45 protein-coding genes and 1 pseudogene are annotated in these 42676 nt (G+C 66.2%); 20 read left to right on the top strand and 26 right to left on the bottom strand.

The window, feature by feature from the left end; all coding sequences use genetic code 11:
* The 6 genes and pseudogenes from NK214_RS18460 to NK214_RS18435 form a co-directional block, all read right to left on the bottom strand.
* Positions 1-187, bottom strand: a pseudogene (locus NK214_RS18460) (hypothetical protein); the annotation flags it as partial.
* A complete protein-coding gene (locus tag NK214_RS18455) occupies positions 168-1484 on the bottom strand; it encodes a lysine N(6)-hydroxylase/L-ornithine N(5)-oxygenase family protein (protein WP_253315178.1) in 1317 nt (438 codons plus the stop codon). The gene NK214_RS18455 and the pseudogene NK214_RS18460, both read right to left, overlap by 20 nt.
* 16 nt (positions 1485-1500) lie before the next feature.
* Positions 1501-2874 carry a diaminobutyrate--2-oxoglutarate transaminase family protein gene (locus tag NK214_RS18450; RefSeq protein WP_253315177.1) on the bottom strand — a complete coding sequence of 458 codons (1374 nt, stop codon included), beginning with the start codon at positions 2872-2874 and terminating at the stop codon, positions 1501-1503.
* A gap of 13 nt (positions 2875-2887) precedes the next feature.
* Positions 2888-3934, bottom strand: a complete 1047-nt coding sequence (locus tag NK214_RS18445) for an aromatic ring-hydroxylating dioxygenase subunit alpha (protein ID WP_253315176.1) — start codon at positions 3932-3934, stop codon at positions 2888-2890.
* Positions 3935-3957: 23 nt separating this feature from the next.
* On the bottom strand, positions 3958-5484 hold the full coding sequence (locus NK214_RS18440; protein ID WP_199225936.1) for a 4-hydroxyphenylacetate 3-hydroxylase family protein: 1527 nt from the start codon (positions 5482-5484) through the stop codon (positions 3958-3960).
* Positions 5485-5644: 160 nt separating this feature from the next.
* The gene (locus tag NK214_RS18435) at positions 5645-6394 is read right to left on the bottom strand and encodes a sulfite exporter TauE/SafE family protein (RefSeq protein WP_048413068.1); all 750 of its coding nucleotides are present in this window, start codon (positions 6392-6394) and stop codon (positions 5645-5647) included.
* A gap of 309 nt (positions 6395-6703) precedes the next feature.
* Here NK214_RS18435 and NK214_RS18430 point away from each other — a divergent pair, with 309 nt between their 5' ends.
* Positions 6704-7045 (top strand): FKBP-type peptidyl-prolyl cis-trans isomerase, encoded by a 342-nt coding sequence (locus tag NK214_RS18430; protein WP_107800876.1) that lies wholly within the window; start codon positions 6704-6706, stop codon positions 7043-7045.
* Positions 7046-7159: 114 nt separating this feature from the next.
* Here the strand turns inward: NK214_RS18430 and pyrC are convergent, their stop codons facing one another.
* Positions 7160-8197 (bottom strand): dihydroorotase, encoded by a 1038-nt coding sequence (gene pyrC / locus NK214_RS18425; RefSeq protein ID WP_227105456.1) that lies wholly within the window; start codon positions 8195-8197, stop codon positions 7160-7162.
* A 196-nt stretch (positions 8198-8393) separates the two neighbouring features.
* Positions 8394-8624 (bottom strand): sulfurtransferase TusA family protein, encoded by a 231-nt coding sequence (locus NK214_RS18420; protein ID WP_043589636.1) that lies wholly within the window; start codon positions 8622-8624, stop codon positions 8394-8396.
* A 189-nt stretch (positions 8625-8813) separates the two neighbouring features.
* Here NK214_RS18420 and NK214_RS18415 point away from each other — a divergent pair, with 189 nt between their 5' ends.
* Both NK214_RS18415 and NK214_RS18410 read left to right on the top strand, forming a co-directional pair.
* Entirely contained in the window at positions 8814-9593 is a 780-nt protein-coding gene (locus tag NK214_RS18415) for an NRDE family protein (protein ID WP_107800874.1), read from the top strand.
* A gap of 16 nt (positions 9594-9609) precedes the next feature.
* On the top strand, positions 9610-10107 hold the full coding sequence (locus NK214_RS18410; protein ID WP_053074386.1) for a CNP1-like family protein: 498 nt from the start codon (positions 9610-9612) through the stop codon (positions 10105-10107).
* 53 nt (positions 10108-10160) lie between these two features.
* On the opposite strand, the gene NK214_RS18405 is transcribed toward NK214_RS18410, so the two are convergent.
* Both NK214_RS18405 and NK214_RS18400 read right to left on the bottom strand, forming a co-directional pair.
* Positions 10161-13247, bottom strand: coding sequence for an efflux RND transporter permease subunit (locus NK214_RS18405; protein ID WP_235085976.1), 3087 nt, complete (start codon positions 13245-13247; stop codon positions 10161-10163).
* Positions 13247-14380, bottom strand: coding sequence for an efflux RND transporter periplasmic adaptor subunit (locus NK214_RS18400; protein WP_253315175.1), 1134 nt, complete (start codon positions 14378-14380; stop codon positions 13247-13249). Before NK214_RS18400 ends, NK214_RS18405 begins: the two co-directional genes overlap by 1 nt.
* A 720-nt stretch (positions 14381-15100) precedes the next feature.
* Here NK214_RS18400 and NK214_RS18395 point away from each other — a divergent pair.
* The 9 genes from NK214_RS18395 to NK214_RS18355 all read left to right on the top strand — a co-directional run bounded on the left by NK214_RS18395 (position 15101) and on the right by NK214_RS18355 (position 23984).
* Positions 15101-16717 carry a peptide ABC transporter substrate-binding protein gene (locus NK214_RS18395; protein ID WP_253315174.1) on the top strand — a complete coding sequence of 539 codons (1617 nt, stop codon included), beginning with the start codon at positions 15101-15103 and terminating at the stop codon, positions 16715-16717.
* A 235-nt stretch (positions 16718-16952) separates the two neighbouring features.
* Positions 16953-17873 carry an oligopeptide ABC transporter permease OppB gene (gene oppB, locus NK214_RS18390; protein WP_227105445.1) on the top strand — a complete coding sequence of 307 codons (921 nt, stop codon included), beginning with the start codon at positions 16953-16955 and terminating at the stop codon, positions 17871-17873.
* A 25-nt stretch (positions 17874-17898) separates the two neighbouring features.
* Positions 17899-18813 carry an ABC transporter permease subunit gene (locus NK214_RS18385; RefSeq protein WP_081575942.1) on the top strand — a complete coding sequence of 305 codons (915 nt, stop codon included), beginning with the start codon at positions 17899-17901 and terminating at the stop codon, positions 18811-18813.
* An 18-nt stretch (positions 18814-18831) separates the two neighbouring features.
* Complete coding sequence (locus tag NK214_RS18380) at positions 18832-19833, top strand: ABC transporter ATP-binding protein (protein ID WP_107800868.1); 1002 nt, start codon at positions 18832-18834, stop codon at positions 19831-19833.
* Positions 19826-20818: a murein tripeptide/oligopeptide ABC transporter ATP binding protein OppF gene (gene oppF, locus NK214_RS18375; protein ID WP_107800867.1), complete on the top strand. Its 993-nt coding sequence runs from the start codon at positions 19826-19828 to the stop codon at positions 20816-20818. Before NK214_RS18380 ends, oppF begins: the two co-directional genes overlap by 8 nt.
* Before the next feature lie 102 nt (positions 20819-20920).
* On the top strand, positions 20921-21766 hold the full coding sequence (locus tag NK214_RS18370) for a CDP-diacylglycerol diphosphatase (RefSeq protein WP_253315173.1): 846 nt from the start codon (positions 20921-20923) through the stop codon (positions 21764-21766).
* Between the two features lie 176 nt (positions 21767-21942).
* Positions 21943-22686 (top strand): M48 family metallopeptidase, encoded by a 744-nt coding sequence (locus NK214_RS18365; protein ID WP_107800865.1) that lies wholly within the window; start codon positions 21943-21945, stop codon positions 22684-22686.
* Between the two features lie 300 nt (positions 22687-22986).
* On the top strand, positions 22987-23334 hold the full coding sequence (locus tag NK214_RS18360; protein ID WP_107800864.1) for a type II toxin-antitoxin system prevent-host-death family antitoxin: 348 nt from the start codon (positions 22987-22989) through the stop codon (positions 23332-23334).
* On the top strand, positions 23331-23984 hold the full coding sequence (locus tag NK214_RS18355; protein WP_253315172.1) for an AAA family ATPase: 654 nt from the start codon (positions 23331-23333) through the stop codon (positions 23982-23984). Before NK214_RS18360 ends, NK214_RS18355 begins: the two co-directional genes overlap by 4 nt.
* Before the next feature lie 25 nt (positions 23985-24009).
* Here NK214_RS18355 and tcdA read toward each other — a convergent pair whose 3' ends face one another.
* Entirely contained in the window at positions 24010-24810 is an 801-nt protein-coding gene (gene tcdA / locus NK214_RS18350; RefSeq protein ID WP_253315171.1) for a tRNA cyclic N6-threonylcarbamoyladenosine(37) synthase TcdA, read from the bottom strand.
* Between the two features lie 230 nt (positions 24811-25040).
* On the opposite strand from tcdA, the gene NK214_RS18345 reads away from it, so the two are divergent.
* Complete coding sequence (locus NK214_RS18345; protein WP_048413080.1) at positions 25041-25265, top strand: hypothetical protein; 225 nt, start codon at positions 25041-25043, stop codon at positions 25263-25265.
* Positions 25266-25398: 133 nt separating this feature from the next.
* On the opposite strand, the gene NK214_RS18340 is transcribed toward NK214_RS18345, so the two are convergent.
* Positions 25399-25743, bottom strand: a complete 345-nt coding sequence (locus tag NK214_RS18340; RefSeq protein ID WP_253315170.1) for a darcynin family protein — start codon at positions 25741-25743, stop codon at positions 25399-25401.
* A gap of 150 nt (positions 25744-25893) precedes the next feature.
* Here NK214_RS18340 and NK214_RS18335 point away from each other — a divergent pair, with 150 nt between their 5' ends.
* Genes NK214_RS18335 through NK214_RS18325 form a run of 3 tightly spaced genes read left to right on the top strand, consistent with a single transcriptional unit; the run spans position 25894 to position 28311 of the window.
* Positions 25894-26508, top strand: a complete 615-nt coding sequence (locus NK214_RS18335) for a TetR/AcrR family transcriptional regulator (protein WP_253315169.1) — start codon at positions 25894-25896, stop codon at positions 26506-26508.
* A 15-nt stretch (positions 26509-26523) separates the two neighbouring features.
* The gene (ltaE, locus tag NK214_RS18330) at positions 26524-27552 is read left to right on the top strand and encodes a low-specificity L-threonine aldolase (RefSeq protein WP_107800859.1); all 1029 of its coding nucleotides are present in this window, start codon (positions 26524-26526) and stop codon (positions 27550-27552) included.
* A gap of 54 nt (positions 27553-27606) precedes the next feature.
* The gene (locus tag NK214_RS18325; protein ID WP_227105436.1) at positions 27607-28311 is read left to right on the top strand and encodes an ABC transporter substrate-binding protein; all 705 of its coding nucleotides are present in this window, start codon (positions 27607-27609) and stop codon (positions 28309-28311) included.
* Here the strand turns inward: NK214_RS18325 and NK214_RS18320 are convergent.
* Complete coding sequence (locus NK214_RS18320; protein ID WP_253315168.1) at positions 28308-28889, bottom strand: TetR/AcrR family transcriptional regulator; 582 nt, start codon at positions 28887-28889, stop codon at positions 28308-28310. The two genes, NK214_RS18325 and NK214_RS18320, sit on opposite strands and share 4 nt — an antisense overlap.
* Positions 28890-28996: 107 nt before the next feature.
* Here NK214_RS18320 and NK214_RS18315 point away from each other — a divergent pair, with 107 nt between their 5' ends.
* Both NK214_RS18315 and NK214_RS18310 read left to right on the top strand, forming a co-directional pair.
* Positions 28997-30061: a saccharopine dehydrogenase NADP-binding domain-containing protein gene (locus NK214_RS18315; protein WP_253315167.1), complete on the top strand. Its 1065-nt coding sequence runs from the start codon at positions 28997-28999 to the stop codon at positions 30059-30061.
* Positions 30062-30150: 89 nt separating this feature from the next.
* Positions 30151-32190 carry a prolyl oligopeptidase family protein gene (locus NK214_RS18310; RefSeq protein WP_253315166.1) on the top strand — a complete coding sequence of 680 codons (2040 nt, stop codon included), beginning with the start codon at positions 30151-30153 and terminating at the stop codon, positions 32188-32190.
* Here the strand turns inward: NK214_RS18310 and blaOXA are convergent.
* The gene (blaOXA, locus tag NK214_RS18305) at positions 32172-33005 is read right to left on the bottom strand and encodes a class D beta-lactamase (RefSeq protein ID WP_253315165.1); all 834 of its coding nucleotides are present in this window, start codon (positions 33003-33005) and stop codon (positions 32172-32174) included. The two genes, NK214_RS18310 and blaOXA, sit on opposite strands and share 19 nt — an antisense overlap.
* 96 nt (positions 33006-33101) lie before the next feature.
* Positions 33102-33929, bottom strand: a complete 828-nt coding sequence (locus NK214_RS18300; RefSeq protein WP_235085996.1) for an AraC family transcriptional regulator — start codon at positions 33927-33929, stop codon at positions 33102-33104.
* A 107-nt stretch (positions 33930-34036) separates the two neighbouring features.
* On the opposite strand from NK214_RS18300, the gene NK214_RS18295 reads away from it, so the two are divergent.
* Positions 34037-34570 carry a carboxymuconolactone decarboxylase family protein gene (locus tag NK214_RS18295; protein WP_253315164.1) on the top strand — a complete coding sequence of 178 codons (534 nt, stop codon included), beginning with the start codon at positions 34037-34039 and terminating at the stop codon, positions 34568-34570.
* A 95-nt stretch (positions 34571-34665) separates the two neighbouring features.
* Here the strand turns inward: NK214_RS18295 and NK214_RS18290 are convergent, their stop codons facing one another.
* From NK214_RS18290 to soxR, 3 genes are all read right to left on the bottom strand, one after another.
* A complete protein-coding gene (locus NK214_RS18290; protein ID WP_227105424.1) occupies positions 34666-35100 on the bottom strand; it encodes a CesT family type III secretion system chaperone in 435 nt (144 codons plus the stop codon).
* 63 nt (positions 35101-35163) lie between these two features.
* On the bottom strand, positions 35164-36057 hold the full coding sequence (locus NK214_RS18285) for a hypothetical protein (protein ID WP_253315163.1): 894 nt from the start codon (positions 36055-36057) through the stop codon (positions 35164-35166).
* A gap of 227 nt (positions 36058-36284) precedes the next feature.
* Positions 36285-36779, bottom strand: a complete 495-nt coding sequence (gene soxR, locus NK214_RS18280) for a redox-sensitive transcriptional activator SoxR (RefSeq protein WP_233246742.1) — start codon at positions 36777-36779, stop codon at positions 36285-36287.
* Between the two features lie 72 nt (positions 36780-36851).
* On the opposite strand from soxR, the gene NK214_RS18275 reads away from it, so the two are divergent.
* A complete protein-coding gene (locus tag NK214_RS18275) occupies positions 36852-37862 on the top strand; it encodes a questin oxidase family protein (protein WP_253315162.1) in 1011 nt (336 codons plus the stop codon).
* A gap of 1 nt (position 37863) precedes the next feature.
* On the opposite strand, the gene NK214_RS18270 is transcribed toward NK214_RS18275, so the two are convergent.
* From NK214_RS18270 to NK214_RS18235, 8 genes are all read right to left on the bottom strand, one after another.
* A complete protein-coding gene (locus tag NK214_RS18270; RefSeq protein ID WP_235086007.1) occupies positions 37864-38388 on the bottom strand; it encodes a hypothetical protein in 525 nt (174 codons plus the stop codon).
* The gene (locus tag NK214_RS18265) at positions 38385-39080 is read right to left on the bottom strand and encodes an oxygen-regulated invasion protein OrgB (protein ID WP_146176733.1); all 696 of its coding nucleotides are present in this window, start codon (positions 39078-39080) and stop codon (positions 38385-38387) included. Before NK214_RS18265 ends, NK214_RS18270 begins: the two co-directional genes overlap by 4 nt.
* The gene (locus NK214_RS18260; protein WP_107800846.1) at positions 39037-39624 is read right to left on the bottom strand and encodes a type III secretion apparatus protein OrgA/MxiK; all 588 of its coding nucleotides are present in this window, start codon (positions 39622-39624) and stop codon (positions 39037-39039) included. Before NK214_RS18260 ends, NK214_RS18265 begins: the two co-directional genes overlap by 44 nt.
* Positions 39617-40372 (bottom strand): EscJ/YscJ/HrcJ family type III secretion inner membrane ring protein, encoded by a 756-nt coding sequence (locus NK214_RS18255; RefSeq protein WP_235086009.1) that lies wholly within the window; start codon positions 40370-40372, stop codon positions 39617-39619. Before NK214_RS18255 ends, NK214_RS18260 begins: the two co-directional genes overlap by 8 nt.
* Entirely contained in the window at positions 40369-40674 is a 306-nt protein-coding gene (sctI, locus tag NK214_RS18250; protein ID WP_166454395.1) for a type III secretion system inner rod subunit SctI, read from the bottom strand. Before sctI ends, NK214_RS18255 begins: the two co-directional genes overlap by 4 nt.
* A 42-nt stretch (positions 40675-40716) precedes the next feature.
* Positions 40717-40965, bottom strand: a complete 249-nt coding sequence (locus NK214_RS18245) for a type III secretion system needle complex protein (RefSeq protein WP_107732058.1) — start codon at positions 40963-40965, stop codon at positions 40717-40719.
* 17 nt (positions 40966-40982) lie between these two features.
* Complete coding sequence (locus tag NK214_RS18240) at positions 40983-42164, bottom strand: PrgH/EprH family type III secretion inner membrane ring protein (protein ID WP_107800843.1); 1182 nt, start codon at positions 42162-42164, stop codon at positions 40983-40985.
* A 192-nt stretch (positions 42165-42356) separates the two neighbouring features.
* Positions 42357-42676, bottom strand: a 320-nt coding sequence (locus tag NK214_RS18235) for a hypothetical protein (protein WP_253315161.1), incomplete at its 5' end; no start/stop codon positions are given.

Below are 42676 nucleotides of genomic sequence, written 5' to 3'. Positions count from 1 at the left end.
GCACCACCACCGAGCAGCCGGCCTCGGCGGCGGCCAGCGCCGCCGACAGCCCGGTGAGGCCGGCGCCTATCACCGCCAGTTCGCAACTGACCGGCAGCGCGTCGGCCTTGGCCGCCAGCAGTCGCGGCGCGCGCGCCTGCCAGCCGCTGGCGGCGCTCAGCAGTGCCTCAAGCGCGGGCGCCGTCATGCCGCGATCCTTGTTCCAGCCGCGCCGTCAGCGATTGCACGATGGCCTGCGAGCGCAGCGCCAGCAGGCTGAAGGAGCCGGCGTCGCCCATGCCGTGCGAGGATTCGCACAGGCCGTTCAGGTAGAGCGGCGCGCCGCGGTCGGCCTCGCCCTGCAGGCGCACGCGGTAGTCCAGCGCGATGTCCACGGTGTCGCGCTCGGCGCACAGCTGCGGCGCCAGCGTTTCCAATACGCGCGGCCAGGGTTCGCGCTTGGGGCCGCGCCCCAGATCCAGGAAGCCGGTGGCCAAGATCACCAGGTCCACGGTTTCGCTGACGACTTCTCCGCCCAGGAAGTGGCGCAGCTGCAGGGTGACGCCGTCGGCGCCGGGTTCGCAGGCCTCGGTGTCCATGCAGGTGAGCAGGGCCAGGCTGTCCTTGTCCTGCAGCCGGTTGGCGTATTGCTTGACGTAGAGCTGGTTGAGCACGTCGATGTCGGCGGCCGAATAATTGGTGAACACCAGTTCCTGGCGCAGCCGGGTCTTGTGTTCCGGGCTGGCGGCGAAGAAGGCGTCGACGAAGGCGGGGAAATACACCTCGTCGGAGAAGGGGCTGGTGTCTTTCTGACGGTAGCCGAAGTTGCGGGTGACGCCGACCACCCGCGTCAGCGCCGGCTCGGCGCTGGCGTGCAGCAGGATTTCCACCGCGCTCTGGCTGCCGCCTATCACCGCCACCCGGCCGCCGCCCTTGGCCTTGAGCCGTTCCAGCGCCGGCAGGTAGTGGTTGAGGTGGACCACGCGCGGGTCCGGCGCGCGCTGGAACGGTTCCGGGATGTTGGGGGTGCGGCCCGGCGCCAGCACCACGCTGAGGGCCAGGTATTCGCGGCCGTCGGCGCAGAGCACGCGGTAATGGCTGAGCGCGCCGTCGCTGTCGCTGACCGGCAGGATGTCGATGACTTCGCGCTGGTATTCCACCAGGTGCTGGAAGCAGCCGGCGGCCCAGCTGACGTATTGCGCGTACTCCAGCCGCAGCGGGTAGTGCAGCGGCAGGTTCAGGTGCTCGTAGAGCCGGTTGTGCTCGTGCAGGAAGTTGGTGAAGGTGTAGCGGCTGCGCGGGTTGCGCGGGGTGACCAGGTCGCGCAGCGGGTGGTTCTGGATGTCCGAGCCTTCCAGCAGCATGCCGGGCTGCCAGGCGGCGGAGGGCCGCCGCTCGAGGAAGCGCACGGACAGCTGCGGCGCCAGTTCTTCCAGCGCGATGGCCAGCGCGATGTTGGCGGGGCCGAAGCCGATGCCGATGATGTCGTGTACGGTGTGCGTCATGCTGTCGCTCCAGGGTTCAGAATGCCATTGCGGCCGGGGCGTGCGCGGCGGCCGGGGCGGCGGGCCACAGGCTGGCCAGCGCGGTTTCAAAACGGCGGACGATGTCCTCCGCGTCGTCGGCGCTGATGATCAGCGGCGGCAGCAGCCGCATCACCGCGCCGTGGCGGCCGCCGCTCTCCAGGATCAGGCCGTGTTCCAGACAGGCGCGTTTCAGCGCCTTGGCCAGCAGGCCGTTGGCCGGCGGGTGGCCCAGCGCGTCCGGCGCGCCGTTGGGGTCTATCAGTTCCACGCCCAGCATCAGGCCGCGGCCGCGCACCTCGCCGATGCAGGAGAAGCGCGTTTGCAGCGCCTGCAAGCGCCGGCGCAGCAGCTGGCCCACTTCCCGCACCTGCTCCAGCATGCCGGGCCGGCGCAGGTATTCCAGCGTGGCCGCGCCGCTGACCAGGGCGATCTGGTTGCCGCGGAAGGTGCCGGCGTGAGCGCCGGGCGCCCAGCGGTCGTATTTCCGGTGGTAGGCCACCAGGGCCAGCGGGTAGCCGCCGCCCACCGCCTTGGACAGGATGACGGCGTCCGGCACGATGCCGGCCCATTCATGGGCGAACATGTCGCCGCTGCGGCCGAAGCCGGTCTGCACTTCGTCCATCACCAGCGGCACATCGTGGCGCGCGGTGATCTCGCGCAGGCCGCGCAGCCATTCCGCGCTGGCCGGAATGCAGCCGCCTTCGCCCTGGATGGGCTCCACCAGCAGCATGGCCGGCTTGCCTACGCCGCTTTCCGGGTCGGACAGCAGGTTTTCCAGATAGGCCAGCGACAGGCGCTCGGTGTCGGCGGCGTCGGCGCCGAAGGGGCTGCGGTAGGCGTAGGGAAACGGCAGAAACTGGATTTCCGCCGGGTAGCCGCTGACCGCCTGTTTCGGCCCCAGATTGCCCATCATGCCCAGCGCGCCCATGGTCATGCCGTGGTAGGCGCCCTGGAAGGCCAGCACCGGGCGGCGGCCGGTGGCGGTCTTGAACAATTTGAGCGCGGCTTCCACCGCGTCGGAGCCGGACGGGCCGCAGAACTGCACTTTGGCGTGTTCGGCGAAGGCGGCCGGCAGGGCCTGGTACAGCTGTTCCACGAAGGCGAGCTTGGCCGGGGTGGCGATGTCCAGCGCCTGCTGCAGCTGGCCGGACTGCAGAAAATCGGCCACCCGCTGTTGGACGAAAGGGTGGTTGTGGCCCAGCGGCAGCGCGCCGGCGCAGGCCAGGCAGTCCAGGTATTCGCGGCCCTCGCTGTCGTAGACTCGGGCCAGTTCGCCGCGGCTGATCACGCGGTCTATGCCGCGCGCGTAGGTGCGGGCGTTGGATTCGCGCTCGGCCAGTTGCAGGCGGCGGGGTTCAAAGGCGTCCATCGTTTGCTCCCTGTCAGTTCAGCAAGGCCGCGGCGCGCGGCTCGGCGTGGTCCTGCGCGCCGGCGCGCTGACCCAGTTCCTTGATCCAGCGCCGGTATTCGATGCCCAAGCGGTCGCTGCGCACATGCATTTCCTGCTGGAGGTCCAGCGGCAGCCGCGCCGGGCGCTGCGACTCCACGATCAGCCGGTCCTGCTCGAACACCATGTCCTGGCGATAGAGGATTTTTTCCTCGCTCAAGTCGGCGCCGAAGTTGATGGCGACGATCAGCCAGATCACGCACTCGGCCTCGTCCACCGGGGTGGCGTTTAGGAAGGTGCAGAAGCGCTCGGTGTCGCCGGTCTTCTTGACGAAGTAGGCGGTGGTGGGGTTGAACACCGAGTAGGTGTAGCGCGCGGTGACCGGGATGCCGCGGTGGTCGCCATAGGGCTGGAACACCGAGATTTCCGAGGTGCGCAGCCCGTGTTCGCCCTTGAACACCTGGTAGTCCGGCAAGGGCTCCGGCGCATCCGGGTCGCCGTTGAGATTGGCGTGGACGAAGGGGAAGTGCGAGGCGTCGAGGAAGTTTTCCACCGAGCGCAAGGCGTTGCCCATATAGCGATAGGGGCCGGCGAAGACCTTGCGGAAGCTGTCGTCCTCCCATTCCGGGAACACCGGCAGCGGCCGCTGCGGCGCGTCCAGGCTGGCCCAGATCAGGCCGTAGCGTTCGGCCGCGTGGTGGCGGAAGATCAGCCGCGCCGACGAGGGCGTGGCTTGGTCCGGGTGGGCCGGCACCCGCGTGCACTGGCCGCCGGCGTCAAAGCGCCAGCCGTGGTACGGGCATTCGATCTCGCCCTTTTTGACGCAGCCCAGCGACAGCTTGGCGCCGCGGTGGCCGCAATAATCTTTCCAGGCGTGGATCTGGCCGGCGCCGTCGCGCCACAGCACCAGTTCCTCGCCCAGCAGCCGCACCGCCTTGGGGCGTTCTGCGCTGACTTCGTCGGCGCGCGCCACCACGTGCCATTGGTTCTTCAAGGCCTGGTAGTCCAGACCGGCGCGGTCCCATTTGCCTGCGTACAGCATGCTTGCCTCCTTTCCGGTCCGGTTCACGCGCGGTCGCGGCAAGCGCCGTCGAACTGCCAGCCCGGACGTGCCCAGCCGTCCGGCGTGTAGTCGGCCATGCAGTCGTCCACCAGCGCGCGGCATTGCTCCAGCACGCCGCTGCTCTCGCAGTGGCGCAGCATGTCCAGCCGCACCTGCTCGTTGTTGCCGGCGTAGTTGTGCTCGTACAGTTCGTGGCGGCCGCCGAACTCGCTGCCCAGCGCGTCCCACAGCAGCTTGATCAATTTGAGCCGGTCCACCGCCTCTTGATCGGTGCCCTGGAAGTAGCAGCCGATCAGGTCCTTGAGTTCCGGATTGGCCAGGTCCAGCCAGCTGGACACCTGCATGATGGGCGAGCCGCCGAGTATGGTGTTGAACACCGGTTTGAGCTGGGACATCATCTGGGTGCCGAAATAGCGCACCGTGGCGGCGGCTTCCAGCCGCGGCACCACCGAGCCGTCGCGGCGCGGTTCCGGGTTGTGGCACAGCGATTCGGTCAGCGACCACATCAGATTGCGCAGCGCCACGATGTCGGCCAGCCGGGCGCGTACGCCACGGAAGCCGTCGCTGCCGTTGGATTCCAGCACCTTGGCCAGCAGGCCGCAGATGAAATCCATCTTCACCGCCAGCCGGGTGCCGGATTGCAGCGGATAGCGGTTGAGGAAGCCGGAGGCGGAATAGAAGCTGCGCGCGCGCTCGATGTCGCGGTAGATCAGCACGTTTTCCCAGGGCACGAACACGCCGTCGAAGATCAGCACCGAGTCGTTTTCGTCGAAGCGGCTGGACAGCGGGTTGTCGAAGGGGCTGAGCGCCGCGGCCTCGTAAGAGCGGCGGCAGATGATCTTGAGATTGGGCGCGTTCATCGGCAGGATGAAGCACAGCGCGAAGTCCTCCTCGCCGCCGGCCTGGTATTGGGCGGCGCTGTTCTGGGCGACGAAGGTGGCGTTGGAGATGGCCGCGCTGGTGGCCACCATCTTGGCGCCGCGCACGATGATGCCGGCGTCGGTTTCCCTCTCCACGTGCAGGTAAAGATCGCGCATCTCCGAGGCGGCGCGGGCGCGGCCCGCCGGCGGGTTCACCAGCACGTGGTTGAGGAACAGCACTTTGCGCGCGCTCTGGCGATACCAGTTCAGCGCGTTGTCGTGGAAGGGCGCGTACAGATGGGGGTCGGATTTCAGCGTGGCGGTGAAGCCGGCCTTGTAGTCCGGGGTGCGGCCCATGAAGCCGTAAGTCAGCCGCGACCAGTGGGCGATGGCGTCGCGGGCCTTGAGCAAGTCCTCACAGGAGCGGCTGGGCATGAAATAGCGGTGGGTGCGATAGCCTTCCGGATCGATGTCGGTCATCAGCTCCTGGCTGTCCGGATGGTGCAGCGCCTCGTACAGCCGCGACATCGAGTAAGCGCTGTTGCGGAAAGCCGGGTGCCGGCTGACGTCCGCCACCTTCTGGCCGTAGATGTAGACTTCGCGGCCATCGTTGAGACTGGCCAGGTACTCCTCCGGCGTCATCATTTCGTTCAATGCAGCATGATTCACTTGGCACTCCTCATCGTCATTTAAGAGCAGCAAACACATTCCCGGACTGCGGGCGACACGACGCCCTCCCGTCAGGGATGAGAGAATCGACGCCATGGGCGCGGCCGCGCGTGGTCGCGGCCGGCGGATGGCTACGGCGGGTATTGAGTAGTGGGGCCGCTCAGTGGCTGAAGTAACGGCCCAGCAGGACGATGCCGGAAAACAGGACGACGGTATTGATCACCCGGATGAATTGTTCGCGGGTCAGCCGCAGGGTGATGTGTCGGCCGGCGAACACCCCGCACAACATGGCCGGCGCCAGGATCAGCGCCAGCAGCAGCAGGGAGGCGTCCATATAAACGCCGGCCAGCGCGAACAGCACCACCCGGGTCAGGGTGCTTAGGCCGATCAGCGTGGTCTGGGTGATGCGCAGATGTTCTTTCTGCTCGATGCGGCCGGACAGATAAATGGCGTAGATGAAGCCGCCGCTGCCGAACAGCGCGCTGAAGACGCCGCCCACCAGGCCGAAGGGCACCGCCGCGCGGGGCTGGAATTGCCGCTTGGGGCTGAGGCCGCTGAGCGAATACAGCGAGTAGGCCACCACGAACACGCCCAAGGCCAGTAGCAGCGCGTCAGGCCGGGTTTTCAGCAGGATGGCGGCGCCGATCAGGCTGCCGGCCACCATCAGCGGGATCAGCCGCTTCAGTTCGCCCAGGTCCGCCTTGCTGCCGTCGCGCAGGATGTTGCTGAAGGCGGCGAACATATCCATCAGCGCCAGCAGCGGCACGATCTTGGCCACCGGGATGAAAATGGCCAGCACCGGGCTGGCGACCAGGGCGGTGCCGAAACCGGCCACGCCGAAAATCACGTAAGCAATGGTGACCGCCGCAAAGATGGCGCTCAGGTCCTGCCATGGCAAATCCAGCAACATAGGGGGTTCTCCTGGCCTGCCTGCCACGCCTGGAATACTTTCCCGGGCGTTGGCCTGACGGCTCCTGCTATTTCTCCGACGGCTATTTTGTATGGGATCAGCCGTTCTCAAGTGTTTGCATCCTACTGATTTGTCATGATGTATGTCAAATGGGAAAGTTTGTCCTTGTAGTATTTGAATTGCATTTAATGATTAATATATTTGTAGAAAAAGTTTTACGCGCGACTACCGCGCCGGCCGGCGAGCCGGGCTCGCCGCGGCGGGACGAGTCCGCTATCATCCGCGGCAGATTGAAGGCGAGGAAGCCATATGAGCGATGAACTGCACATCACCGATCTGGTGGAGGGCACGGGCAAGGAGGTGGTCAAGGGCGCCTTGATCACCACGCAGTACACCGGCTGGCTGGAGGACGGCACCGAGTTCGATTCGTCCTACGCGAAGGGGCGGCCGTTCCAGTGCGTGATCGGCACCGGCCGCGTGATCAAGGGCTGGGATCAGGGCTTGATGGGCATGAAGGCGGGCGGCAAGCGCCGGCTGTACGTGCCGGCGCATCTGGCCTACGGCGAGCGCCAGATCGGCGCCCGCATCCAGCCCAATTCCAATCTCTTGTTCGAGATCGAGCTGCTGGAAGTGCTGACCCGCGACGATTGAGGCGGCGCGGCGGACAACAGACCGGCGCTGGGACCGGGTGTTGTTCGCCATTGCTCTTTAAGAGTCTGTTTTCAACGCCGTATCGCCGACGCGCAGCAGATCGTAAACAGCTTCTTAGTCCAGCAGCTTCCAGGCAATGCTCTCGCCGGCGCGCAGCGGCACCAGCGCGTCGCCGTCGTAGGGCAGCGTGTCCGGCACGGTCCACGCCTGCTTGGCCAGGGTCACGCGCTCTTCGTTGACCGGCAAGCGGTAGAAGGCCGGGCCGTTGAGGCTGGCGAAGGCTTCCAGCTGGTCCAGCGCGCCGGCGGCCTCGAAGGCCTCCGCGTACAGCTCGATGGCGGCGTTGGCGGTGTACATGCCGGCGCAGCCGCAGCTGCTCTCCTTGGCGTGGCGCGCGTGCGGCGCGCTGTCGGTGCCGAGGAAGAACTTGGCGGAGCCGCTGGTGGCGGCCTTGAGCAGCGCCTGGCGGTGCAGCTCGCGCTTGAGCACCGGCAGGCAGTAATGATGCGGGCGGATGCCGCCGACGAACAGCGCGTTGCGGTTCATCAGCAGGTGGTGGGCGGTGATGGTGGCGGCGACGTTGTCCGGCGCGGCGGCCACGTATTCGGCGGCGTCGCGGGTGGTGATGTGCTCGAACACCACGCGCAGCGCGGGCAGCTTGGCCAGCAGCGGTTGGAACACTTGCTCGATGAACACCGCTTCGCGGTCGAACACGTCGATGGCCGGATCAGTGACTTCGCCGTGCACCAGCAGCGGCAGCCCGGCCTCGGCCATGGCCTCCAGCGCCGGCATGGCTTTGTTGACGTCGGACACGCCGAAATCGGAATTGGTGGTGGCGCCGGCCGGGTAGAGCTTGACCGCGTGGACGAAACCGCTGGCCTTGGCCTTGCGGATTTCCGCCGGCGAGGTGTTGTCGGTCAGGTAGAGCGTCATCAGCGGCTCGAAGCGGCTGCCGGCCGGGCGCGCGGCCAGGATGCGCTCTCGGTAGGCGGCGGCGGCGTCCACGGTGGTCACCGGCGGCTTGAGATTGGGCATGATGATGGCGCGGCCCATCTGGCGACAGGTGTCGGGCAATACGGCGGCCAGCGCCGCGCCGTCGCGCACGTGCAGATGCCAGTCATCGGGGCGGATCAGGGTCAGGGTTTGCGTCATGGTCTTGCCTGCGGGTAGCGGTGAAAAAGGCGGCGGCCAAAAATAACCTGTTTACAAGCTGCTGCGCGTTGGCGATACGGCGTTGAAAGTCTCTTCAGAATGCTCATGTACGCTATGTGCATTCCGCTTCTTCAGCCGCTTTCGCCTGGTCTCGCCTTTGCTGGCGAGCGGGTAAACAGGTTCCGAGCCATCGAAATTATTTCCGTTTCAGCACCATGCGGAATTTGCCTTCCGCCGTGGTGTCCGAGGTCAACAGCGCATTGCCGGTCTGACGGCAGAAGGCTTCGAAGTCCTTGGGCGCGCCGGGATCGGTGGCGATCACCTCCAGCACCGCGCCGCTGTCCATTTCCGCCAGCGCCTTCTTGGCGCGCAGGATGGGCAGCGGGCAGTTGAGGCCGGAGAGGTCTATGGTCTTGTCGAAATTCATGGTCCGGCTTCCTCAGCCTTATCAGTTACAATGGAGGGAAGCCCGGCCGCTTGGAACCCGTTCAAGGCCGCATCGCCGACGCGAGGCGGACATCGAGCGGAATACAGGCCTGGTCGGAACTGTCCGCGGCTGCTCCCTAAACCCTAAGTTTACGCGAGTCGCCAAGCCATCCTCAAATCGGTCTTCATCATGTGCGTGATCGCTTTTGCCTACAAGACCCCCGGACTGGGCCAGCTGGTGTTGCTGGCCAACCGGGACGAATACTATGCGCGTCCGACCGAACCGCTGGATTGGTGGCCGCAATATCAGAATACGCTGGGCGGCCGCGACGCCGAGTCCGGCGGCGGCTGGCTGATGGTGGACGGCCGCGGCCGCATCGCCGCGGTGACCAATATCCGCGACGGCCACCCGGTCAAGGCGGAGCGCTCGCGCGGCGAACTGGTGGAGCGCTTCGTCGCCGGCGACGAGGACCCGTTCGCCTTCGCGGACTGGCTGCGCGCCGAGCAAGGCCGCTATGCGCCGTTTAACCTGTTGTTCGGCTATACCTCGGACCTGTTTCATTTCCACAGCCGCGGCGGCCAGATCGCCCGCGTGACGCCGGGCATTCACACCTTGTCCAACGCCACGCTGGACACGCCGTGGTTCAAGAGCGAGCGGCTGGCGGAGTATTTGCGCGAGTTTCAGCGCGTGCCCACCGAGGATCAGGCTTTCATCGCCCTGTCCGACGGCACGCCGGCGCCGCCGGGACAGTTGCCGAACACCCGCATCGGTTCCGCGCTGGAGCGGGTGCTGTCGCCCATCTTCATCAAGGGCCGCGACTATGGCACCCGCGCGTCCATGCTGCTGACGGTGTCGGCGCGCGGCGATATGCAGTTTTCGGAGTTGAGTTGGGGCTTGGCCGGCAGGGAAACCGGCCGCCGCCGTTTTACCTTGCGTCCGGGCCAGCCTAGCGCGGCCCCGGCGCGTTGAACGAGGAGTTAGAGATTTGAAGACTTTTGCCGCCATCATCGCGCTGGCCCTCTGCGCCGCGCAGCCGGCGCTGGCCGACAACAAGATCAAGAAGAATATAGATTTTGCGCCGGAAGTGCCGTGGCAGGAGGGCGATTACCAGTTGCCGCCGTATCCGGCGCAGCCGGACTGGATCGCGGTCAGCACCGACAATCTGCAGGTCAATCAGTATTTCGTCGACGCCAAGACCCTGAGCGCGGGCGAGGACGGCGTGGTGCGCATGATCGTGCGGGTGAAGAGCCCGGCGGGCGGCGAGAATCTGAGTTTCGAGGGCCTGTTGTGCAATGAGGGCAGCTACCGCGCTTACGCCTTCGGCAACAGCGTCGATAAAAACTGGATCCGCTCCACCAAGGCGGTGTGGCGCAAGATAGAGCGCGACGACAAGCTGCGCCGCACGCTGCGCGAGCTGGCCTGCCCGGACCGGCGCGCGCCGCGCGACGCCGAGGAGGCGCTCAAGCGTTTGCGTCAGGGCTGAGGCTGCTGAAAATACAAAGGCCCGCGCCGGACTCCGGCGCGGGCCTTGTCGCGTCAGGCGCGCAGCGCGCGCCGTTTTTCCCGCCAGGCTGCGTGGCGTTGCGCCAGCGCGTCGAAATACAGATAGAGCACCGGGGTGATGTAGAGCGTGACCACCTGGGAGAACACCAGGCCGCCCACCACCGCCAGGCCCAAGGGCTGGCGCAACTCGGCGCCGGCGCCCAGGCCCAGCGCGATGGGCAGCGCGCCCATCAGCGCCGCCAGCGTGGTCATCATGATGGGCCGGAAGCGCAGCAGACAGGCTGCGTGGATGGCCTGTTCCGGCGACATGCCCTGTTTGCGCTGAGCCTCCAGCGCGAAATCGATCATCATGATGGCGTTCTTTTTGACGATGCCGATCAGCATCAGGATGCCGATGCTGGCGATCACGGTCAGTTCCTGGCCGAACAGCATCAGCGTGCCCAGCGCGCCGATGGCGGCGGAGGGCAGGCCGGACAGAATCGTCAGCGGGTGGATATAGCTTTCGTACAGCACCCCCAGCAGCACGTAGATCACCGCCACCGCGATGCCCAGCAACAGGATCTGGCTGCCCTGGGTTTCCTCGAAGGCGGCGGCGTCGCCGCTATAGCTGGTGGCGATGGAGGGCGGCAGCGAGATGCGGTCCTTGAGCTGGCGCAGGTGTTGATCGGCCTGGCTCAGCGGGATGCCGGGCGCCAGGTTGAAGGACAGCGTCACCGCCTGTAGCTGGCCCTGGTGGTTGACCGAGATCGGGCCGACGGTGCGCTCCACCGAGGCGATGCTGGACAGCGGCACCAGCTGGCCGTCGGCGGCGCGCACGCGCAGCCGCGAGAAGTCGAACTCGTTGACCTTGAACGGGTCGTCCGCCTGCAGGATGACCTGATAGTTGTCGCTGGCGGTGTAGATGGTGGAAATCTGCCGTTCGCCGAAGGCGCTGTACAGCGCGCTGCGTATGCTCTGGATGTCCACGCCCAGCAGATTGGCCTTGTCGCGGTCTATGTTCAGCTTGGCTTGCAGCCCCTTGAGCTGGGAATCGCTGGTGACGTCGCGGAAGATGGGATCGGCCTGCATCTGCTGCAAGAGCTTGTCGGACCAGGTGTTCAGGCTTTCCGCCTGTATGCCCTGCAAGGTGTACTGGTAGCGGCTCTTGCTCTGGCGCCCGCCCAGGCGCAGGTTCTGCGTCGGGTTCAGATAGACGCTGAGCCCCGGCACCGCGCGCAGGTCGCGACGCAGGCTTTCCATGGTCGGGTCCAGCTTGGCGCGCTCGCCGCGCGGTTTGAGCTGGATGAACATGCGGCCGGTGTTGCCGCCGGACAGCGAGGAGGTGGCGAAGGCGACGTTGGGATTGGCCTGGGTGATGGCCGCGGCGCGTTGCTGCAGCTTGAGCATGGCCTCGTAGGAGATGTCCTGCGCCGCCTCGGTGCTGGCCATGATCTGGCCGGTGTCCTCGGTGGGGAAGAAGCCCTTGGGAATGCCGTTGAACATCAGCGCGGTCAGGACGAAGGTGGACAGCGCGCCGGCCAGGGTCAGGCGGCGATGCTTGAGCGCCAGGTCCAGCGTGCGGCGATAGCCGGCCAGCACCGCGTCGAAGCCGCCTTCCAGCGCGGCGGCCAGCCGGCCGCGCCGGGCCTGGTGTCCGATCGAGTCGGCGCTGAGAAAGCGCGAGGACAGCAGCGGGATCAGGGTCAGCGACACCGCCGCCGACACCAGTACCGCCAGCGACACCACCACGGCGAACTCATGGAACAGCAGGCCGATCACGCCCTGCATGAAGAAGATGGGAATGAAGATGGCCACCAGCGACAAGGAGATCGACACGATGGTGAAGGCGATCTCGCGCGAGCCCCTCAGCGCCGCCTCCATCGGCGACAGTCCTTCCTCGATGTAGCGGACGATGTTTTCCAGCATCACGATGGCGTCGTCCACCACCAGGCCCACCGCCAGCGTGATGCCCAGCAGCGAGATATTGTCTAGGCTGTAGCCCAGCCAGTACATCAGGGCGATGGTGCCGATCAGCGAGATCGGCAGCGAGAGCGCCGGGATCACCGTGGCCGCCATGCGCTGCAGGAACATGAAGATCACCATGATCACCAGCGCGATGGTGAGCAGCAGGGTCAGCTTGACGTCGTGGATGGCTTCGCGGATGGACTGCGAGCGGTCGTTCAGCAGGTTCAGCCGCACCGAGCCGGGCAATTGCGCCTGCAATTGCGGCAGTTCCTTGCGGATGGCGTCCACCACCGCCACGGTGTTGGCGTCGCTCTGCCGCATCACCGCCAGCACGATGGAGCGCTCGCCGTTGACCCAGCTGCCGCTTTTGAGGTTTTCCACGCTGTCTTCCACCGCGGCCACGTCGGACAGCCTCACCGGCAGGCCGTTGCGGCTGGCGATCACCAAGTTGGCGAACTGGGCGGCGTTTTGCAGCTGGCGGTTGGCTTCCACCGTCATCAGCTGCGATTTGCCCTCCAGCGTGCCCACCGGGGTGTTGACGTTGGCGGCGCGGATGCTGGCGGCCACGTCGTCCAGCGTCAGATTGCGCGAGGCCAGCTTGCCCGGATCGGCCTTGATCCGCACCGCGTAGCGCTTCTGGCCGAAGATGTTGACCTGGGCCACGCCCTTGAGGGTGGAGATATTGGGCGATATCCAGTTTTCGGCGTAGTCGTTGAGGTCGGACAGCGACATCGCCGGCGAATTGAGCGCCAGCAGCAGCACCGGCGAATCCGCCGGGTTGACCTTGCGGTAGGACGGCGTCGAGGTCATTTCCGTCGGCAGCGAGCGCTGCGCGCGCAGCAGCGCCGCCTGCACGTCCACCGCCGCCAGATCGATATTGCGGTCGTTGTCGAACTCCAGCGTGATCGAGGTGCTGCCCAGGGTGCTGGACGAACTGATCACCGCGATGCCGGGAATGGTGGAAAACTGCTTCTCCAGCGGCGCGGCCACCGAGGAGGCCATGCTGTCCGGGCTGGCGCCGGGCAGGCTGGCGGAAACGTTGATGGTGGGGGTGTCGAAGCTGGGCAGCGCGGCGATGGGCAGTTTCTGATAGGCGATCAGGCCGGCCACCACCAGGGATAGGCACAGCAGCACCGTCATCACCGGACGGCGGATGCAGAGCTCGGAGATTTGCATCACTGGCCTCCGCCGGCCGGGCCGGCCGCGGCCGCGCGCACTTTGTCGCCTGGGCGCAGGTTGAGGCCGCCGTTGGACACTACGGCCTCGCCTACGCTCAGCCCTTTGACGACGGCTTTTTCCTTATGGATGGCCAGCAGTTCCACCGGCACGCGCTTGACGCTGCCGTCGGCCTGCACCGCGTAGCTGAATTTGCCTTCCGGCCCGGTCAGCAGCGCCGCCACCGGAATGGTGGTGGCCTGCCGGTAGCGGCCGGCGTTAAGCGAGACGGTGACGAATTGGCCCGGCCACAGCTTGCCGTCCGGATTGGAAAACTCGGCTTTCAGCGTCAGCGTGCCGTTGGCGCTGTCCACCGCGCTATCGATGAAGACCAGTTTGCCGTCCACGCTGTCGCCGCTGTCCGGCAGCGTGGCGCGCACCAGCAGCTTGCCGGCGGCCTCGGCGGCGCGCACCGCGCCCAGTTCGCGCTCGGGCAGGGTGAAGGTGGCGTTGATCGGATGAATGCGGGTGATGGTCAGCATCGCCGCGGCCATGCCCGGCTGCACCAGGGTGCCCGGATAGACGCCGATCACGCCGATGCGTCCGCCGATGGAGGCGCGCAGCGTTTTGTAGTCCAGCGCCACGCGGGCCGCCTCCACTTGAGCGCGGTCCGCGGCCACGGTGGCGCTGAGCGCGTCGGCCTTGGACTGGTTGGCGTCCACCACGCTTTGCGAGACGAAGTTTTTCGCCAGCAGGTCGCGGCTGCGCGCCAGGTCGCGTTCGGCGTTTTTCAGCTGGGCCTGGTCGCTGAGCGTCTGCGCCTGAGCCTTTTTCAGCTGCGCGGTTTCCGCCGCCGCGTCCAGCGTGAACAGCAATTGGCCCGGGCTTACGCTCTGGCCTTCCTTGACGTGGACCTTGGCCACCACGCCGGACACTTGCGGCTTGACCTCCACCTTTTCAATGGCGGTGACATTGCCGGTGGCGCTCAGTTCTATCGGCAGATCCTCCGCCGCCACTTTGGCGATGCCAACGGCAATCGGCGGGCGCGCCGCGGTTTTGGACGCGGCGGCGCTCGTCCTGGAGCCATACCAGCCGGCCAGGCCGGCCGCAGCCAGAGCAAGCGCGGCAGCGCTTGCAACGACTCGTTTCTTCATCTTTTCTTCTCGCTCTTGGGGCGGGCGCCTAGCCCGCCGTGTGGATGCCAGGCGTCGTCCCATCGATACCTGCTGGCGCATGCCGGCGTCGCCGCTTGCCGCGGACATCAGTCCGGCGGCGGGCCGCGTTTCCAGGGCGTCCCTCCGCCGCTGGTCGCGCGGCCCGGAAAACCGGGCCGGATTCTGTCCGCATATTGGAATGATAGGGCCGAATAAGGCTTGCGGATCAGGAAGATGCGTTGGCGGCGCGGCCTGGGCTCATGAGCGTGGGGCCGGGGGGCGGGGCTGGCGCGCGGCATGCGTCGGATCGAGCTTACTCAAGCCCTTCCGTTTTCGCCAAGCGCAAAAGCGTTAATGATTTTGGGAAAAGCCTGCAAATTAAAAATAAGCGTTTTGTAATATTTGAATGGGGTAATTGTATAGGCTTATTTTCAATCCCATGAGCAATGCGTATGAGAGGCATTAATTTTTAGAATGAGAAACGAAATAATGGTGGAAAAACAATGTGAAATCAGCAAGCTGTGACAGCTAATGCGGGCAAGGATAGTCAATTTGCGACAAAAACGTTAAATCGCCCGCCGTCGCGCCGTGCTTAGCACTTGAAGTATTCAAAATCCTCAGCGCATAATGGCCGCCAACCACTCTGGATACAATCGAGTGAAGATTCTGATCGCCCCGCGATAGTCGACGGGAGCGGCAATACTTAGGAGAGTAGGCGAGATGGCTGATAAAAAATCGCTACAGACAATCACGGCCGCCGTGGCGCTGGCCCTGACTTCCGGCGCGGCCTTGGCCGCCATTGTGCCGCCGGGCACCAAGCTGGCCGCCAAGCAGGAACTGGTGCGCTCCAACGGCTCCGAACCGGAATCGCTGGACCCCATGGTGGTGGAGGGCGTGCCCGCCAACATCATCACCCACGACTTGTTCGAAGGCCTGACCGCCACCGACAACGAAGGCCGGCTGCAGCCCGGCGTGGCCGAGTCCTGGAAACAGACCGCGCCCACCACCTGGGTGTTCAAGCTGCGCAAGAACGCCAAATGGTCCGACGGCAGCGGCGTCACCGCCGACGACTTCGTCTACGGCATCCGCCGCCTGGTGGATCCCAAGCTGGCCGCTCCCTACGCCGGCACCTTCGGCATCTTCTTCCTGAACGGCGAGGCCATCGTGGCCGGCAAGAAGCCGGTGACCGCCATCGGCATCAAGGCGCTGGACAAATACACCGTGCAAGTGGACACCGCCTTCCCGGTGTCCTACCTGCCGGAACTGATGTCCAACGCCCAGCTGGGCCCGGCGCCCAAGGCGGTGATCGACAAGTTCGGCAAGGACTGGGTCAAGCCGGGCAAGATGGTCAGCAACGGCCCCTTCGTGCTGAAAGACTGGCAAGTCAACAGCAAGGTGGTGATCGAGAAGAACGCGCAGTACTGGAACGCCAAGAGCGTGCAGCTGACCCGCGTCAGCTTCCTGCCCATCGAAGATCAGAACGCCGACCAGAAGCTGTATCAGTCCGGTCAGACCGACATGACTTACGAGATCCCGCCGGGCAGCTTCGACAAGCTCAAGAGCGCCATGCCCAAGGATCTGAAAACCTCCACCATCCTGGGCCTGCGCTATTACAGCCTGAACAACAAGGATCCGCTGCTGAAGGACGTGCGCGTGCGCAAGGCGCTGTCCATGGTGGTGGACCGCGACCTGATGGCCAAGAAAATCACCGGCGACGGCCAGCTGCCGTCCTATAGCGTGATGGTCAAAGGCGTGCACGGCGGCCTGCCGACCAGCTACGACTGGGCGCAATGGCCGATGGCCAAGCGCGTGGACGAGGCCAAGAAGCTGCTGGCCCAGGCCGGCGTCAAGCCGGGCACCACGCTCAAGCTGTCCTACAACACCAGCGACTACCACAAGAAGATGGCCATCTTCGTGGCCTCCGAGTGGAAGAGCAAGCTGGGCTTCAACACCTCCATGGAGAACATGGAGTTCAAGGTCTTCCTGAAGAAACGCCACGACGGCGACTACCAGGTGGCGCGCAACGGCTGGCTGGCCGACTATAACGACGCCACCACCTTCCTGGCGCTGGTCCAGTGCGGCAATACCCAGAACGACAACTTCAACTGCAACAAGAAAGCGGAAGAGTTGATCAAGCAGGGCAATGAAAGCACCGATCAAGCCAAGCGCACCCAATTGCTGACTCAGGCCACCAAGCTGGCGATGGACGACTACCCGATGATCCCGGTGCTGCAGTACACGCTGCCGCGCCTGGTGAAACCGTATGTGGGCGGCTACTCGCTGAAGAACCCGGTGGATCGCTACCGCAGCAAGGAACTCTACATCATCCAGCATTGATCGCCGGCCTCGCGCCGACGCCTGAACGCCTCCCGTCCCGCAGGGGACCGGAGGCGCGCGGGCGGACGCGCGTTCGGCCCTGATCTGGAAACGGGGGCAACCCCGGTGTGTTGAGCGGGCGGCCGTCGCTGACGGCGCCGCCCGCCCGTGACTGTCGGTGTCAATCGCCGTTGGTCCGTCCGCAGCCCGCGCATTGCGCCGGCGCGGCGGGCGCGGCGAGTCGGAGTAATTTGCAATGTGGTCCTACACCTTACGACGCGTGCTGTTGACGATCCCCACCGTGTTGGCCGTCATCACCGTCTGTTATCTGCTGCTGCACATGACCCCTGGCGGCCCCTTTGACGGGGAGCGCAAAGTTTCCGAGGCGGTATTGGCCAATCTGCAGGCCAAATACCATCTCGACCTGCCCCTGTGGCAGCAATACCTGTATTACCTGAAGAGCCTGCTGCAAGGCGATCTGGGCGCCTCCTTCCGTTATTCGGACTGGAGCGTCAACGATCTGGTGGCCAAGGCGCTGCCGGTGTCGGCGGCGATAGGCGGCAGCGCCATCCTGATTTCGCTGGTGATAGGCGTGGCGCTGGGCATCGTCGCCGCGTTGCGTCAGAACAGCGCGGTGGATTACCTGGTGATGCTGATCAGCAATATGGGCAGCGCTTTCCCGTCCTTCATCATCGGTCCGGTGCTGGTGCTGATCTTCGCCGTCACCCTGCAATGGCTGCCGTCCGGCGGCTGGAACGATTTCGATCCGCGCTTCATGATTCTGCCGGTGGCGCTGCTGACCTTCATCAACGTGGCCACCATCGGCCGGGTGATGCGCGGCAGCCTGATCGAGGTGCTGGGCAGCAACTTCATCCGCACCGCGCGCGCCAAGGGCCTGCCGATGCGTACCATCATCGTCCGCCACGCCTTGAAGCCGGCGCTGATGCCGGTGGTGACGCTGCTGGGGCCGTTGACCATCTCCTCCATCACCTCCGCCGTGGTCACCGAGTCCATCTTCTCCCTGCCCGGCCTGGGCAAGCTCATCGTCAACGGCGCGGCCAACCGCGACTACACGCTGGTGCTGGGCCTGGTGGTGCTGGTGACGGTGATTGCCGTGCTGCTCAATCTGCTGGTCGACCTGGCTTACGCCTTCCTCGATCCCAAGATTCGCTATTGACGCGCGTGACCGCGAAGGATTTCCCATGTTGAGAAGCAAACAGAAGCAAGCGGCGATCGCGCTGGAGACCCGTCTGGACGATGCCGCCGTAGAGGGCCGCAGCCCGTGGCGCGACGCCCGCATCCGCTTTTTCCGCAACCGCGCGGCCGTGGTCAGCCTGATCATCCTGTCGCTGATCGTGCTGGCCTGTATTTTCGGGCCGATGTTCCTGCCCCATACCTATGACGACACCGACTGGGACGCCATCAGCCTGGCGCCCACCTGGCAGGGCATGCACTGGTTCGGCACCGACGACCTGGGCCGCGACCTGCTGGTGCGCACCCTGATCGGCGGCCGCATCTCGCTGATGGTGGGCGCGCTGGCCACTGTCGCCGCGGTGATCATCGGCGTGCTCTGGGGGGCCAGCGCCGGCTTCCTCGGCGGCAAGATAGACAATCTGATGATGCGCATCGTGGACATGATGTACGCGGTGCCCTATCTGCTGATCGCCATCCTGATGGTGACCCTGCTGGGCCGCGAGTTCTATCTGGTGGTGCTGACCATCACCATCCTGGGCTGGATGGACATGGCGCGCGTGGTGCGCGGCCAGACGCTGTCGATCAAGTCCAAGGAGTATGTGGAGGCCGCGCGCGCCATCGGCGTGTCCACCGCCACCATCATCGCCCGCCACATCGTGCCCAATCTGCTGGGCATCGTGGTGATCTACACTACGGTAACGGTGCCGGGCGTGATTCTGACCGAATCCGTGTTGTCCTTCCTGGGCCTGGGCGTGCAAGAGCCGATGACCAGCTGGGGGGTGTTGATCGGCGACGGCACCAAGACCATGGAAACCCAGCCCTGGCAGCTGTTGTTCCCCGCCGGCATGTTGTCGCTGACCTTGTACTGCGCCAACTATATCGGCGACGGCCTGCGCGACGCGCTGGACCCGAAAGATCGATGAGCCCGAGGTAGAACCACTATGAGCATTTTGAAAGTCAGCAATCTCGGGGTCCAGTTCCAGACCAACGACGGCATGGTCAACGCCGTCAACGGCGTCAGCTTCGAACTGGATAAGGGGCAGACCCTGGGCATCGTCGGCGAGTCCGGTTCCGGCAAGAGCCAGACCGTGCTGTCCATCATGGGCCTGCTGGCCCGCAACGGCTCCACCAGCGGCGAAGTGCTGTTCCACGGCAAAGACCTGCTGAAGATGGGCGCGCCGGAACTGAACGCCATCCGCGGCGACCGCGTGTCCATGATCTTCCAGGATCCGATGACCTCGCTGAACCCCTACCTGACGGTGGAGCGGCAGATGACCGAGGTGCTGGAGCTGCACAAGGGCATGAGCCGGCGCGCGGCCAAGAAGCGCGCGATCGAGCTGTTGGAAGCGGTGCGCATTCCTGAAGCGGCGCGCCGCGTGGACATGTATCCGCATGAATTCTCCGGCGGCATGCGCCAGCGCGTGATGATCGCGATGGCGCTGCTGTGCGAGCCGGAGGTCTTGATCGCCGACGAACCCACCACCGCGCTGGACGTGACGGTGCAGGCGCAGATCCTGACCCTGTTGAAAGACCTGCAGCGGGACTTCGGCACCTCCATCATCATGATCACCCACGACTTGGGCGTGGTGGCCGGCCTGTGCGAAAAAGTGATGGTGATGTACGGTGGCCGGGTGATGGAATACGGCGACGCCGACAGCATCTTCTATCACCCCAGCCATCCTTACACCATCGGCCTGCTGGGCGCGCTGCCGCGGCTGGACCACGACGGCAGCGAGCTGGTCAGCATTCCCGGCAATCCGCCCAATATGGCGCACATGCCCAAGGGCTGCCCGTTCTCCGAACGTTGCCAGCACAGCACCGAGCGCTGCGCCGACGAACTGCCGCTGCTGCAGGCCAGCAGCCACAATCCGCAGGTGATCCGCGCCTGTCACAAGCCGGCCGTCGAGCTGGCGCAAGCAGCCCAGGAGGTGGCCCATGTCTGAACAAGCCAAACAGGCCATTCTTTCGGTGCGCGACGTCAAAGTGCACTTCCAGGTCAAGGGCAACGACAGTTGGCCGTGGAGCCCCAAGAAAACCCTGAAAGCGGTGGACGGCGTCAGTTTCGACCTCTACGCCGGGGAAACCCTGGGCGTGGTGGGCGAATCCGGCTGCGGCAAGTCCACGCTCAGCCGCGCCATCCTGAATCTGATTCCCGCCACCGACGGCGAAATCGTCTGGATGGGCAAGGATTTGCGCAAGGGCAGCGACAAGGACTGGCTGGCGGTGCGCAAGGACATCCAGATGATCTTCCAGGATCCGCTGGCCTCGCTCAATCCGCGGATGACGGTGGCCCACATCATCGGCGAGCCGCTGCGCGTGCACAAGCCGGAGCTGGGTCCGGAGGAAGTGATGCGCCGGGTCAAGGCGATGATGGCCAAGGTGGGTCTGCGCGAGCAGATGATCAACCGCTATCCGCACGAGTTCTCCGGCGGCCAGTGCCAGCGCATCGGCATTGCCCGCGCGCTGATCCTGGAGCCCAAGCTCATCATCTGCGACGAGCCGGTGTCGGCGCTGGACGTGTCCATCCAGGCGCAGATCATCAATCTGCTCAAGGAGTTGCAGCGCGAGATGGGGCTGGCGCTGATCTTCATCGCCCACGATCTGGCCGTGGTCAAGCACATCTCCGACCGCATCCTGGTGATGTATCTGGGCCGCGAAATGGAGCTGGCGGAAAAGTCCGCCTTGTACGACGCGCCTTCGCACCCGTACACCCGCGCCTTGCTGTCGGCGATTCCCATCCCGGACCCGAAGCTGGAAAAGAACAAGGTGATCCAGATCCTGCAAGGCGACCTGCCCAGCCCGATCAATCCGCCGTCCGGCTGCGTGTTCCGCACCCGTTGCCCGCAGGCGGAGACGCGCTGCGCTCAGCAGGCCACGCCGCTGCGCCGCGTCAGCGAGCAGAGCCAGTCCTCTTGCCTGCTGGCCTGAGCCGGATTCGCCCCGCGCCAAACCGCCCCTAGGGGCGGTTTTTTCATGTCCGGGCCCGGCCTTCGCTATAGTGGCGGAGTGGCATCAAGTAAAAATCCAAACATGAAAACCACGCTCAAAATCGCCACCGGCCTGTTGGCCGCGCTGGCCTTGGGGTACTCGGCGCTGTTGTGGGCCGATTCCGACGCCTTGTGGAACATCGTCAGCCGGCAATGCCTGCCCAATCAGCAGGCGAGCGGCCAGCCGGCGCCCTGCGCCGCGGTGGAGCCGGGCAGCGGCGAGGCCGGCGGCTACGCGGTGCTGAAAGACCGCAACGGCTGGCTGCAATACCTGTTGATTCCCACCGTCCGCGTCAGCGGCATCGAAAGCCCGGAGCTGCTGAGCGAGCGCGCGCCGGATTACTGGGGGGCGGCCTGGCGCGCGCGCGGCTTTCTGGAGCAGCGCTACGGCCGGCCGATTCCGCGCGAACTGCTGTCGTTGACCATCAATTCCCAGTACGGACGCACCCAGAATCAGTTGCACATCCACATCTCCTGCACCGACGCCACCGTGCGCCAGCAGCTGGAGGACCTGAAGGACAGCCTGAGCGAGGAGTGGCGCGAGTTGCCGGTGGAGCTGCAGGGCCACGCTTATTGGGCGCGCGCGGTGGCGGCCAAGGCCGACGGCGGCCCGGAGGTGGACCCGTTCAAGGCGCTGGCGGCCGGACAGCCGGAGGCCGGCCTGGACATGGGCCGCTACGGCCTGGCGCTGGTGGCGACGCGGCTGGCCGACGGCCGCGACGGTTTCATTCTGCTGAGCAGCCGCGCCAGTCTGATCGGCGCCAACCGCGCCTCGGTCGAGGAATTGCAAGATCACGAGTGTCCGGTGCTGCGGGGCGCGTCCGCCAATGGTTCGGATGCGTTGCGTCGCCGCGACAACCATTCGCAGCCCGCTTCGCCGCCGGTCTAGAGCGGTTCCGGAAAAACCTTTGCGTTGGCAAGGGCTTGCCGGCGGTAAGGTCTGAGGGGGCGTGAATCGGCAATGGGTGGGAGTTATGCCAATCGCTTTTCAAGAGGAGGCAAAGCGGATAGCATCCGTCTGCTTTATTTGTAAATTGAATTTGTAAATTAAATGAGACTGACACAATGAAAAAATTCGCTCTGACCGTTCTGGCTGCTGCTTGCCTTTCCGCCCCGGTGCACGCTTTCGATCTGGGCTCCATGATCAGCGCCGGCTCCGACCTGGTGAAGTCCGCCACCCTCAGCGACGCCGACGTCAAAGCCATGGCCGCCGAATCCAGCGTTGTGATGGACAAGAAAAACAAGGTGGCTCCGGCCTCCAACGCCTATTCCAAGCGCCTGGCCAAGATGGTTAAGGGCCTGGACAGCGAAGACGGCACCAAGCTGAACTTCAAGGTTTATCTGACCAAGGAAGTCAACGCCTTCGCAATGGCCGACGGCACCGTACGCGTGTACAGCGGCCTGATGGACAAGATGAACGACGACGAAGTGCGCTTCGTCATCGGTCATGAAATCGGCCATGTGAAACTGGGCCACACCAAGAAAGCCATGCAACTGGCCTACGCCACTTCCGCGGCGCGCAAGGGCGCGGCCGGCAGCGGCAACAGCGTCGCCAGCAGCTTGTCCGAATCCGAGCTCGGCGGCTTCGCCGAAGCCGTGGTGAACGCGCAGTTCTCCCAGTCTCAGGAAAGCGACGCCGACGGCTACTCGGTGGGCTTCCTCAAGCGTCACAACTACAACGTTCAAGGCGGTCCGGCCGCGCTGCGCAAGCTGGCCGATCTGTACGGCAACGACAGCAGCCTGCTGTCCAGCCACCCGGCGCCGGGCGACCGCGCGGTGAAACTGGAAAAACAGATCCAGAGCATGTAAGCGGCATCCGCCCGCACATGAAAAAAGCACCGCCTAGGCGGTGCTTTTTTCATGGCCGCGTCAGCCGCTGTTCAAAACGTGCCGCGCGTCGCGAGCCGTCGCACGGTGAGTGCGACTTGTTGCGTGTGCATCCTGCGCTTTCTCAGCCGCAGCGTCTGGTTTCGCCTTGGCTCGCCAGATCGCGAACGGCTTCTTTGAGCGTGTTAGCCGCATATGGCCGGTAAAAATGGCTAAAAAAGACATTTTTTCATATTGGGGCTATTATTGCCTTATCGTCATTATTTTCCCGGTGGGGCTGCGATGATTACGGAATTGCCCAGCTTGGACGCCTTGCCGCGTCAAAACGCCTCTCAGGTCAAAAACAAATGGGGGGAGGTCGTGCGCCTGGTTCATCAACAGGGCAGCGTGGCTGTCACCAACCATTCGACCGTGGAGATGGTGTTGCTGGACGCCGCCACCTACCGGCGGCTGGAGGATGCCATTCAGGCGCTGAAGCAGCGCGAGCAAGCGGCGTTGGACGCGCTGAATCAGCGCTTCGATGCTCGGCTGGCCCAATTGCAACAAGCGGGCACGGCACAAAACGTCGATAGTCTGTTCAAGGCCCAGGGCAAGTTAGGCTCGCGGCCCAAGGCCGGCGACGCGTTTTGATCGCCGCCGCCGCGCGTCCCTTCATCCTAGTGCTTGCCGGCGTGAACGGCGCAGGCAAGAGCTCGGTGGGTGGCAGCCTGCTGGCCGAGCACGGCTTGTCCTGGTACAACCCGGACAGTTATGCGCGCGAACTGGTCAGACAACTGGGTTTGGACCTGGACAAGGCCAATGGGCAGGCGTGGGAATACGGCCGCTCCCGGCTGGAGGCCGCCATCCGCGAGGGCCGCAACTTTGCGTTCGAAACCACGCTGGGAGGCCGGACCATGGCGGACATGCTCGCCGCAGCGGCGGGCAGTCACAATGTCATGATGTTGTTTTGCGGCCTGGACTCGCCGGAACGACACATTGCGCGGGTAGGCTTGCGTGTCGCCCATGGGGGCCACGACATCCCGGAGCACAAGATTCACGAGCGCTGGGTCAGCTCGCGTCTTAATCTGATCCGCTTATTGCCGAGACTGGCCCGGCTGCAAGTATTCGACAATAGCGTTGAAGCGGCGCCGGGGCAGGAGATTCCGGACCCGGTGCTGGTGTTGGAAACCGTCAATGGCCGGATGGTGTCGCCAGGGGTGGACGATCTTGCCGCCTTGGCCGCCACTCCCGTCTGGGCCAGGCCCATCGTGCAAGCGGCCATCGAATTGCCGTTGTCTTGAGCTCTCTGCCCGGGTTTACGCCGCGTTAGCCGCGCTTGATCTTGGGCGGCTTGGCCAAGTGCTTCAAGGCCTGCGCCACCGCCACCAGGCCGAAGCTGGCGGTCACCGTCATCGCCGCGCCGAAGCCGGCGCAGGACAGGCCCTGCGGGCCGCGCGGCTCCGCGGCGTCGCAAGCCTGCTGCTCCGTGTCCGGATAGATCAGTTGTTCGGTGGAGAACACGCAGGGAACGTGCAGCTTCTTGCCGGCTTCGCGGCTGAACTGGTGGTGACGGCGCAGGTTGTAGCGCAGCTTGGACAGCAGCGGGTCGTAAGTGACCTCGCCCAGGTCCGCCACCCGGATCAGCGTGGGATCGGTCTGGCCGCCGGCGCCGCCGGACACGATGAAGGGCTGGCGGCGGCGCGCGCACCAGGCCGCCATCGCGGTCTTGATGCGCAGGCTGTCTATGCAGTCGATGATGAAGTCGTAGTCCCGGCCCAGCAGCTGTTCCAGATTGTCTTCGGTGACGAAGTCTTCGATCTCGATCACCTCGCAGGCCGGATTGATCGCGCGCACGCGTTCGGCCAGCGCGCTGACCTTGGCCATGCCGTAATTGGGGTCCAGCGCCGGCAACTGGCGGTTGGTGTTGGACTCGGCCACATTGTCCAGGTCTATCAGGGTCAGCTTGCCGACGGCGCTGCGCGCCAGCGCTTCCACCGCCCAGGAGCCGACGCCGCCGACGCCGACCACGCAAACGTGGGAGGCCTGAAAGCGGGCCAGCGCCTCAGGCCCGTAGAGACGGGCGATGCCGCCGAAGCGGCGTTCCAGATCTGCGTTGTGGGTGTCCATGGCTGCAATCGTCAACAATCAAATCGGCGAAGGATACTGCAAGCCCCGCTTGCTGACCAGTGCGGCGGCCGTGGGCGCGAGGCTTGCCCGCGGTCAAAAAAACTACAGTTAAGTGGCTGATTGCTGGGAACCTTTCGCCGGCGGAGCTATCCTTCTCTTCAGGTCTGTCATGAAGGGCTTCCTGCTCTTCCTCTGGCTGGCCGGCCTTTGTCACAGCAAGGGAGATTCCCATGAAGCAGCAAAGATTCGATATTGATCTGGACAAGCATTACAACGCCACCGTCGTGGTCGCCTGCGAGGAATGCGGCCATGAAATCCGCCATCATCTCAAGTCCCTGCATCCCGACAGCGTGTTGCGCTGCCATTGCGGCGCCCATGTGGCCATGAGCCCGCTGACCGTTCAACAGGCCGAGCGCCGCGTAAGCGAGATCAAGCAATCTTATCGAATCCATTAAGCCACTGCTGACAATCTGAGAGTGTCCCCGCCGGCCGTTTCGGGCCGGACTCGCCGGGCATAACCCGGCCTCCCGCAGCAGCGACACGGCGACCGCAAGGTCGCCGTTTGTATTGGCCGGCAGGCTAAGCGGCCTATGATCCGCCTGCGGACAACTGCGCGTCGTAGTCGCGGAAACCGTCCTCCACCGCCGGCAGGATGTCGACGAATTCGAAATAGGGCTCGGTGAGGAGCGGGCTGTCGCGCAGCGCGTCGATCAGATAATAGAAATCCTTGATCGATTCGGTTTCGAACAGCGCGATATCGCTGCAACGGGCGGTGAAGGCCTCGGCGTCGAACCAGCGCATGCGCACCGCCGGATAGCGCGCGTAGATCGGCTTCAGGGTTTCCGCTTCGAACCGGCGGCGTTCCGGCCGGCTCAGGCGCAGCCAGTTGGGGTGGACGCGCAGCAGCGCGAAGAAGGCGTAGCTTTGGCTCATGGTTCCGCTTTCATTGAGGATGGGCGACGCTTTCAATGTATCCGCCCTTGTCAGCGGGTAAAACTCGTGTTTTGCTAAGCGTTTGCCGCCGTCTTTTTGCTGTCGGCCCCATGACCGCGGCGCAAGCCTTCCTCCCTTACGGACCGCCGCATGCCCATGATTCCGCAAGCCCGCAAACAGCCCAGCCAAGCCCGCTCCCGCCATGTGGTGGCCGCCATTCTGGAGGCGGCGGCTCGCATTCTGGAGCGCGACGGCTACGCCGGGCTGAGCACCAACAAGGCGGCGGAGCTGGCCGGCGTCGGCATCGGCTCCTTGTACCAGTACTTCCCCAACAAGCAGGCGCTGGTGGCGGCCTTGCACCGCCGCCACGGCGAGGAAACCCTGGCCACGGTGCGGGAGGCCTTGCGGCTGAGCGCCGGCCTGCCGTGGCCGGCGCAGCTGGAGAGCCTGGTGTCCGCCTGCCTGCGTCTGCATCTGGCCGCGCCCGGGCTGCATCGGGTATTGGAATGGGAGTGGCCGCAGTTCGACCCGCCGCCGGCGGACAATCCCTTGGACGCGGCGCTGCTGGACTGCGTGGCCGAGTGGCTGGCCGCCCGCGGGCTGCCCGCCGAGCGCGCGCCGCGCCTGCTGCGGATGGCGGACAGCCTGATTCACGGCTTGGCGTTGGAAGACGCGCCGGACGAGGTGGAACTGACGCGCTGCGTCGCGGCGGCCTTGGCCGCCTATCTGACCTTGCCGCGGCAAGACCCCGAGATTTCCCCTTAAGAGAAGGAGTTGACCATGCAATGGATTGATGTGCGCAGCGATACCGTGACCCAGCCGACGCCGGCGATGCGCGAGGCGATGTTCAACGCCGAGGTGGGCGACGACGTCTACGGCGACGATCCCACGGTGCAAGCGCTGGAACAGCTGGCCGCGGAGAAGCTGGGCAAGGAGGCGGCGCTGTTCGTGCCCACCGGCAATTTCGGCAACCAACTGGCCATCTTCACCCACTGCCAGCGCGGCGACGAGGTGATTCTGGAAGAGAGCTGCCACATCGTCTGGCACGAAACCGGCGGCGCGGCGGTGATAGGCGGCGTGCAGTTGCGCGCCGTCGCCGGCGTGGACGGGGTGATGGCGCCGGAGGCGATAGAGCAGCGCATCCGCGTCGGCGAGGACATCCACTGGCCGCGCACCGGCTTGATCTGTCTGGAAAACGCGCACTGCAACGGCCGCGTGATTCCCTTGGCGGCGATGGCCGCCAGCGCGGAAGTGGCGCGTCGCCACCAGGTGCCGGTGCACCTGGACGGCGCGCGCATCTTCAACGCCGCTGCCCACCTGGGCTGCGAGGCGCGCGAGATCGCCCAATACGCCGACACGGTGATGTTCTGTCTGTCCAAGGGCCTGGCCGCGCCGGTAGGCTCCATTCTGGCCGGCAGCGCCGATTTCATCGCCCGCGCGCGCCGCAACCGCAAGCTGCTGGGCGGCGGCATGCGCCAGGCCGGGGTGATCGCCGCGCCCGGCATCGTGGCGCTGAACGAGATGGTGGACCGGCTCAAGGACGACCACGCCAACGCCCGCTACCTGGCCGAGCGGCTGGCGGCGCTGCCCTGCGTCGAGGTGAGGCTGGAGGACGTGCACATCAATATGGTGTGGTTCCGTTTCACCGCCGACATCGACGTGGCCGAACTGATGGCCGCGCTGCGCCAGGCCGGGGTCAAGGCCAATCCGCCCGAAGGCGGCCTGATGCGCATCGTCACCCATTGGCAGGTGAGACGCGAGGACCTGGACCGGCTGGTGGAGACGCTGCAACGGGTGCTGTCCGACTGAACCGAGGCCCGGCGGCTATAAATAAGCAGCTGCGGCGTGGAAAAGGGAGGCGGAATGAAACAATGGCTGGGCGCCTGCTGCGCCGCGCTGGCCTGCGGCGGGGCCCCGGCGGGGGCTCTGGACGAAGTGCGCTTGTTCAGCAGCGGCGATCCGCCCTATGTGGAACTGGGGCCGGACGGCCGGATCAGCGGCGGGCTGGCGGTGGCGCCGGTTCTGGCGATCCTGGGCAAGCTCGGCCTGCCGCCGTCGCGGATTGAAACGGTGCCGTGGGCGCGCGCCTACGAGGAGGCCAAGACCCGGCCGGGCGCGGCGATCTTTCCCATCGCCAAGACCCGGGAGCGGCTCAAACATCTGGACTTCGCCGTCAAGCTGCTGGATTCCGACGTGTATTTTTATCAGCTGGCGTCGCGACGCGACATCCAGGCGCCGACGCTGGCGGCGGCCAAGCGCTATTCGGTGTGCGTGGTGCTGGGGGATTACCGGCAGGAGTACTTGAAGGAAGAAGGTTTTCCAAGACTGGACCCGACCTCGGACTCCAGCATCAACGTCAAAAAGCTGGTGTCCGGCCGCTGCGATCTGCTGCCCGCCACCGAGATAGGCATGCGCAGCAAGCTCAAGTCCCTGGGGCTGGACGCGTCGCTGGTGCGACGCGGCATGAAGCTGGCGCAGCTGGACAGCGCGCTGTACGCCGCCTTCAACCGCGGCACCGCGCCGGCGGTGATCGCCCGTTTCAAGGCCGCCGCGCGGAGCGCGGATTAGGTCTTGGCAGGCGGCAGCGGCAAGGCCGCCAAGGCCAGCGCGGCGTCTACGGCATGGCGCTGGGCTTGCGGCGCCAGCGTTTGCTCCCGGCCGTTGCCGCGCAGGATGGAGAGGCCTTCGATCAAGGCGACGATGAGCGCCGCGCGCTCCCTGACGACACTGTCGGGCGCGTCCGTCTGAGCCTCGCGGCGCAGCAGCGCGCAAACCCGGTCGGTATAGCCGGCGTAGAAGGTCTTGAGCGCCGCATCGGCGGCCCCGTTGCGGCTGGACAGCGCCCACAGCTCCCAGAGCAAGGCGCAGCCGCCGTGTTGAAGCTGGGTCGCCAGCACAAAGTCCAGCGCGCCGGCCAGGCTGGCGGGCGCGTCCAGCATCAGTTCATCCCAGTCTTCCAGGTAGCGAACCATGACGCCTTCCATTACCGCGTCGATATTCTTGAAGTAGTACTGGACATGGCTGATGCCCACCCCGGCCTCCGCCGCGATGGCGCGCATGCGGAAGCCCTGCCCGCCGTCGCGGGTCAGCACCCGCATCGCCGCGCGCAGAATCGCTTCCCGTCTTTCCTCTCCTTTGGCCGACATCTTTCCTCCTTCGTGATCGTCCGGCATCGTTGATGCGCCAGTTTAATTGTTCAAACGACCAAGTTCATGTTTTAATATTGGTCAATTGACCAAAACTGAGGTGGGGCATGACTTCTTCCCGCGTTGTTCTTGTCGGCGGCAGCGGCGTGGTGGGCGCGCAAGTGGCGTCCTTGCTGGCGCGGCGCAGGCCGGATCTCAAGCTCGTCATCGCCGGCCGTCGTCTAGACGCGGCTCGGGCGGTGGCGCAGCGATATGGCGCCGAGGCGATGGCGATGGACGTGGACGCGCCGGCGCTGCCGGACGCTCTCAAGGGCGCGCTCATCGTGGGCTTGGTCAACGATGCGCATGACCGGCTGTTGCGCCTGGCCCTGGCCCAAGGTCACGCCTACCTTGACGTGACCCGCTGGACGGAGCGGCTGAAGCAGGCCTTGCTGACGACGGCCGCTTACGGGCCTCCCCGCGCGCCGGTGGTCTTGTCATCGGCCTGGATGGCCGGCGTGGCCAGCCTTGTGGCGCGAGACGCGGCGAGGGCCGTCGCCGAGGTCGAGCGCGTCGGCATCGACATCCTGTTCGCGATGGCGGATCAGGCGGGGCCGAATTCGACCGCATACATGGACCGCCTATCCGAACCGTTCCACACCATGGAAGGGGGGAAGTGGGTCAAGCGCGGCGGTTTTCTCGATGGCCGCGTCGCGGACTTCGGCGCCGCCGGCCGTCACAGGGTTTACCGTTTCGATACCCCGGATCAAGCGAATCTGCCCGCCATCGTCGGCGCCGCGCAGGTGGATGCGCGCATCGGCTTCGACGACGGCAAAGCCACCGCCTTGCTGCATGTGCTGGTGCGCAGCGGCGTATGGCGGCTGCTGTCGCGGCCGATGTTCAACAGCGCGCGGCAGGCGCTGCTCTACAACCCCGGGCCCGGCGCGGCTCACCGCATCCGCATTGCCGTCGAGGGCAAGGACGCCGCCGGCAGGCCGTGCGGAAAAACCGTGCAACTGGCGGACCCTTTGGGACAAGCGCATCTGACGGCCTTGGGCGCCGTTTTGCAGATCGAGCATCTATTGGGGGCGGACGCGCCGCCCGCCGGCGTCTATCTGGGGGAAGCGTTGCTGGACCCCGAGCACGCCTGCCGCCAGCTGCGGGAGGAGGGAGTGGAGATCAGCGCGGTCTGAACTTCGGGCGCAGCGGGCATGGCGCATTTGGCGTTGGCGGCGCGGGGTGCTAACCTCGCGGCCATTGATCCGCAATTGTGATGACGCCGATGTCCGACTATAACGCCCTCGATCCCCACGCCTGGCTGGAAAACCTGGACGATCCCGCCGCCGCCGAATGGGTGGCTGAGCAGAACGCGCGCGCCCAGGCGCGGCTGGACGCCGACCCGCGTTTCGCCGGCCTCCGCGACGAAATCCTCGCCCACCTGCGCGATACCCGCCAGATCCCGTTCTGCGCCGAGCATGAGGGCTGGCTGTACAACTTCCACCAGGACGAAGCCCATCCGCGCGGCATTTACCGCCGCAGCACGCTGGCGGCCTACCGCGCCGCCGAGCAGGACTGGCAGACCGTGCTGGACATCGACGCGCTGGCCGACGAGGCCGGCGAGGACTGGTATCTGGACGGGGTGTCCCACTGCACGCTGGCGCCGCTGCAAGCCATGGTGCACCTGACCGCGGGCGGCGGCGACGCCGGCATCGCGCGCGAATACGATCTGGCCGCCGGCGCGTGGCGGCCGGACGGTTTCAGTTTTCCGGAAGGCAAGAGCCATGTGGCCTGGCGCGATCCGGACAGCGCCTGGGCCTGCCCCGGCTGGCCGGGCGCGCCGCTGACCCGTTCCGGCTATCCGCGCGAAGTGTGGCTGGTGGAGCGCGGCGAGGAAGGGCGGCATGCCTGGAGCCAGGTGTTCTCCGCCGGCGAAGACGCGATGATGGTGGCCGCCTGGCGTTTCCTCGACGCCGACGGCGCGACGCTGGACCTGATCGAGTGCTCGGACAGCTTCTACAGCAAGACCTACCATCTGATCGACGAAGCGCTGGAAACCCACGCGCTGCCCTTGCCGCCCAAGGCGGAGCTGGAGGCCTATCTGCACGGCGATCTGATCGTCAAGCTGGCCGAGGACTGGGACGCCGCCGGGACCCGCTATCCGGCCGGCGCCTTGCTGGCGGTGGCGCTGGAGCCGCTGCGGCAGGGGCGGATCGTCGCGCAACGGCTGGTGGCGCCGCAGCCGCGGCTGGCGGTGGAGTCGGTGGAGACCACCCGCGCCAGCGTGGTGGTCAATCTGCTGGACCAGGTCAAGAGCCGGCTGCTGGCCTTCGACAAGATCGACGGCGTCTGGCGCGAGCGCGCGCTGCCCACGCCCAGCGGCGGGGTGATCGAGTTCGCCGACCAGCCCTGGGACAGCGATATCCTGTGCTACAGCTTCAGCGATTTCCTGACCCCCACCGGCCTGTACCGGCTGGACGTGGCCAGCGGCCAGCAGGAATGCCTGCGTCGTCAGCCGGAGGCTTTCGATCCAGCCGACTTCGTCGCCGAGCAATGGCAGGCACGCGCGCCGGACGGCGAAAGCATTCCCTATTTCGTGGTGCGCCGCCGCGACGCGCCGCTGGACGGCGCCACGCCCACCTTGCTGTACGGCTACGGCGGCTTCGAAGTGCCGATGATGCCTTACTACGTGGAGAACTTCGGCCCGCACTGGCTGCAACGCGGCGGCGCTTTCGCGCTGGCCTGCATCCGCGGCGGCGGCGAGTTCGGCCCCGGCTGGCACCAGGCGGCGCAGGGCGTGAACCGCCAAGTGGGCTTCGACGACTTCATCGCGGTGGCGGAAGACATGGTGGCGCGCGGCCTGACCGCGCCGGCCAAGCTGGGCATAGAGGGCGGCAGCAACGGCGGCCTGCTGGTGGGTGCCTGCATGACGCAGCGGCCGGAATTATTCGGCGCGGTGGTGTGCGAAGTGCCGCTGCTGGACATGCTGCGCTACACCGAGCTGCTGGCCGGCGCCAGCTGGATAGACGAATACGGCGATCCGGAGGATCCGGCGCAGCGGCCGGCGCTGGAGGCGTATTCGCCCTACCACCGGCTACGCGGCGATCTGGCCTATCCGCTGGCCCTGTTCACCACCAGCGCCAAGGACGACCGCGTGCATCCGGCGCATGCGCGCAAGATGGTGGCGCGGATGCGGGAGCTGGGCCACGACGCGCTGCTGCTGGAAACCGAGGCCGGCGGCCATAGCGGCAACGCCGGCCAGGAGCAGACCGCGCAGGAGTTGGCGCGGGTGCTGGTCTATCTGTATCAGCGGCTGATGGATTGAGCGGGGGCGGACGCTGCGGCGAGCGCCGGCAATTCCTCCAGGAAGGCCGCGCGCGAGCGCACGCCGGCGGTGCCCGGCTCTTTCTTGTCGTCCTGGATCAGGCGCACGAAGACCAGCGAGCGTTCGCCCTTATTGGCCCAGCCCACGTACCAGCCGTACGGGTGTTCCTCGTCGAACTGGCCGTCCGCCTTGCGCGGATAAGCCATGCCGGTCTTGCCGTGCGCCTGCCAGCCGTCCGCCGCCGCGCTGGTTTCCACGATCTTCATCGTCAGTTCCTGCGCGTGTTTGGACACCGGCAGTTCAAGATTGACCAGCTTGCGCAGGAAGGCCAGTTGCTCCAGCGGCGACACCTGCAGCGAGGAGGCGATCCAGGCGCGTTCCAGTCCATTGTGCTTGCCCGGGTCGCCGCTAAAGTCGGCGTTGCCGTAGCCGAAGGCGTCGGCGTAGCGTCCTAGCTTCTCCTCGCCCAGCGACTGGGCGATCTGCTGCGAATACCACACCACCGAATACTTCAGCCAGCGCACCGGATCGGTGGGCTGTTTCCAGTTGTCGCCGCCCCAGTCCACATAGCCGTCCCGGTAGGGCAAGGCCGGCTGGTGTTCGCTCTTGAGGAAGCCGGAATCGAAGCCCATCACGCTGAGCGGAATCTTGAACGTGGAGGCCGGGGTGTAGCGTTGTTCGCAGCTGCCTTGTCGCAGCAGGATGTCGCCGCTCTTGGCGTCGGCCAGCAGCGTGCATAGCGTGGCGGCGTGGACGGGCAGACTGAATAGGCCGGCGCAGAGCAGCGCGGCGCCGGCGAGGCGTGGTGTGTTCATGATGTTTCCCTTGATGGATTCAGCGCGGCATCCCTTGGACCGCGCGGTCTGAAGTCAGATGGGGCGCCGGATTCCAAAGTTCCACGCGCGGGCCGCTCAGGAGGCCGCTTGCCGCTTCAGCCAATCGCTGGGCGGCAGCCCCAGCCTCTGGGCAAACACCCGGCTGAGCGCGGCGGGGCTGGCGTAGCCCACTTGCGCGGCGATGCGTTTGATCGGCTGGCCCTGGCGCAGCTGATGACGGACGACGGCCAGCCGCCAGTCGGTCAGATAATCCAGCGGGGCGAGGCCGACTTGTTGCCGGAAGCGGGCGGCGAAACGCGCGCGCGACATGCCGGCCTGCTCCGCCAGCAGTTCCACGGTCCAACCGCGCTCCGGCCGCGCGTGGATGGCGTTGACGGCGCGCGCCAATTTGGGGTCGGACATGGCGGCGAAGATGCCGCTGTGGATCTGGCCGCCGTCTATCACCACGCGTATCGCCTGGATCAGGAAATACTCCATCAAACGATCCAGCGCCGCCTGGCGGGCGAAGCGTTCGGAGAAGGCCTCGTCGAACAGCAGCCGCAGCGTGGGCAGCAGGCTGGGCGTATCGTCCAGATACAGCACCAGGCATTCCGGCAGCGCCAGCGCCAGCGGCCCGCCGGTCTGGAAGCCCAGGTCCAGCTTGGCGCAGACCAAGTCGGCGCCGCGTTCGCCCTCCGGCAGCAGGATGTGGGCGCTGGGGCGGGGAAACAGCAAGGCGCAGGGGCGGTCGGTGTCCAGCACCAGGACGTCGCGCAAGGTGCAGCGCAGGCGGCCGCCCTTGAGCAGATGCAGATGACCGGCCATTGCGCCAGGGTCGAAGTCCGCCAGATGACATAAATTGCCATGATGGAATACGCGCGCGGAGAAGGCGCTTTGCTGCAGCAAGGGCGTCAACAGGTCCATTTCGATACGACCTGCAAAGTTTTCGAGACGATAGGCTTCTGATTGTATTGCAAGATGACTTCTGTGCAGTCCCCATCGTCGTTCAACTCGAGAGTCAGGAGCCCATCATGCCCCGCATCCCCACCGTAGACCGCCATCAAGCCAGCCCGGAACTGAGCGCCACCCTGGACGCCGTCAAGGCCAAGCTGGGCAAGGTGCCCAATCTGTTCGCCACCTTCGCCCAGTCTCCGGCGGTGTTGAACGCTTATCTGGGCTTCTCCGAAGCCCTGGCCAAGGGCAAGCTCAGCGCGCGCCAGCGCGAAGTGATCGCCTTGGCGGCCGCTCAGGCCAACGCCTGCCAGTACTGCCTGTCCGCCCATACCCTGATGAGCAAGGGCGCGGGCCTGAGCGAGGCCGACATCCAGGCGGCGCGGGCCGGTCAGGCCGCCGACGCGCAGACCGCCGCGATCGCCAGGCTGACCGGGCAAATCGTCAGCCAGCGCGGCGTGTTGTCCGATCAGGACCTGGCCGCGGCGCGCGCAGCCGGCGTCGACGACGGCCTGCTGGTGGAGGTGATCGCCGCGGTGGCGCTGAACACGCTGACCAATTACGCCAATCTGATCGCCGGCACCGAGATCGATTTCCCGGTGGTGGACTTGTAGGCGGCGCTTGCCGTTGATTGAGCGCGGCCGAGGCTTGACCGGCGTACTGGGGTATGCCGGCGGCCTCGGCCGTTTTCGTGCGGGTTTTGTCCTGCTCAGCAATGCAGCCGGGCGTGGCGCTGACGCAGCGCCTGCGGCGCGAAGGTCGACGCCGCCGGTTCCGGCGCGCGGCAGCACTGTTCGGCGCAATCGCTGATGCGCTCCAACTGCCGCTGCAGCGCGGCGGCGTCGCAATCGGCCAGCGGCTGACGGTTCCACAGCACCCAGTCCTGGCTGTGCTCGGATTGGCCGATCACCGGTTTGAGCGGATCGTCGCTGAACAGATTCTGCCGCAGCGGCGGCGCGTCCGTTTGCGCCTGTTGCGGCGACAGGCAGCAGAACATCAGCAACTGGCGCGCCGGCTGTTCGCTCAGGTGCACCGCGTGTTCGCCCACTTGCAAGGTGAACAGACTGTCGTCCATCCGTTCCGGCGGCTGCAGGGACAGAGACTGGCAAAGCTGGGCGACGGCGTGTTGGAAAGGCGTGGACATGGTTTTTCTTTTTTGGATGAGGGAAGGGAAGCCGGCCGCGCGCGGCGGCCGGCGGCATGGTGCTTACTGTCCGGCGTTCAGCTTGGCGCGCAACTCCTGCATCAGCGCGGCTTGCGGGCCCGCCGGGGCGGATGGCTCATCCAGCCAGCCTTGCAGCAGCGCTCCGCCAATCGCGGGCATGGTCTTGGCCAGTTGGAGCTCGGTCATCTGCCACAGCGGCGCGGAAACCTCGATGGAGGTTTTGCTGAACGCGCTGCCGGTGCCGGCGTCGGCATGGCGATGGCTCAAGGCCAGGGTGCGCATCGCCGCGCTTCCGCACTGCTTGAGCGGCCCTTCCGGCAATTGCGACAACATCTCGCGGTGCAGGCGGGTGACGTCTGCGCCGCTGGCGTGCAGCGCGTGCAGGTCTTGATCGCTGGGCAGCGGCAATTGTTTCAGGGTGTCCTTGATTAGCGCGGCAATCTCGATGTGGCTGAGCGAGTCCGGCGCCATCTCTCCATTCGCCATCTGTTGTTTCACGTTCTGCAATTTCTCGTGGGATGCCGGCACGCGGAAGGCGCCGTCCATATTGCGCTTATCCGCCAGGCTGGCCTGGAACGTGTCGCACAGGCGGCAGAAATTGGCGGCGAACGACGCGGTGAGAGGAGACACGGGCGCTTGCTGCGCGCTGGCCGCGGCCGGCTTGGCCTGGCCTGTCAGCTTGCGCACCCAGTCCGGGATCGCGCCGAAGAAGCGGGCGACCCGGCCGCTCAGCGGCTGGAAGAAGCGGCCCACGTCGGACAGACATTCGCTCAAGACCGCATGGGCTTTGCCGCGGCTTTCGGCGCTGTCGTCTATGCGCACCGGCTTGCCCTTGAGGCTGCCGGTCTGGGCGACGGGGGGCTCCGGGGCCTGGGCAGGGGCGTGCGAGGGGCTGGCGTTGGGCCGAACGGAGGGAAAGCCGAGAGGCAATAGCATGGTGGCGCTCCAGTGGCGTTGAAATGGGCGCTATTACACCGCGCCGTTGCGACAGCGGCTTTCAGGAAGCGCTCAGAACCTGTTTACGATCTGCTGCGCGTCGGCGGGATGGATAGAAATGGGCGTTGAAACCAAGCTCAAAATGCTCATGCACCACGTGCACATTCCGCTTTTTTGCCCGTTTTCGCCTTGTCTCGCTCTTGCACGCGAGACTTTAGAACAGGCGTTCAGCCCGGTTGTTGGCCCGGCGCTTCCGCCGGCGGTTCGCCTATCAGGTAACGCGGTCCGTCGCCCAGGCTGGCCGCGCAGTCGCCGGGGTTGTACAGCGCGCACTGGCTCAGAGACAGGCAGCCGCAGCCTATGCAGTTGCCCAGCCGGTCGCGCAGCCGGGTCAGTTCGTCTATGCGCTGCTGCAAACGCGGCAGCCAGTCCGCGGACAAGGCCTCCCAGTCGCGCGGGGTCGGCGTGCGCTGGCTGGGCAGCGCGGCCAGCGAACCGCGGATGTCGTCCAGGCTGATGCCGACGATCTGGGCCGCGCGGATGAAGGCGACGCGGCGCAGCGCGTCGCGCGGGTAGCGGCGTTGGCCGCCGGCGGAGCGGGCGCTGTGCAGCAGGCCCTGGGTTTCGTAGTAGCGCAGGGCGCTGGCGGCGACGCCGGAACGGCTCGCCAGCTCGCCTATGCTGAGCCAGGGAGAGGGTTTGGCCATGGGGGCTGCGGGCATGCGCGGACTCGCTTGACTTAAAGTTGACTTTAACTTTTATCGTAAGCGCATGGATTTTTCAAGGAGGACGCCATGAACGCGCCAAGCCGTCACACTGAACTGCATGCCTTGTTGGACGCCAACCATGAGTTTTCGCTGATGCACAGCGACACCACCAACCATTGCCCGATGGCGCTGACCGCGCTGGCGGAAATGGGGGCGGAGCCGCATCAGCTGCGGGCATTCTTCGACTTCTGGGAGAGCGAGCGCGCCGAGCCGGCGGAGCCGGTGGAATACGATATCGGCTGGGGCCGCTGGGACGCGGCCTTGGGGCGGCTGGACGCCTTCCCGGCGCTGCTCCGGGTGATGGAGGAGCGGGTGGCGGCGCGCGGGGTGGAGGACACCGCGCGGCAAGTGTTGGCCAGCCTGCCGTTCTCGCCGGGCGGCGGCGCCTTCCACCCGCTGATCCGGCTGGCCTTCGCCCTGCGCGCCGGCCACGCCGGCGAAGCGGCGGCGGGGCTGGCCTATTATCTGAGCGGCTATCTGCGCCTGCCCGCCGGCCTGGACGCGCAAGCGCCGGCGGATTCGGCGGAGGACGGGCTGGCGCGGCTGTCGCGGGCGCTGGCCGGCTGGAACAGCCCGGATTACTGGATACACGATCGCTTCGACGCGGTGTTGGCCGATCCGCGCTTCGCCGCCGCCTTGCCCAGTGCGCCGCAAACGCCGGACTGGCTGGACGCGCTGGCGCGGGCGGCGCTGCGGGTGTACTGGCAGACCGACAATTTCACCGCGCTGCACATGGTGACGGCGACGCTGGCGCTGCGCGACGTGCTGGAGCATCTGCCCGGCTTGCCGGCGGAGGATTGGTACCCGGCTTTGTGGCAGACCTTCTGCGTCGCCTATGTGTCCATCGGCGCGCCGGCGCTGGAGGCGGAGGAACTGCCGGACGCGCAGCCGGCCTGGCCCTTATTGCTGCAACGTGTGCTGAACGTGCGCAACGAGCATGTGATCAAGCTGGTGTACGCCTGCCATCGCGAGTTCCAGCGCAGCGGCGACGCCTTCTACCACGCGGCGGCGGCGCGGGCCTTGTGGGACGCGGTGTGAATCACCAGTCCTCCATCTCCTTGGGCACGCCGCCGGACATGATGGCGTCCTGCATCCATTGCTGCATCATGCCGGCAACGCCGATATTGCCCACCAGCGAGGTCATCAGCGCGGTGTGCAGCGGCGAGGCGGCGTCGATCTGTTCCAGCGTGCGCTGGATCATGTCGTTTTTCTGCTTCAAGGTGGTGAAGGCCAGTTCGCCGGTGGCCGGGTCTTTGAATTCGCCCAGCAACTTGCCGACGGCGTCGGCGTAGCGCTGTTTGTCTTCTTGCGAGTCGGACGCTGGCGGCGACAGCTGGCGCAGCGCCGCGAGGAAGGCCACCGCCAACGGGTCGGACTGGAAGTCCGGCCATTTGTGCGGCGGCGGCTCCACTGGCTTGGCGTCGTCGGTCGCCGGGGTTTCCGTCGGCGGCGCGGCGCCGTCGGCGTTTTGCGCCGCGGCCAGCAGCCGTTGCTGCAGCGGGACGATGTCGTCGCCGGCCGCTGCGGCGCGGCCGATGGCGGAAGGGGTCAGCGAGGGGATCATTCCGGGCTCCTGTCTACGGCGGTCAAGGCCGCCAGGTCTTGTTCCAGTTGCGCGATCAAGCCGCGCAGCGCCTGCTCCGACAAACGGCGGCAGTCCTGAGGCAAGGGCTCCAGGCATTGCAGCAACTGGCGGCTGGCCGGCTCCACGTATTGTTCCGGCGAGAATTCCGCCGCCTGGTCCGCGCAGCGCATCATGAAGCGCGTGTCGGCGTGATAGTCGATCTGGATGGCGCCGGGCCAGTTTTCCGTCAGCAGCGTCATCAACTGCGGCTGCAGCGCGCGGGCGCGCTTGGGCAGCTGCAGATAGAGGGTGGCGTCCGGCTGATCCAGGCCGCGCAGCCATTCGTCCAGCAGCAGCAGCAGGGTGTCCGGATGGTCCACCGCGGCGCTCAGCATGGCGCGGGCCTCTTGCTCCAGCCGCTCCCGCCAGTTCCAGGCCATGGCCTGGCCGGCGGCCAGATGGGCGGCCGCGTGTTCCAGCGCGGCGAGCATGCCTTGCTGATAGCCGTCCTGGCAGGCTTGCCGGCGCAGGGCTTCGGCCTGGCGCTCGGCGTCGCGCAGCACGCGCTGCGCCTGTTGTCGCGCCTCGCGTTCCAGCTGATCGGCGCGTTCGGCTCGGCGCAGCTGGCCGCGGCGCACCAGCACGCCTTCAGCGGCGGTCGGAGGGCGGGATGTGGGGATGTCTCTGGGCATGTTGTAGGGCCAAGGTCAGAATCAGGGCGTCGGCGGGCGGCTGCGGCGGCGCGGCGTCGGCCTCCGGCGGGAACTGCAGCGGCAAGCGTTGCGCCAAGGGGCGCGGCAGACGCTCGCGCCAGGCCTGCAGGCGGCCGTAGCCGGTCAGCAGCAGCGCGCCGTGGCTGAGCGCCGGCCGCTGCGCGGCGGCGGCGTCCGGCGGCAGCGCCACGGCGGCGAAGTCCTGGGCCCAGTCCGGCAGCCGCAGCAGGCCCGCCTGCCAGCCCAGGCCGGCGCGCAGCGCGTGGCAACCCAGCAAATAGGCGGTTTGCGGCAAGCGCCGCCAGTGGCGCAGCCATTGCCGCGCCAGCGGGTCCAACTGGGCGTCGGCGCAGTCGCTGTCCAGCCGATAGGCGGAGATCAGCAGCTCATTGGCCGCCGCGCGCGCGGCGGCGGAGGCGGTCAGCGCCGGCGGCAGAACCAAGCGCCGCGGGTGCAGATAGGCCAGCGGGTCGTACAGCAGCGCTTGCAGCGCCGGCGAGCGGGCCGCGGGCCGGCTACTCATGTCCGGCCTGCGGCTCGGCGGCCGGCGGCTCGGCGACGGGTTTGGGCGCGCGGCGCTGCCACAGCCAGGCCGCCGCCGCGCCCAGGAGGGCGATCAGCGCCACGCCGGCCATCAGCCAGCTCAGGCCGGAGCCGCGCTCTTCCGCCGGCGCGGTGGGCGCCTGCTGCTGCGCCTCGCTGCGCCGCGACAGCACCACCGAGATATTGTCGTAATCGATGTCGGCGAAACTGTTCTTCAGGAAACGCTTGATATCGTTGACCATTTGCTCTGGGTCCACGTCGCGGTCGTACACCGCCAGCGCGGACAGGTGGATGGGTTTGGCGGCGCGGCCGCCTTCGCCGGAGTCCAGGTCGTAGCTGACGTGCACGCGCGCGGACAGCACGCCGTCCATGGTTTGCAGCGACTGCTCCAGCCGCTGCTCGATGGCGGAGTACAGCCGCGCCTTTTCCGCGCGCGGCGAGGACACCAGCGAATCCGCCGGGAACATCTGCGCCACTTCCATCCGCGGCCGCGACGGCAGGTTGTAGGCCTTCAGCCAGTCCACGGCGGCGGCGAAGTCCGGCTGCGCCACGGCGATGCTGAAGCCGGTCTTGCCGCGGTCGGTCTTGTCGGCCTCGATATTGTGGCGCTGCAAGACGGCGATCACTTCATTGGCCTGCTGCTGATCCAGGCCTTTGAGCAAGTCCTTCTGCTGGCAGCCGGTCAGCAGCAAGGCCAGCAATACGGCTTTGAAACCATGGCGGATCATGAGCGCAGCAGGCTTTCTACCGCGCCCACGGTCTTGCGGGTGAGGGTGCTGATCATGGACACCTCCAGGTTGTAATTGGAGGTGCGCTGCTGCAGCTCCATCAGCACGGCCGGATTGCTCAACAGGCCCGGCTGTTCCAGCCGTTGCAGAATGGCGTCCTTCTCCATGCCTACGCCGACGGCGTTTTGCGAGAAGGCCTGGATCAGGCGGTCGTCCAGCGACACGAGATTGTGCTCGGAGCGGGTGATGTCGCTGACCTGGGCGGTCAGCGAATCCAGAGAGAGGGCGGCGATGGGGGTCATGGGCGGACTCCTGAAGCGCCGGCGCGTGGCCGGCGTCGGGGTTTAGCGGAAGTTCTGGATGATGGCCGCGTCGATGTCCTTGAACACTTTGACGGTGTTGGACTGCGCATTGCGGTACAGGTTGTACTCGGACAGCTTGCTTTGGTAGTCGGCCAGCAACTGGGGGTTGGACGGGTTGCCGTTCAACTTTTTCAGCGCGTCGGTCAGTTCGGTTTGGAGCTTGCTGGTGCCGGTGTCGAACTCCTTGGACATGTCGCTGAGGGTCCAGTCCGGATTAGAGATAATTGGCATGGTGGTTTTCCTTTTATTTACAGGGGTTTGGGGAAGTACCAGTGGCCGGTCGCCATCTTGACGTAACCCTGGTTGCCGTACTTGAAGGACTTGCCCTTGAGCCAGTCGTCCTTCAATTCAATGGCGAATTGCACGTAGCGGCCGCCCCACTGGCGGTAGTAGTCGTCGACGAAGCGGCGCGCGCGCAATAGTTCGCCGTCGTCCAGCGCGCCCTGGATCACGAAGGTGACGCCGTTGGGCTGCTCGCTGCGGGTGAAGGGCAGCGCCTGGCGCGACAGGCCGGTTTCGGCCTGGCTCGCGGCGGCGGCGTCGTCCACCGGCACGATGTCCACCGCGTCGGCGTAGGGCATCTGCTCGGCCAGCCGCTGCGACAGCGCCTGGCTGGCCGGCCCGCCCAGCGCGGCGCGCTGTTGGCTGACCCACAGCTGCGGCCGGCGAGGGTTGTCCAGCTGCAAGCGGTAATAGGGCAGGTGGGGGTAGTTATCCGCCAGCCAGCGGCCCATGCGTTCGTTTTCCTGCTGAGGGCTGAGCACCTGCGCCGGGCGGTTGTAGTCGCCGCGCGCCAGCACTTGCCGCGCCCAGGCGCTGTCGCGCTCATTGGCGGCGGAGACGTAGAACACGCCGTCGCGGCCGGGCAGCACCTGGAAGCGCTGGCTGTCGCGTCCCAGCAGCGCGTTCAATTCCGAGGCCTGGCGTTGCGGGGTGTTCCACAGCCAGTAGCCGCCGCCGGCCAGCAATAGCGCGGCGATCACCGCCAGCGCCACCGCGGCGGCGGCGTGGCGGCGCGCCGGTTTTTGTTCCGGCGGCGGCGCGTCCTGGCCGTGGCCCAGCACTTCCGGCGACCAGGACAGGTGCTCCGGCCGCAAGGCCAGTTCCAGCGCGCCGATGCGCAGCGGGCGGTTGAATTCGGCCGGACGCTCGTCCACGCCGGCGTCGCGCAGTTCGCGCAGCGTCACCCGGTCGGGTTCGGCGCGGTCGATCAGCACTTCGAAATTGACCCCGCCTTGCTCCAGAGGAATGAACAGGGCGTCTGCCGGCAATTCCGGCAACTGGCCGGCCTCGGTCAGGGCGGCGGCGGGGCCGACCAGGAACAGGGTCTTGCCTGGCTGCAGCAGGAATTCGCAGCCGCGCAGCGGGCTGTTGAGCAGGCGGACCACGATGGGCGCCGGCGCGGAGAGAGTGATGTCTTCAGCTGCCATGGTGTCTGTCGGTGAGTGCGCAAGGTTCTGCGATGTTGGCATCCACTTTACGGACATGCGGGGACGGATTCCTGATGGAAAACCGATGAAATCTCGGGAGGGGAATCAGATTCGGGGAGGAGGGAAAAAGCATGGCGGCGTGCCGCGGAAGCGGCGGCCGCCATGTAAAGGGGGATCGGGAGAGTTGCGGAATTACCGCAGCTGAGCGCTGGCGGCCCGCGCCGCCATTTTTTGCTGTCGCTCTTTCAATTCGTTAATGAGCTCCGCTCCCGCCGGCGAGGCGGCAGTGGGCTTGGAACCCGGCTCCTTGCGCAGTTTCTGGCTTTGTTCGTCACGCAGTTGCTGGATATCGGCCACGCTGGCCGCCGCGACCTTGTTCCAGGCGCGCGCCGGGCCGGCCGCCGGGGCCGTCGCGTTGACGGGCGGCGGCGGTGGGGGAGGCGGAGGCGGAGGCGGTGGAATCTGACCGGGCTGCGTCGGCTGCGGCGCGGCGGCCAGGACCGGGGCTGCTG

It is taken from the genome of Chromobacterium sp. S0633, assembly GCF_024158805.1.
GTDB lineage: Bacteria > Pseudomonadota > Gammaproteobacteria > Burkholderiales > Chromobacteriaceae > Chromobacterium.
The sequence above is the reverse complement of the archived record's forward strand: the minus strand, read 5'-3'. Positions and strand labels throughout refer to the sequence as shown.

Bases quoted from the DNA above. Each gene is read 5' to 3' on its own strand.
- NK214_RS18455 (WP_253315178.1), bottom strand. From the start codon at position 1,484: ATGACGCACACCGTACACGACATCATCGGCATCGGCTTCGGCCCCGCC.
- NK214_RS18450 (WP_253315177.1), bottom strand. From the start codon at position 2,874: ATGGACGCCTTTGAACCCCGCCGCCTGCAACTGGCCGAGCGCGAATCC.
- NK214_RS18445 (WP_253315176.1), bottom strand. From the start codon at position 3,934: ATGCTGTACGCAGGCAAATGGGACCGCGCCGGTCTGGACTACCAGGCC.
- NK214_RS18435 (WP_048413068.1), bottom strand. From the start codon at position 6,394: ATGTTGCTGGATTTGCCATGGCAGGACCTGAGCGCCATCTTTGCGGCG.
- NK214_RS18430 (WP_107800876.1), top strand. From the start codon at position 6,704: ATGAGCGATGAACTGCACATCACCGATCTGGTGGAGGGCACGGGCAAG.
- pyrC (WP_227105456.1), bottom strand. From the start codon at position 8,197: ATGACGCAAACCCTGACCCTGATCCGCCCCGATGACTGGCATCTGCAC.
- NK214_RS18420 (WP_043589636.1), bottom strand. From the start codon at position 8,624: ATGAATTTCGACAAGACCATAGACCTCTCCGGCCTCAACTGCCCGCTG.
- NK214_RS18415 (WP_107800874.1), top strand. From the start codon at position 8,814: ATGTGCGTGATCGCTTTTGCCTACAAGACCCCCGGACTGGGCCAGCTG.
- NK214_RS18405 (WP_235085976.1), bottom strand. From the start codon at position 13,247: ATGCAAATCTCCGAGCTCTGCATCCGCCGTCCGGTGATGACGGTGCTG.
- NK214_RS18400 (WP_253315175.1), bottom strand. From the start codon at position 14,380: ATGAAGAAACGAGTCGTTGCAAGCGCTGCCGCGCTTGCTCTGGCTGCG.
- NK214_RS18395 (WP_253315174.1), top strand. From the start codon at position 15,101: ATGGCTGATAAAAAATCGCTACAGACAATCACGGCCGCCGTGGCGCTG.
- oppB (WP_227105445.1), top strand. From the start codon at position 16,953: ATGTGGTCCTACACCTTACGACGCGTGCTGTTGACGATCCCCACCGTG.
- NK214_RS18385 (WP_081575942.1), top strand. From the start codon at position 17,899: ATGTTGAGAAGCAAACAGAAGCAAGCGGCGATCGCGCTGGAGACCCGT.
- NK214_RS18380 (WP_107800868.1), top strand. From the start codon at position 18,832: ATGAGCATTTTGAAAGTCAGCAATCTCGGGGTCCAGTTCCAGACCAAC.
- oppF (WP_107800867.1), top strand. From the start codon at position 19,826: ATGTCTGAACAAGCCAAACAGGCCATTCTTTCGGTGCGCGACGTCAAA.
- NK214_RS18370 (WP_253315173.1), top strand. From the start codon at position 20,921: ATGAAAACCACGCTCAAAATCGCCACCGGCCTGTTGGCCGCGCTGGCC.
- NK214_RS18365 (WP_107800865.1), top strand. From the start codon at position 21,943: ATGAAAAAATTCGCTCTGACCGTTCTGGCTGCTGCTTGCCTTTCCGCC.
- NK214_RS18360 (WP_107800864.1), top strand. From the start codon at position 22,987: ATGATTACGGAATTGCCCAGCTTGGACGCCTTGCCGCGTCAAAACGCC.
- tcdA (WP_253315171.1), bottom strand. From the start codon at position 24,810: ATGGACACCCACAACGCAGATCTGGAACGCCGCTTCGGCGGCATCGCC.
- NK214_RS18345 (WP_048413080.1), top strand. From the start codon at position 25,041: ATGAAGCAGCAAAGATTCGATATTGATCTGGACAAGCATTACAACGCC.
- NK214_RS18340 (WP_253315170.1), bottom strand. From the start codon at position 25,743: ATGAGCCAAAGCTACGCCTTCTTCGCGCTGCTGCGCGTCCACCCCAAC.
- NK214_RS18335 (WP_253315169.1), top strand. From the start codon at position 25,894: ATGCCCATGATTCCGCAAGCCCGCAAACAGCCCAGCCAAGCCCGCTCC.
- ltaE (WP_107800859.1), top strand. From the start codon at position 26,524: ATGCAATGGATTGATGTGCGCAGCGATACCGTGACCCAGCCGACGCCG.
- NK214_RS18325 (WP_227105436.1), top strand. From the start codon at position 27,607: ATGAAACAATGGCTGGGCGCCTGCTGCGCCGCGCTGGCCTGCGGCGGG.
- NK214_RS18320 (WP_253315168.1), bottom strand. From the start codon at position 28,889: ATGTCGGCCAAAGGAGAGGAAAGACGGGAAGCGATTCTGCGCGCGGCG.
- NK214_RS18315 (WP_253315167.1), top strand. From the start codon at position 28,997: ATGACTTCTTCCCGCGTTGTTCTTGTCGGCGGCAGCGGCGTGGTGGGC.
- NK214_RS18310 (WP_253315166.1), top strand. From the start codon at position 30,151: ATGTCCGACTATAACGCCCTCGATCCCCACGCCTGGCTGGAAAACCTG.
- blaOXA (WP_253315165.1), bottom strand. From the start codon at position 33,005: ATGAACACACCACGCCTCGCCGGCGCCGCGCTGCTCTGCGCCGGCCTA.
- NK214_RS18300 (WP_235085996.1), bottom strand. From the start codon at position 33,929: ATGGACCTGTTGACGCCCTTGCTGCAGCAAAGCGCCTTCTCCGCGCGC.
- NK214_RS18295 (WP_253315164.1), top strand. From the start codon at position 34,037: ATGCCCCGCATCCCCACCGTAGACCGCCATCAAGCCAGCCCGGAACTG.
- NK214_RS18290 (WP_227105424.1), bottom strand. From the start codon at position 35,100: ATGTCCACGCCTTTCCAACACGCCGTCGCCCAGCTTTGCCAGTCTCTG.
- NK214_RS18285 (WP_253315163.1), bottom strand. From the start codon at position 36,057: ATGCTATTGCCTCTCGGCTTTCCCTCCGTTCGGCCCAACGCCAGCCCC.
- soxR (WP_233246742.1), bottom strand. From the start codon at position 36,779: ATGCCCGCAGCCCCCATGGCCAAACCCTCTCCCTGGCTCAGCATAGGC.
- NK214_RS18275 (WP_253315162.1), top strand. From the start codon at position 36,852: ATGAACGCGCCAAGCCGTCACACTGAACTGCATGCCTTGTTGGACGCC.
- NK214_RS18270 (WP_235086007.1), bottom strand. From the start codon at position 38,388: ATGATCCCCTCGCTGACCCCTTCCGCCATCGGCCGCGCCGCAGCGGCC.
- NK214_RS18265 (WP_146176733.1), bottom strand. From the start codon at position 39,080: ATGCCCAGAGACATCCCCACATCCCGCCCTCCGACCGCCGCTGAAGGC.
- NK214_RS18260 (WP_107800846.1), bottom strand. From the start codon at position 39,624: ATGAGTAGCCGGCCCGCGGCCCGCTCGCCGGCGCTGCAAGCGCTGCTG.
- NK214_RS18255 (WP_235086009.1), bottom strand. From the start codon at position 40,372: ATGATCCGCCATGGTTTCAAAGCCGTATTGCTGGCCTTGCTGCTGACC.
- sctI (WP_166454395.1), bottom strand. From the start codon at position 40,674: ATGACCCCCATCGCCGCCCTCTCTCTGGATTCGCTGACCGCCCAGGTC.
- NK214_RS18245 (WP_107732058.1), bottom strand. From the start codon at position 40,965: ATGCCAATTATCTCTAATCCGGACTGGACCCTCAGCGACATGTCCAAG.
- NK214_RS18240 (WP_107800843.1), bottom strand. From the start codon at position 42,164: ATGGCAGCTGAAGACATCACTCTCTCCGCGCCGGCGCCCATCGTGGTC.